The following is a 57671-nucleotide window of genomic DNA, read 5'->3' as shown; positions in this document are numbered from 1 at the left end:
TTGGAAAACCAGCTTTCGTTAAAATTTCATTCGATTTTGAAGTATTTTCCTGAGTCATGTCGCACAACGCCACAATTTCTACACCGGGAATATGTGTCATACGTTCAACCGCGCCCGGACCACGCATTCCCAGTCCGATAAAGGCAACACGAACCGTTGGAATTGGATCTGCAGCCATTCTTAATACGTCTTGCTGTCCTTTTGGGCGAGAAGGAGTTTTGGTCTTAATCATTTGTGCAGAAGCAATCGTCCATCCAAACAAAAGAAAAAGAACTATTGCCGATTTAAAAAATGTAGTTTTCATGTGTAAATTAATTTGTTTTTTGTTGATCAATACTTCGTCAATTATGGCAGAGTATTGAAATTTATTTCTGGTTTTTTATTGTTTAATGGTCTTGTAAATATTGTTTTTGGTGTTGTGAATGCGTCAAAGAAACCACCATCTTTTAAATAAAATGAATCATTTTCCAGTCCGCCCGCAAAGTCCATTCGATATCCTTTTGCTCCGGTATTGTCTGTTGTAAAACGAGCTGAATTAACTTCAGTCCAATTCCCCTTTTCATCGCAAACCCATTGATTGTTGAATAGAACTTTTCGTGATAAATTACCTTGTTCCGGAATGAAATTTTCTAAAAAGGAATGAAATCTTTTTAAATAAGTATGTGTTTGCGGACGATTAAAACTTGCAATCAACACCCATTTTTTTAATTCTGGCGCATAGAAATAAGCAGTATAAGTTGTTGAATTATTGTTTTCAGGAAACCCTCTTAATAAAAACTTATATGTTGTTCCGGCTTTCCAATTGTATTTTAAATAGCTCTGTCCGCCAGAACCTTCACTTCCAAATTCTCCGGCATGTACATCTTCTCCTTTTTTGAGCATTTTGATTTTTTGCGAATCAGGAATACTTTTTGGATCGTCTGTTTCAAAGGGACTCCAAACCGAAAACAAGATTCGTCTTTCAGTTGCCGAATTTACCTGAATTCCGAAATAGCCTTCGCCAAACCCGTTTGCCATAAAATAAGAACCTATTTTGTCTTCATTTTTAGGAACAGTAATTTCGTTGTAGTACCATTCTGCATTGACATTTTCAGGAACCTGGTAGTTTAAATGCACAGATGGTCCGCGACGTCCCCAATGATAAAAATTTCCTTCGTTATTTGGCACATAAGATATTCTTCCGTCAAAATCTTTGCTTGAAATTTCTAAACGATTTATAGAAGGAAAACGATCACCAGTTTTACTGATTCCTTTAATCTTTAAAGCAACATACCCTTCTTTTTTTATTGTCCAAGTTCCAATGGAAATAGCTTTTTTTGAAGAACTGAATGTTACTTTTTTAGATTCGCTATTTATAGAAAATTCAACTTCTGATTTTCCAAAAACTTCAACAGATTCTTCAACAGTAAATTGAAAAATCCCAGGTTTTGAAATCTTAAAATATAAAGTGAAAAACTCATTAGGGTTTGTCCAATTTTCAATGCCATTATCTGTAATTGTATTGCTTCCGTCAATATGTTCAGAACTAAAGGCATTTCCTGCAAGGGGCAGTGAAATTTTTGTTTTAGGCTCTTCTATTATGTTTCTTTTAACGAAAGAAGCATCTTTTATAGGAGAAAAGGAAATTAGTACCAAAGCAAGTAATAAGTATGTAATTTTTTTCATTTGATTGATGAATTCGTTTCTTTTTTTGAATTGCCTCTGTAACTAACCGAATTGAAGAGGTTTTAAAAATCAGGGACGTATGGTTTTAATTCTAAATATGTTTTTTAATACTTTTTTTTATTTTGAAAACTGTTAATTAGGTAGTTGCGTCATTTTGAGATAAGCAAATAAGACCATCCTTACTTTTAATTATTTAACGAAACTATTGAATATATTTTGATTAAACAAGAAAAAACAGAAATATGTGCTCGAACACACTAATTTTGTGCTCGAGCACATGAGATAAACGATTTTTTTCAACTGGTTATAGAGGATGTGAATTCTTTTTAAATTCGAAGTAGAATTTAATTTGGTTTTGCTATCTCAACACTTAATTCTGTATTCTTTAAGTTTAGTTCCGTTGATTGCATTCCTTTCAGAAGAATATTTTTTCCTAGTACATCTTTTTCAATTTTGTTTCCGCTAATTTCTACATTTTTGCAAGCCTCAATTCTAAAGTTGTATTTCTCTGGATACCAAGGAGTAAAAGCATAACTACGCTTGATCGAATTGTTTTTAAAACTTAATCCGTCTACAGAAACGGCGTAAAGAATAGGGTAGTCTGAAGGGTTAAAACTGTTATTTTCTATTTTTATATTTTTATGAAAGGGTTGCAAAGCATTTGGTGCTGGAATTTCAGGATAAATGCTGATAATTGCTTCGCAAAATTGATAATAAGAGGAATTGCAAGGAAATCTAAATTCATTGTTTTTGATGGTAATGTCTTTTACAGCACCGCTTTCGAACCAATAATTTGCATCTCCCGCTATAAGAATGGCCGAGCCACTGGTTTCGAAAATATTATTAGATATTACCACTTTTCCTGGAGTAGATATTAAATAACCACGTGCACGATTGCTGCCCACAAAGCAATTTGTAATTGTAGCATTTGGCGTCCAACTTAGATTTTCCAGAACAAAATTGGCATCTATATCGGTCTGAATTTTTTCTTTGAATCTGATAATAAAATGATCTACATCTAACGGTTCAAAACTTGAAACAATTCCGTAAGACATCGTGTTCATTTCTTTTTTCTGAATAAAGCCAACTTTATCTCCAGTCACAGCCCATAATAATCCGTGAGACATATTTTGTCCAAAGTTGCATTTTACAGAATAGTCGTCTATTTTTTGCATTACCGGCACATATGTTCCATGAATGTTAATTGGATCATCCATTAGGCCTTGCGCGTCGCAATTATCTATTATGATCTCGCCCTTGCATCCCATAAAATGCAAACCATCATCGTGTCCGCTGAGATATCGATTTTTTTTAGGATTTGGAATCATATTTACTTTTCTCATCTCAATATTTTCGCAATATTGAGATAGAATTCCTAATCCGGAAGTATGGTAAACATTAATATTCTCTAGTTTAGTGTTTTTGCTATGAAATAAAAACATTCCAGCGTGATCACGTTTTCCGTGTCTTAATATTATAAAGTTTCCAACGGCGGGAGTTTTGGTAAAATTTCCTTTCATTACTACCAATCCTGGTTTTACTTCGCTGTAAATTACATTCTTTAAATCTCCTTTTACACAACCATTATCACCGGTATTTGCAGGAATAATATGGTTTTTGTCAAATTCAATTAACCACGAACCTTCAGAGAGCGCCCAGTTTTCATTAGCATTTTCTCCTATAAAAGTCAAACCTTTTTCGTGGATTTTGTAGGGAGATTGTGCTATATCAATTTTCATTAGAATGTGATTTTCATCTGCTTCAATAATTTCGGCTTCAGATGTTAGAGGAACATCCCAATCGATGTTTACATTTTTGATTGTGATGTTTTCTGCATTATCTAATGTAAAAGGCTGAATGTGTTCATGGTACACAAAATCAGATTGCTGAGCATCAATCGTAATATTTTTTTTGTTTTTAATGAGAATGGCCAGTTTTCTAGTATCGGCATCATAAGTATTGCTCTCATAATAAGTTCTGTAATAATTGGCATCAGGATAGAAATCATAACGTCCTTTCGGAAAAATTATTTGTACAGATTCGCTTCCCAATCCTTCAATAAGCTGATTAATTTTTGCAGTTAAATTTTCTTTGGTATTAGCCATAATACCATAATCTTTTACGTTTATTTTTTTAACCTTATTTTGAGCAGTGCAAATGGTTAACAAAAAAAATAAGATGGATGTTAAAAAGAATTTTTGCATTTTTAGTTGAGATTTTTAGTTAAAAAACAACCTCTCTAATGAACCAAATTAGAGAGGTTTTCAAAAACAAAACAGATTCTAAGGATTCCTATAATTATTTTTGACTACTAAATCTTTTCATTAATGGCGTTACATGTTTTTGGGTATCGTCATCTAATGAAGCTAATGCTTTATCTGCTTCGGCTGGAGCATATTTTGTTAATCCTGATAATCCCGCTGCAATTACGTTGTATGATTGTTCTTTGATGCTTTCTTCCATTAAACTTTTATAAGAAGCATCGCCTGTAGAAGCTAATTTTACAATTGCATTTGCTCTGGCAATTGTCTTTTTATCTTTTTTAGCAATATCAAGAAGCGTTTTTAAAACCTGATCTTTGGTTTGTTTTTCATTTAAATCAATTGCTTTGATACTTAGTACTCTTAAATCTTCCTGTGGATCTTTTAAACCTTCTAGTAAAATAAGCTGTGACTCCTGGCTTCTGTCTTTTGAAGCAAATTTTATAGCTTCAATTCGGTTGTAATACGATGGCGCATTTTTATATTGAAAAAGATAATCAGCGGCCGTTTTTTTATCTACATTAACTTCTCCAACTATGATTTTATCTGGATCTAAATCTATAAATTCAGGTTTTGAAGGAAGATCAAAACTGAAGCTTTGCTGTCTTTTATTAATTAAAATATCCCTTCTGATTTTAGTTCCGTTTACGTAGAAATCAACTTTTAAAGGCAGTGTAAAGGTTTGCACCGAACTATCCTGAGATTGATTTATTGTAATGATAACTTTTCCATTGGCATATTTGTAAGTCACATCCAGAATTGGACTTCCAGCATTATAGTACCATTGTTCAAAATAAGGCAACCAGTCTTTTCCAGTCACTTCTTCCATTGATAAACGCAGCTGATGCGGCTCACCAGATTTATAAGCGTTTGTAGTCAAATAATGATTTAATCCTTTAAAAAAGGCTTCGTCACCCATTTGGTTTTTCATGGCATACAAAATAATCGAACCTTTAGAATAGCTGATATTATCAAACATATCGTCTGCGTTTCTGTAATGAAAACGTGCTAAAATAGGGCTGTCACCATTTTTTTGAGAGCGTAAATAATTCTGCAATTTTTCATAACGAGATCTATCTTCACCATCTTGTCCAGCATCGTGTCCGTGCCAAAGCACTTCTCCAAAAGTGGCAAACGATTCATTCATTGTTAAATTTGACCAAGATTCAGCCGTTACATAATCTCCAAACCATTGATGAAAAAGTTCATGAGCAATGGTACTTTCTTGATTATCATCTAATAATTCTCGTTCTGTTTTTTGTACATATTCACCATGAACGGTTGCTGATGTATTTTCCATTGCACCACCAAAATAATCTTTCACCACAATCTGCGCATATTTCGCCCAAGGATATTCTACGCCAAGCATTTTGCCGTAAAAATTCATCATATCTGGCGTTTTATAAAAAATCTGTTTGGCATAAGGCGCATATTTTGGCTCTAAATAATAGCTGACTTCTTTACCTTTATAAGAATCTTTATAGATTTTAAAATCACCAACGGCCATCATAAACAAATAAGGCGCATTTGGCTGTTCCATTTTCCAGATATCAGTTCTTGTTCCGTCTTTGTTTACTTTTTGTGACGTTAATTTACCGTTTGAAAGTGTGGTATATTTTGCCTCAACCGTCATCGCAATTTCAGAAGTTGTTTTCTGATTTGGTTTGTCAATTGTCGGGAACCAGCAAGAAGAAGCCTCCGTTTCGCCTTGTGTCCATATTTGTGTTGGTTTGTCACCTTTTCCGTCAGGATTAATAAAATATAATCCGTTTGAATTGGTAATCGATTCGCCGGCTTTACTTTTCAGTTCTGCTGGTTTTGCAGTGTAATTAATGAAAATCGTATACTTTTCTGTGCTTTTATATTTTCTGTTTAAAGCGATTGAGAGCTCTTCGTTGTCATATTTATATTGCAACGGAATACTTTTTTTACCGTCAATAATGGCAATTTCTTTAAAATCCATTCCTTTTGCATCCAGCTTAAGCGAATCGGTTTCGTAGAAATGCGGTTTCAAAGTAATCCATTCTTTTCCGTACAAATAACGTTTTCCGTAATCGAAAGAAACTTCCAATTTGGTATGAACTAAATCATGTGTTTTTAAAGGAGTAGTACGATAAATAGATAATTCATCTGCTTTTTCAGTCTTGTTTTGTGCTTCTATTTTTGGTGCCAACACAAGAGCAAGACCCAAAAATGTATATTTAAAAAAATGGTTTTTCATTTTTATTGTTTTTGAAAGTTCTTTACAATTTTTCGATAATTCTAACTTCACCGTCTTTTTCATCTTCACTCAAAATATTCGATTTTTTTTTGGTGTAAGACAATAAAGTCCACTGTACTATTTTATTTGTCGGATATAAATTGGCCTGAGTTTTAATCCATTTTTCAGCTTCCTGAGCAGAAGAAGTTTTCTCAATTGCCCAAGCCGAAACAAGGTTGTTTGCCGGAAGGAAGTTCATAACCGTATTATCTACCACAGGACGAAAAGCAACAATTTTATCTAAAGATTTAGAAGCCATTTCTTTATTTCCAAGACTGTTGTAACATTGATAATCCAGCCAGTTTTCTAGTCTTTCATCTATGTTTTCGTCATACGGTTTTCCAACACCTAAATTCTCTGGAAACAGTTTGGCATCAGCAATAAATTGAAGTGCTTTTTTGTACTGCTTGTTTTTGATTTCTGCTAAAGCCTGCATCAATTTAGCTTCGTGATACAATTGTCTTCCTGCTGTTGCGCCTTCAAACGGAAGAATTTGCAATTTGGTTAAGAACGAATCAGCTTCGCGGTATTTTTTATTTAGCAATAAAGTTTTAGCGTAAAGCATTCCAATCAAATAATTGTCTTGATGTTTTTTATAGAAAGACTCAGCCGTTGTAAGCGCCTTATCAAATTGTTTTTGAGCGATATAATGTTCTGCCAACATTTTATGATATCTCCATCCTTGCGGATCTAATTTTATTGCCTGCTGAAGACTTGCCAATACTATTGAAGCATCATTTTTGAATAAAGAAGCTTTAGCTCCATAAAACGCAGGATCATTTGGTTTTGAACCGCATTCTGAAAACAATTTTTTAGCTTCTGAAATGCTGTTACGATTCCATTCAATTAAACCTAAATGATATTTTAATTGGTATTGATCATTTGTTTTAATTAATGATTTCAAAATTTCAGCAGTTTCATTTCTAAAAGGGAAACTAGTTCCAGGTTTGATTTTGCTTACATCAACAGGTTTATTTTCTAAAAAGGCTTTCCAATAGATAATTTCAGCACTTGGTTCTGCAATAGAAAACACTTTTAAAGCTTCTTCTTTTCGGCTTAAATTATTATACCAGATTCCCAATTCAAGAAAAGTTTGTTCTGGCATTTCGTTTTGTATAGCAGCAACAAATGCATTTTTTGAATCGTTTGAATTGTTCCAAAGGTATTTTTCAAAATCAGCAAAATGATTCAGCGGATCCAATTTTGTAATTGTTTTTAAAACTGAATTTGCTTTTTCAGTATTATTTTGAAGGCGATATAAAACCGCTAAAACTTGTAAACCTTCTATATTGTATTGATTATATATTAAGCTTTTCTCGGCATATTCAACCGCTTTTGAAAGATCGTTTTCGGCCAAATAAATTTTGCTTAAAGCAGTATAAGCTGGACTGCGGAATTCAACACTTGCAGCCGCAATATCAAAACCATCTTTTGCATCGGTATTATTTCCTAAATGGAAATTAGCCAAAGCATAAAAATAATTTCCAGCAGGATCGTAGGTATCTATTGATAAAGCTTTGCTTGCCGAATTAACAGCTGCTTTGTAATCTAATTTTCTGATTTGCAAAGAAGCCAATGCGGAAAGAGCAGGAGCGTAGTTAGCATCTAATTTTAAACAGGCATTTAGTTTTTCTTCGGCAAGTACATAATCTTTAAAACTGATGTAATTTTTCCCCTGCTGATACAATCCGTAAATCGAATTATGATCAAAATCTTTAGGTATTTCTACAGGACGATTGATGTTTCCGTCTTCTGGTGCAGAATTCCAAACGAGTTTATTGCCACCCAAAACAAATTTCAATTTGTTAGAATCAACTTTTATCTGAATAGAATCTTTGAAAGTTTGCATGGTATTCAAAGCAATATCTTTAGAATACACTTTTTTATCGTTTTCAAAAACTTCAATTTTTTCATTTAATTTTTGAAGCGGAGAAAAATAGATTTTTAGCCAGCCATTTTCGTTTTTAATATTAACAGAACCATAATTATTCGCTTTTACAAAACCTTTCGTCTGCTTTACAGGAAACCAATATTCGGTCCAAGTATCGGTTTGATACGGTGCAAACGAACGTTGTTTGAAAGGTGTAAGATTACTTCCTTCGCTCGCCTGATTAAACAATCTGCCACTTTGTACTTCTACATATTGTCCGTCAGTATCCGTTAGTAGTTTTTCCCAAATCATTCCTTGCTGAGACAATCCCCAAATCCATATTTTTTTGCCCGGTTTATCATCGTGATTGCCGTATCTTCCCATTCCGAAATCTTCGTCATGGTAATATCCTCCAAAGAAATCATCATATTTCCCGAATACGTGATACGATTTGTAACCGCCAAAATTGTTGTTTTTGTAGAATGATAAATCTTTGCCATTTTCTTTGTCAATTGGCCACGAATTGTATTCTCCATTATGACCAATGTAAGTCTGTCCTGGGTAAATAAACTGCAGATTTTCGGCTGCTTTTATTCCCGTATTCATCCAAGTGTAATATGGCTGTTCGAATTCGGTTGTGTTAGACCAAAACGAATTTGTGGTAAAATACGCTTTGTCTTTTGGCAGATTGATGTCTAATTTCCAAGAAGTTCTTGTCAATAAATCCAAAACCCCTATAACACAGCTAATGCTTCCGTCTTCTCGGTTTATGATTTTATAATCGACGGGAGTGGCGCAGTTTGGCGTGTGGCCAATAATTCCGTAATTGCCTTCAACACCGCCGCTTGTCCATGGTCCGCGCATGGCAATGTCTCTAAATTTTACCACATGATTATTGTAAACTATGTCTTTTCCCGTAGATTTTTCTATAGCCGACCAAACTTTTCCACCAATTTCTGGCAAAATCATCAGTTTGATATAATCGTTTTCAATTTCTATTACTTTCCATTCTTTCTGAACAGGTTTATCAGTAAAACCATCAAAACGGAAATACGGATAAAACTTGGTATCTGGTTTCGGAATCGGATCAGGATCTGAGAATGGATATGTGGTAAATACTTTTTTGTATTCTTTTATAGTGGGTTTGTTTTGTGCTGAGACAAAAAGGCTTCCAAGGAGTAAAAAGGATAGTAATGGTCTAAATTTCATGATGGAGAGCTTGGTTTTTTTTAGTTATTTCATAGTAGTTATTGTCTGAAAGTCCCAGCGGGACGTAATATTTATAGAAATACAATTTTATGTCGATAGAAGCCCCAGCGGGGCGAAATATGTCGCTCCGCTGGAGCTTTATAAAATCGTAATGAATTATCTATAAATATTACGCTCCTCTGGAGCTTAGACTAATCTGGCCTATTAATTTACTTGACAATCAACAACCAGCCTTTTCCTTTAGGAACAGTTATTTCGTCTTTTGCAGTGAACGTTTTTGCAGGTTGGAAATTAGTAACTTCTGGAGCCGTAATAGTTGCTTTTGAAGGATTGATTCCTAGTTTTTTCCAGTCAATATTTAGTTTCACATTTGCATCAGCATCTGCCCAACTTGCGATTGAAATTAAAGCCGTTCCGTTCTTTTTATAAACGGTTGCTAGAACTTTGTCGTTGTTTGTTTTTACAGGACAGTTTTCGCTCCAATATCCAATCATTTCAGAACCTTTAATTCCGAAAGAATCCCAAACTTTCCAGATGTTTCTTGGGTCAGCACCGTCGCTCCAAGGCAATCTGTTTGTCATTCCATAAACCATTCCTCTCCATGGATTTCCACCATCTTGAAGCATTTCTCCCATTAATCCAAACGGAATTCCGCTTACTTCAGTCAAGAAAAAGTCAGGCTGATTTTTTTCGTAATCAAAGTATTCTCCAAACCATAATTTGTTGATGTACGGAAAGTGCTCCATGTATAAGTTGGCACTATTGTTAAATCCATCGCTTTTGTTGTATTGGTTCGCACTATGCAAATCAATAATTCCAGGATGTCCGTCTTTAGTCAAAACTCTTTTGATACGTTTCATTGTGATTCTGTCGAAAGCGACGTCGTCTAGATAAATTCCATCAATACCAACATTTTGAGTTAGCCAGTTCATACCTTCAACATAGTAATTGTGCCAACGATTCATACCGCTGTTTACAATTGCAGCATCTTTAATTTCAGGAACAAACCAAGCTGCGATATAATCGTCGCCAACATGTTCTTGCAACCAAGAGAATCCGCCGCCTTTTCCTGGAGAATAGATTTCGTGACCTAAACTTCTAAGAGCGAAAGTCTCATAAGCCTTGTTAGAAACCTCTCTAACCGTATTGTAGATTTTTACTTTTAATCCTTTTTCATGCGCTTCATCGATATACGTCTTCATCTTTTTAAATTCGATAAAAGGATAATTGATATACGGATTGATTGCATTTGCATGGTGAATATTAATTACCGTTGCGCCAGTTTTAGCAATAGAATCGATTGGGCTGTATCTGTGGTAAAACTTTGTATCCCATTGAAAATCTGTGTTAATTGTATGGAAAGGGGTAATTAACAAATTGAAATTATAGTATAACACTTCTCCTTTTTTCATTGTTCTAGCACCGCTGTAGGCGTTTACTAAAACCGACTTTTGGTTAGGTGTAATTGTAATTCCCCCTTTATTTTCGTTACCCCAAGAAGTTGGCAATAACAAAGGTTTTTGTAAATAGAAATTCGTGTTTAACGGACGGCTGTATTTTTCGTCTCTCAAAGAAAATTGCAATCCAGAGTTTACAGCACCAATCCAAGCGCCATCTTGGTTTTTATGCGCAACATCCCATTTCCAATCGAAAGTTGCAGGACGATCGCCACCTTTTTGACCTAATCCCATCATGTATTTTGCAGATGTTGGCTGCATTGGCATTTGGAAATTAATGTCATTAAAGGCAACATCTTCAAGAGCTGTAACTTTCACGATATAATGTACGAAACCATCAAATTCAACAGAAGCGTTAACATCCATCTGAACTGATTTTGAAGTAGAAGTATTTTCCCAAGAAACTGTTCCAGCTTCTTTTTTGGTGAATTTTACACCGCTGTTTTTCCATTGCACTTCTTTTCCTGATGCATCAACAAAATGAAAATCGATTGGTGAGCTTAAAACATCATTTGCTTTTGATGTTACAGAAGTCATTTCTGGAGTAAAGAAAGTCTGAATCTGAGCTGGGAATCCGTTTGGCGCTACAATCAGTTTTCTTCCTAATAAAGCAATTTCAGAATTGTTTACTGTTAATGGAGTATAAGGAGCAATAACTGTATTTTCCTGAGCTAACGTTGAGTTTAACCATTTTAGGCGAGTCATTTTTTCTGGACTGTCGATACCTCCGTTTTTCGTTACTTGGTTAGAAACCGTAATTTGTAGATTGATTTCTTTTGATTTTCCGTCAGCAATGACAGTTGCTTTTCCGTTGTAAGTTCCAGCAGCAGCAGTTTGCGGAACATCAATACCGCACCACATTGCCTGAATTTTTCCTTTTGAAACAGAAACAGTATTGGTGAAAGGAGTGCCATCATATCGAGTTCCGTCAGTATTGATGCAATTGATGTCTTTCGCTTCAATTGTTGCGCCAGTTGTGCTTACTAAATTGGTAAAAGTTACTTTTATGTTTTTTAAATCTTCAAGAGCATAAACTCCTAATTGAAAAGCTAAATATTCACCTTTCATTGCTGTATCAGAAAAACTGTTTTGAACACCTTTCTGAATCCATCTTTGTGGCAAATCTGATTTTAATTTGATTGAATGTTCTCTGTCTTCTGGGAAAACTAAAAATGAATTTCCGCTGTTTTTTGCCACAAGAGCTGAAGTTTCAGCAGTTGTTGCAATCACTTCCATCGGGTAAAAACTATTGAAAGCATTTACGCTCTGAATTTCTGTTACAGTAGCATTGTCTTTTAAGTTTGCTTTTACATTAGAAAGCCATTTTGCATCGGCTTTGTTTTCTGGCTTCTGATAAATTCCTTTTGGATAATTTGCCGTTCCTTCGTCTACATAAGGCATATAATACACGTAATATGTTCCTTTTCCCGAAATTGGTTCGAAGAAAATAGTACCGTTTTCTCTATTGATATTTTCGGTTTTTATGTTCTGAATTTCTTTTCCAGACGCATCTTGAACGATAATTTTTTTAAGTTCTGGATTCGTGTCTCTTCTTCGCCATTCGATTGTTGTTTTAGCAACATTTCCTGAACCAGAAAAAGCAACTACAGCACGGTGATTTCCTAATTGATTCGGATTCCAGCTGTCATTTCCGTCTGAATATTTTATTTGTGCAGTTAGCGGAATACTGATTGCGAAAAGACACATTATCATTATTCTGCTTAAAAGCGTTGTGTTGTTTAGGTTTAGTTTCATTGTATTGTATAATCAGGTTAAATAGTATATTTTGAGTTTAGTAAACGGCTTTCCATCCTTGTTTTTTCCAGTAAGCAATAATGGGTTTGTAAGGTCCATACTTATGCTGTTCTTCAGAGAAATTATCATTAAACGGACTGTGCGCATAATCGATAGGCTTGCCCATTTTATTTGGATAATCTAATGTTTTAGGATTTGGTCTTGTATGCTGTGAATCGTCATTTACATAAGCTGCGATATCAAGCGCTTGTTTGTCTGTAAGATACGGTTTTCCTAGTTGAACTTTATCATAAGGCATATTGCTTTTTAGCCATTGTGCCTGTTTAATTACACGATGCATGCTTGAACCTGGCTGATAACCGTATTGTCCCCAAAGTGGAGGATAAGTATAGCCTGATTTATCTGCATTATAAACTCCTTCGCCATTATTTCCGTGGCATCTTGCGCAGTTTTCAGCAAATAAAACTTTTCCTCTTTCTGGACTTGCTGCAACATCTGGAAATTCGATTTCTAAATTTTTGGCTCCTTTAAAATTACCATCTTTTGGAACAAATTTGCTGATCCATTTAAAGTACGATAAAAATGCCACCATTTCTTTGCTGTCCAACGGAAGCGGTTTTCCAGAATGCGGACGCATAATGCAGTTATTAACTCTTTCTGCTAAAGTAAGGACTTTGTTTTCGCGTCCGCGATATTGTGGATAATTGTCATGCGAAGACATTAAATTGAATGCATGAGGTTTTGTTCCCGCATCTTGGTGACAATTGGTGCAGTTCATTTTATTGCCTAAATATTGTCCGTTTTTTCCGTTTGGACCAATATAATAAGCCGTTTTCATCATTAATTCTCTACCATAGCGAACCGATTCTCCAAATTGATCATCTGGAATTTGAGAAGTATCAATTGTGATGTAACCTTCATCTTCTTCTCCTTCTTCGATTGCTTTTGAAGCTAAAGTTTGAGAATTGGTTTTAGTACAGGAATTGAAAACAGCTATTGAAAATGCTGAAAAAAGTCCGATAAGAATTGTTTTTTTCATGGGTACTATTTTTTTAATTTAGAAGAAAAGGTTTTAGTTTTTCTTCAGGAATAAAGATGGTTCTGTATGGCGGAATTTCAGATTCTAAAGCCCATAACAAAACACCTTTTTTATTGGTTAAAACGGTAATATGTCTTTTAGAGCAACAAACCAAAAAGAGTTCTTTATTGATCATATACGCACTTCCCATTCGGTCGTTGTAAATATCTTTTGGCAATTTTATATGAAAATCCAGATTTACTGAATTAGTTTTTTCATCTATTTTTAAGGCAAAAACAGAAGATTGTTTGATGTCGACTCCATTATCAAAAAACAATAGACTGCCTTCTTGATTGATATGTGCGGCATGCGCCTGAGAGAAATTGGTGTCCGGAGCCATTTTCATTATGCCACCTTTTCCTAATTTCCAGATTACTTTCCCTGTTTTAGAATTGATTTTCCAAATCTGACCATTGTTGTAGAAAGAAATTAAAAAGTTTCCATCTGTATCGTAGCTCAAGCTGTTGGCATGTGTCCAATCTTTTTTGGTTTTCAGCAAATCTTTATCTTTAAACGGATCTAAGTCATCAAAAACACTCCATTTCCAGAGTTGTTTTCCTTTTTTATTTAAGATTACAATTCCGTCTCCGTTGATCGTATCTTGTTTTTTTCCTCCAATAGAAGTTAAATTGATTATTTTTTGTTCAACCGTTAAAGCGACAATTTCATCAGCCGATTTTTTTATGATTTCGTGATGAAGAACCTGTTTCAAATCGCCTTGTCCTTTTTTTATGTGAGTTAAAGTATCGCCTTGAAGATTGATCTCAAGAATCTCGCTTCCGTAACTTGTTGGTTCGTCATTTGTTCCTAAAATAGAAAGAATCGTTTGGTCTTTTGTAAAATGAACGACTTTAAATCCAGTTCCTTCAAGCGTATGATACCATCTTAAATTTCCTTTGTAATCTACAATGTAAGCCGTTCCTGGAGTTTCTCTTTTGGCTAAAAGCAGAAAACCTTTCTTGAAATTTTCTGGCAGGAATTCTGGTTTCGGACAATTGGCTTTGAATTGTTTTTGAAGCCATTCTGGAAGTTTTCTTGATTTGAAAGTATAAACTTTACTGGTTTGTTTATTGCCGTCTTGAACTGTAACTACCTGAAAACTATAGTTGGTTTCTGGAGTGATGTTGCAAAGTACCAGCGAGTGTTTAAGACCAGATTTTGAAATAGGAGAGGTCATTTTATTTTGATTTCCTTCTTTGTCCGACCAATATTCTGCATATACCTGAGCTTGGTCATTCGTAGTAACATCGATCTGAATTTTCAATTCGTTGTTGCTATGAGTGCCAATATTGATATTGGAGATAATTTGGCCTTTAGAACAGCTAGCTAATGCCAGCAAGACTAAAATAAAACTTCCTTTTTCTATTATTTTTTTAATCATCTGAAAAGCTCCTTTTTGTGAAACAGAAAAATACTTTTATTGTTATTAAAAATCAAGAATAGACAGACATTAACTGTCTATTCTTGATTGAGTGTCCTTATTGTCTATCGGCGTTGCTTAAATTTGGATTAAGGTCAACCTGACTTTGTGGATAAGTATAATATTTGTTTTGTGGCATTTTGATTAAAGCTGCTTCTCCAACTCTAAGGTGATACGCATTTACCAAAACATCATATTTGTTCATTCTGATCAAATCTGCGCGGCGTTTTCCTTCATAGAAAAGTTCCCAGCCTCTTTCTTGTAAAATGGCATCTCTTAAACTAGTTTGCGTTTGACCAGATAAAGTCAAAAGCTTAGCATGCGATCTTCCTTTTACCTGATTGATAAGGTCAATAGCCTCTTGAGTTGGCCCACTGATTTCGTTTAAGGCTTCAGCTTTGCTTAATAAAACATCAGCATAACGAAGGATATTTACACTATGGCCATCATAATAAGTGGTTGTTTCATCATCAGCATATTTTCTAGTAGAAACATCTGGCATATAAAATTCTCCTTTTGGTGGTTGAGCACCCAATGATGGAGCTTGTTTGTGGAGTAACCCATCTGTTCCTTCAAATTCTGGGAAGAAACATTGTTTTCTTTCGTCTTCATCTCCAAAAGTGTTGTAGAAGTCCCAGTTTACAGTATAATATTGCCATCTGTTTTCTACCACAGGGTGGTCAATAGGGCCAAAGTGATTCAGCAACTCAGTTCCGTTTGTATTGGCATCACTAAGAGAAGAAAAAATGTTTTCGCTGCACCATTTGTTACTTTCTTTAAATAAGCCTAAATAAGAAGGAAAAAGGTGGTATTCGTTTAAATCAATTACCTGTTGAGTTAAAGTTACTACCTTTTGCCAGTTATGACTACGCAAATAAAGTTTTGCTAATAAAGTAAGTGCTGCACCTTTTGTTGCGCGACCTACATCATTAGTGCCATAAACATTATTTCCTCTATAATTTACTGGTAAAGTGGCAGCGGCCTCCGTAAGATCTTTTACAAGAAATGCATCGATCTCTTCAACAGATGTTGGAGGGGTTTGCTCTAAGTAATTTGGATTTGCGATGTTATCTTCGGTCATTAAAATAACAGGTCCCCAAGAGTCTGTTAAATCCATATAAGCAGAAGCTCTTAAAAATTTTGCTTCAGAAATGAACTGTGCTTTTTCAATAGCCGAAATAGAAGACATTTTTCCGATGTAATAAATTGCATTATTAGCATTAGAAATTAATTTATACATAGCATTCCAATCTTCCAAAAGCAAGCCGTTTGTAGAACTCCATGCCCCCAAAGACAATTGGCCAGGATCTCCTCCATATTGGCAATGCCCTAAATCTGTTGCAATATCAGTAAGAGCAAAGTGTCTTGTAGCCCAATAAGAAAAGTTATCGCCTACAGATGGCCCCTTTAATCTGCCGTAAATAGAGTTAACTGCGGCAATAGCATCTGATTTGGTTTGATATCCGTTTGTGGTCGTCAAACTGCTATATACTGTAGGATCAAGATCCTCATTGCAGGAATATTGCAGTCCTGCAGCAAGTAAAAGCAATAGAATTGTATATTTTTTCATTTTGATAAATTTAATGTTATTGAAAAAGCTATTAATGAATTGCTATTTTGATCCCTAATATAAACGTTCTAGAAGCTGGGAACGAGTTGAAATCAATTCCTCCACCAAGATTTTGCGCTCTAGCAGTATTGGTATGTCCATTTATTTCAGGATCGTTTCCAGAATACTTTGTAATGGTCAGTAAATTTTGCCCTATCGCATATAATCTTATGTTATCAATAAATTTGGTTGGTTTTAAAAGGCTTTCAGGTATAGAATATCCAATAGATAAATTTTTAAGACGTAAGTAAGAAGCATCTTCGACAAATCTTGAGTTTACATAACTACCGTAAGCGCTTTTGTAATATCCATCTCTTGGAATATCAGTGTTTTCATTTGTACCAGCAACCCATCTATTCAAAGCATCTGTACTTGTGCTTGATTCTCCAACCATTCTGGTCATATTATATACAGAGTAGTCAAGAGCACCTTGGAAAAACAGATTCACATCAAAATCTCCGAATCTAAAATCATTATTAAAACCAACAATATAATGAGGAGTAGAATTTCCTAAATACGTTCTGTCTTTAGCTGTAACCAATCCATCACCATCTAAATCTTCATATTTAGGGTCTCCCGGTTTAGATCCTGGCTGTGCTGCATAAGTTTCTCCTGTTTTTATTACTCCTGCGTATTTAAATCCGTACAATAATCCCATTTCTTTTCCAGGTTCAAGTCTTGTAAATTCACGTCCAGAAACTGTACCGCTTGGGTTAGAGGTGTTTACACTGATTATTTTAACATTATCAGCAAGTGAGATAACTTCTTGTTTGTTATATGCAAGATTTAAGGACGTTCTCCAGTAAAACTTATCATTTTTAAAGTTTTCACTGCTTATGCCAAGCTCAATTCCTTTATTGTCTACTGTACCTGAGTTAAGCGTTTGTGTTGAAAATCCCCACCATCCTCCAACAGGCACATCTAAAAGAGCATCTGTTGTTCTTTTTTTGTATACATCAATTGTAGCTGTAAGTCTATCATTGAAGAATCCCATATCCAGACCAATATTGGTTTGAGCTTGCTGCTCCCACTTCAAATCTGGATTTGATAAATTGTTAGGTTCTGTACCACCTACAAAAGAGCCGTCTGAAATGGTAACATTCCAAGGAGATAAGTTTGACATGTATTGATAGTCTAAAATTCCATCATTTCCTGTAATACCATAACTTACTCTTAGTTTTAACTCTGAAAGGGTCTCAAAATTTTGCATAAAAGCCTCTTTAGATATTCTCCATGCAACTGCTCCAGAAGGGAAAGTTCCATATTTGTTATTTGGACCAAAACGAGAAGAACCATCACGTCTAATCGTAAAAGAAGCTAAATATCTATCATCGAAAGCGTAACCTAGCCTTCCAAAATAAGAAGTCAATTTTGTTTCTTGTTTTTGAGTTTCAGGTCTCAAATAAACTGCAGCGCTTTCAAGCTTGTAATAAGTTAAGATATCATTTGAAAAACCAGAACCAGAAGCTTTCATTCTTTCATAAGTGTCTTTCTGGTTTGATGTTCCAATCATCGCTGTAAATGAATGCTGCTCTTTAATATTAAATTTATAGGTCAAATATTGTTCTGTACTCCATCTAAAATAGGTTTTGTTTTCTTCAGATCCAGTACCGTTTAGTGCGGCTCCTGCAACAAGTGTTCTTGGAGTATATTTTCCTTGAATATTTTCTTGCCATTCTGCACCAGCTCCAAAATGGTATGTTAAACCTTTTATGATTTCATAATCCATAAACATATTCCCATTCACCAATCTGTTGATTGTATGGTCAGTTGGTTCTAATAAAAGAGCCAAAGCGTTGTCTTTTCCTTGGAATTTGTAGTAGGAACCATCTGGGTTGTAAATAGGAATTGATGGCGGAGCTGTCTGAATAGAAAACATAGGAGATAAAATATTATCACCAAAATCACTATTATGTCCTTCACTTGCAGCGCCGTATACGTTTGCTCCAACAGTTACTTTTTCAGTAAATTTTTTCTCAGCTCCAATACGTACGCTATATCTCGTAAAATCAGTATTTTCTATTGCTCCGGTTTGTTTTAAATAATTTCCGGATAAGAAAAATTTAGAAGTTTTATCGCTTCCGCTAAAAGTAAGTGTTCTGTTTAGTACTTCTCCAGGGCGTGTTGCTGCTTTAAACCAGTTGGTATTTGCAATTGGAAAATCTGAAGAGAAAACCGGTGGCCTTCCATTTTCAAGTGCGATAGCGTTTTGAATAGAAGCATATTGTTGTCCGTTTATCAAAGAAGGTTCCTGAATTATATTTTGAAAACCATCAGAGATTTCACCTTCAATCTGCATTTTGCCAGATGCACCTTTTTTGGTTGTAATCATGATAACACCATTTCCTCCTCTCGAACCATAAATGGCAGTAGAAGCGGCATCTTTAAGAATCTGGATACTTTCGATGTCGTTTGGACTTATAGATGCACCAGTGCTTGTAATAAAACCATCAACTACATATAACGGAGCATTTGATGTTGTAATAGAGTTCCCACCTCTAACAACTATAGTAGGAGTTGTTCCAGGCGCATAACTGTTTTGTTGAACCTGAACTCCAGAAGCTCGCCCTTGCAGTGCTTGTCCAACATTTGATACAGTACCGCCTAAGTTTAAATTGTCTTTTCCAACAGAAGCTACAGAACCAGTAAGATCTTTTTTCTTCGCTTTTCCATATCCAATAACAATTTCCTCTAGTTTTTGTCCTGCTTCTTTCATAACAATTTTTAGAGGAGCGCTTCCAATGGTTACTTCCTGATCTTCCATGCCAATGTAAGTAATCACCAGTTTTGTAGCATTATCAGGAACTGTAATCGCAAAACTTCCGTCTACATCAGTCTGAACACCTTTGTTAGTGCCTTTAACCACAACATTGGCGCCCGGAAGAGGCATGCCATTCTGATCTGTTACCTTACCTTTTACAATCTTTTCAAAAAATAATGCGGTATTGTTTTTCTCCGAAATATTTATGGAAGAAGCTGCAGAAGCCTGAAATGTAAAAACTAATAACGAGAGAACTGTTATTCCGATTTCTTTGCGGGATAAATTGTTAAGCCGAAAATCTCTTGGCTTTTTTTGGGTTAATAATTTCATACTTTGAATTGGTTTTGGTTAATGTTTAATTGTTTTTTCTTTGTTTGTAGGTTTTAGATTTCTTTTTAGATCGTGGAACTCATTTTGATTTTTTAATCGTGTGTTGGCTAAGTTATTTTCTATACAATTCTGAAGCTTCTTTTTCCCCCTAAACACGGCCTGTTTAGTTCGGTTATCTTCTTTTTTAAAGCTTAAAAAGCATCTGGAATTTTGCATAATTAACTTAGTTTTAAGATTAATCTCTGACGAAACTAGAGATTATATTTTTATAAAACAAGAAAAAACATAAAAAATGTGCTCGAACACACAAAATTTATGTTCTCGAGCACATAAAATTGTATGAATCATTTTTTTTGACTTAAATTGCTGTGATATTTTTAAAATAATTTGGAAAAAGCAGTGTGTGAAATTGATGGTTTTTTGAATTATAAATAGGGATTTATTAAAAACTTATGAATTTCGCAATCACTAAACTAAAAACGTAGAAATTAAACAGTCTTTTCTTATATTGAAAAGAGGTAAAATTTTAGATTTAATTATGATTTTGATTTGTTTTTCAATTCAATTTTTGAACTATATTGGGCATGAAGAAAAAAGTCAAAATTTAGAAATGAATTAATGGTCATTTTGACCTTTTTTGAAAATAAAAAATTAACAGATTTTAAGAAGAGAAATTTTGAAAGAATACCACGTACAAATAATAGATAAAAATCAAAAGAACGAAACTCAGATTTTAGATTCTTTTTTTTGGGAAAAAGCAAATTGCTTAACTGATTTTGTTTCTCCGTGGGATAATGATCCCGTTTCGAGAATTGAATTTCGTGCACTTTGGGATCAAGCAAACTTATATTTCAATTTTAGAGTTTTTGATACTCAAGTGTATATAGATCGAAAAGATGATAGTGTAGATAGTATTTGTAATTCAGATCGCGTAGAGCTGTTTTTTAGAAGTAATGATAAGCTTAATCCGTATTACTGCCTTGAAATTGATCCTTCGACAAGATTGCTAGATTTTTATGCTCTCCCAAATAAAATTTTTGATTACGAATGGAAATGGCTTGAAAATCATATTAAATTGGAATCTTCTTCAGATGAAGTTTCTTTTACAGTTGCAGGAGTGATTAGTATTGAATCTTTAAAAAAATTAGATTTAATGCATGATAATGTTCTTGAAACAGGAGTTTACAGAGCGAAATTTTCGAAAGATGAAAATGGCAACTACGAGCCAACCTGGATTACATGGGTTGATCCAAATACTGCGGAGCCAAATTTCCATATCGCTTCTTCTTTTGGGAAGTTAGTTTTGAAAGAATAGTTTGCTACAAAGACGCGAAGACTCAAAGTTTTTTTAAGGAAAAAGAAATTTCAATTGCCTCCAGCTAAAGCTTGAGGCAGTTGAAATTGTAATTTGAAAGTGAAAAAACTTTGCGCCTCTGCGACTTTGCGAGATTCAAACAAAAAACCTTCGCATCTTAGTGCCTTAGTGGCAAAACCCCTTTAGCTAACATAAAAAGAAGCATTTTCGACATTTATAATATCAATAGGAAGCAAAATAGTTTCTGGAATATCTTTTCTAAATAAAAAGTGTTCTACTAAAGTACTGACACCTAGATAAGCTTGTCTCTTCTGATTTTGATGAATTAAAAAGTGAACCAATCCCTGGTTTAAAAAGCTAACGTTTTTATCAATCAAATCGTAGCCAATCAAGGCAATTTTTTTATCTGTTGCATTAGAAAGTGTAGAAGCAATTTGGTATGCCTTTGAGGTTGTGATAAAAATACCGCTTAAATCTGGGTTTTCAATTATAAAGGCAGGAAGTTTATTTTCGATATTGGTGTACTTTAGTTTTAATGTGGTTAATGAGAAGTCAGAAAGGTCTTTTTCTTCAAAATAGCTTCTAAAACCACGTTCTTTTTCCTGCATGTGAACCGCGTTTTTAAGACTTTCGTCAATATGGATAATGGCGATTTGACCTTTTGGTAGAATTAAATTCATTAAGCTTGCGGCAACACGGCCACTTTTGTATAAATCCTGACCGACAAAACTTTTTATAGACGAAGATTCAACCTGGTTGTTAAAAGTATTTACCATAATTCCCAGTTCTTCATATTGTTTTATGATTTCTATGGTTTCTTTATGGAAAAGTGGTGCTAATAAAACAGCATCTGGAGATTTGGCTACAATGGCTTCATGGGTTTTTAAAAAAGATTTGGTGCTTTCAGGGTTGAAATAATGTGTTTCAATAACCACATTATAGGCTTTGAATTCTGTTATAGCGTCTTGAATTCCGTTAACACACGGAAGCCAGTATGGGTCAAATACAGGATCAGGAAGCAAGACGCAAATGCGGTACACTTTGGTGCTTTTTAAATTTCGTGCAATTAAGTTGGGTTCGTAGTCAATAACATTCAAGACTTCATTGATTTTTTCCAACGCAGCAGGAGAGACTTTTCCTCTATTGTGCAACACCCGGTCTACAGTTCCTTTAGAAACTCCAGCCATTTGAGCTATATCCTTAATTGTGTACTTTTTATCCATATGAGCAAATATAAAAACTTTGAGTTAATAAATGTAAAATTTTTGTAAGAATTAAAAAATGTGCTCGAGAACATTAAAACGGTGTGTTCGAGCACATTTTTCTTTTTTTTCTTGTTTTATAAAAATATAATCTCTAGTTTCGTGAAATCAAAACCGAAAAATTAAAATAAAAATATAACCTAATCGTATTGTAATTTGCTTAATTACAGTATTTTAACACAGTGTGTTTACGTGAAAAAAATTACATCATTAGCTCCCGGCCGAACTTGTCTGTTTGGTGATCATCAGGATTATTTAGGGTTGCCTGTCATTGCCTGTGCGATAGATCGAAGCATTAAATTAATAGCAAAAGAAAATCAGACTGACACATTTGTTCTGAATATGATTGATATTAATGAAATTCGGATCATCGATATACATGAGACTTTCGAAAAATTAGAACCGAGAGATTATTTTGCATCCTCTTTGCGTGTTTTGCGCAGATATGGCTGTAAACCAACAACTGGTTATACAATTACAATTACTGGAGATATTCCGATTAATTCAGGCACATCGAGTTCGTCAGCTTTATTGATGGCTTGGATTCGTTTTCTGATAGAAGCTTTCGGAATCGATCATGAAGTTACTCCCGCATTTCTCTCAAAATTAGGCTACGAATCTGAAGTTTTAGAACACGGAGAGCCTGGCGGAATGATGGATCATTTTAGTATTGGTGTTGGTAATATTGTTTACATCAATACAAAAAAACCTTTTTCTTTTGATGTTATAGGAACAGAGCTGAAAGGATTAATTACTGGAGTTTCGGGTGTTCCAAAGGAGACTATCGGACTTCTTGGCGAATTAAAAGGAAATGCTTTAATGGCGATTGATTTGGTGAAGCGCAATTATCCGCAATTTGATTTGAATGCTTCGGAAATTGAAGATTTAGATAAATATAGAAATTGTCTTCCAGATCGTCTAATTCCGTTTTTTGAAGCGGCTGTAAAGAATTATTATTACACTAAAGAAGCGTTAAAGGAATTCGAAAAACCAGTTTTGGATCTTAAAAAAATTGGTGCGTTAATGAATGGTCATCATGAAGTTTTGCGCGATTTGCTGAAAATTACGGTTCCTAGAATTGATGCAATGGTCAATGCTGCATTGAAAGCAGGAGCATACGGAGCAAAAATCGTGGGCTCTGGCGGTGGCGGAAGTATCGTGGTAATTGCCGATCCTAGGAATGAAGATGTGGTTATTAAGGCAATTTTAGATGCAGGAGCGCAAGAAGCGTATGCGGTAAATGTTGATCCAGGAGTACGAATTATTGATAATATTGAAAATTAAAATAAAATGCACGACAGTTTAGTGATTTTAGCCGGCGGAGCTTCTTCTCGTATGAAAAAAGAAGCGGTTACAAATAATTTATCTCCAGAAGAAATTGCACAAGCCAACGAAAGAAGTAAAGGTTTAATTGGTGTTGGTGCAAGCGGAAGACCTCTTTTGGATTACCTATTATGGAATGCTAAAAAAGCAGGCTATAAAAACATCTATATTATAATAGGTGAACAAGGAGAATTATTTAAAGAGTTTTACGGCAGTAAAACGAAGGATAATGATTTTCATGGACTCAATATTTCATTTGCTGTTCAATATATTCCTGAAGGAAGAGTAAAGCCTTTTGGGACTGCAGATGCTTTGTTTCAAGCTGTAGAGCAGTATCCAGAATTGAATTCGCAGTTTTATTCGGTTTGCAACAGCGATAATTTATATTCGGCTGAAGTATTGCGTGCCTTGAGAGAAACCGAAAGTCCAAATGCTTTTATAAGTTATGATCGCGATGCAATGGATTTTCCGTTAGAGCGTATTTCGCGTTTTGCCATTGCAAAATTAGACCAGAATAATCAGCTGTTGGATATTTTGGAAAAACCTACAGAAGAAGATTTGAAACAATATAAAGATGCAGAAGGAAAGATTCGTGTCAGTATGAATGCATTTAAATTTAATGGCAAGACTTTGTATATGCATCTTAAAAACTGTCCTGTTCATCCAGAGCGTGATGAAAAGGAACTTCCAACAGTACTTTTAAACTCTGTTAAAGAAAATCCGAATACAACGATCGGAATTCCGTTTTCTGAGCACGTTCCAGACCTAACCGCCAAAGAAGATATTGCCGAAGTAAAAACATATTTGGCAAAATATTACCCTGATTTAAATTGGAATAATAAAAATTAACAAAACTTTCATATCTAAATTAGAGAATAAGGAAATTTAATGTAGTACTTTTGTTTTGCAAAAAAAATGCAGATATTTGCATAAATTACGCAATCAATAATGTGAGAGTTGATTCTAATTTAGATTTTGAATTAAATAAATCTATAACTAAATCAACCAAAAATTATGACAAACATTCAAAGTACATTACAAGTAGAGAAAAAAAGTACCATTGTTCCGATGGTAATTTTAACCTTATTGTTTTTTATTCTAGGGTTCGTAACCTGGCTTAACGGACCATTAATTCCGTTTTTTGAACTAGCTTGCGAATTAACTTCTTCGCAAGCCTATTTTGTGACTTTCGCATTTTATATTGCCTATTTTGTTATGGCAGTTCCTTCTTCTTATATCATTGAAAAAGTGGGTTATAAAAACGGAATTTCTTTAGGATTATTGATTATCGCTGCGGGAGCTTTCATGTTTTATCCGGCAGCTTCAAGCCGCACCTTTCTGCTGTTTTTATTAGCCTTATTTGTAATGGGAACCGGTTTGGCGGTTTTGCAGACGGCATCTAATCCGTACGTTGTAGTGATTGGACCAAGAGAAAGTGCCGCTGCAAGAATCAGTGTTTTAGGAATTGCAAATAAACTAGCTGGATTTGTTGCGCCAATTGTGCTTACAGTTTTGGTTTTGTCTAATATGCAAGATTTTACCGCAGACAAAATTGCCTTGATGAATGAAGCTGCAAAAACTAGCGCATTAAATTCTCTTGCATTACAATTACAAACACCGTATCTTTATATGGGGTTGATTATTACTGTTTTAGCTCTTATGGTGAAATTTTCTCCTCTACCAGAAATTGATTTGGATGAAGATGGGAATGTATCTGAATTAAGTATTTTTAAACAGATTAAAAATGCTTTCAAACATCCACAACTGGTTTTAGGAGTAATAACTTTAATGCTGTATTTATCAGCCGAAGTTTTAGCGGGAGATTCTATTGGAGCTTTCGGGAAACAGCTTGGAGTTTATGGTGAAGAAGGGAATTTCTATTTAAAACTAACATCATTTACGATGTCAGCAATGGTGATTGGTTACGTTCTTGGAATAGTTTTAATTCCTAAATATGTCTCGCAAGTCACTGCATTAAAGGTATCTGGAATGCTTGGTTTAGTACTGGTTTTGGCAATTGTTTTGATTTCTCCAAAAATTATGATTGCATTTCCTGGAACTCCAAATATACCTTTAGTAATACTTTTAGTAGCACTTTTAGGACTGGCAAATGCATTGTGCTGGCCGGCGATCTGGCCAATGGCATTAGAAGATTTAGGAGGTTATACAAAAATAGGAAGTGCCATTTTGATTATGGGAATTATCGGTGGAGCAGTTTTTCCACTTTTTTACGGAATGATCACTGAAAGCATCAATTCTGCAAATCTTGCAAAAAATATGCAAGGTGTTTCAAAAAGCGGAAATCAATTGGCTTACCTAATGTTACTGCCTTCTTATGCAATGATTTTGTTTTATGCTGTAAAAGGGCATAAATACAGAAAATGGTAGCTGAAGAATACATTGGAGGATTAAAAAAAAAAGTAAATTTTAACACATAGAAACATAGATCTTTATCTTTAAAAAGAAGAGAGTAAAAGAAACTAGTTTCCACACATAGATAAGCTATGTGCATTTAAATTAGTGATACGCCTTTTTTAATTAAGAAAAAAAACTATGCTTCTATGTGTTAAAAATATTCACCGATGGGTTTGTTCAGAAAGAAAAAAAATAAAAATTAATATATCATGTTAAAAAGTAAAATCGACAAAGCAACAGGTTTCGAAAAACGATTCGAAAACATTAACACAGTTGTTTTTGAAAACTCAACAGATGCTTCAAAAGAGGTAGCACAAGAAATTGCGGCTTTAATCAAAGAAAAACAAAAAGAAGGAAAACCATGTATTTTAGGTTTGGCAACTGGTTCTTCTCCAAAAGGTTTGTATGCTGAATTAGTGCGCCTTCATAAAGAAGAAGGTTTGAGTTTCAAAAACGTAATCAGTTTTAACTTGGATGAATATTATCCAATGGAACCAAATTCAATCAACAGTTATGTTCGTTTCATGAAAGAACTTTTGTTTGATCATGTCGATATTTTACCTGAAAATGCTCACGTTCCAGACGGACTTTTAACAAAAGAACAAATTGCAGATTATTGCCACGAATATGAAGCTAAAATTGAAGCTTTAGGCGGAATCGATCTTCAGATTCTTGGAATTGGAGGAAACGGACACATCGGTTTTAATGAATCTGGTTCGCTTCAAAACTCTAAAACTCGTTTAGTGGCTTTAGATCATATTACAAGAGTTGCGGCAAGTAAAGATTTCTTTGGTTTGAATAATACGCCAAGAACAGCAATTACGCTTGGAGTTAAAAAAATCATGGAAGCAAAAAGAGTAATCTTATTAGCTTGGGGAGAAGGAAAAGCAAATATTGTAAAAAAATCTGTTGAAGATGAAGTTACAAACCGAGTTCCAGCTTCGTTCCTACAAGAGCATAACAATGCAATTTTTATTTTAGATAAAGAAGCTTCTTCAAAACTAACGAGAATCAATAAACCATGGTTGGTTGAGAAAATTGTTTGGACAGATAAATTAACTCGTAAAGCAGTTTTAGGATTGGCATTAGATCTTAAAAAACCAATTTTAATGCTTACTGATGCAGATTATATCGAAAACGGTATGAGTGATTTATTGGCAGATTCAGGTCCAGCTTACGATATTAACATCAAGATATTTAATAAATTACAAAACACAATCACAGGTTGGCCAGGTGGAAAACCGAATTCAGATGATACGAATCGTCCAGAAAGAGCAGAGCCTGCTAAAAAACGTGTATTGATTTTCAGCCCGCACCCAGATGATGATATTATCAGTATGGGGGGAACTTTCATGCGTCTGCAAGAGCAAGGGCATGAAGTGCACGTAGCATACCAAACATCTGGGAATATTGCAGTTGCTGATGATGAAGCTTTGCGTTTTGCAAGATTCGTAATTGATTACAACGAGAAATTCGGAATCAAAAGCGAAGAAGCGGATAATATCTACAAAAAGGCAGAAGCATTTTTACAGAACAAAAAGAACAGTGAAATTGATATTCCAGAAGTTCGATACATCAAAGGTTTAATCAGAAAAGGAGAGGCGAGAGCTACAAGTTATTTTGTTGGCCTTCCAGATTCTCAAATTCACTTTATGGAATTGCCTTTCTACGAAACAGGAACAATCGAGAAAAAACCAATTGGTCCAGAGGATATTCAGTTGACAGTTGATTTAATTGAGAAAATTAAACCACACCAAATTTACGCTGCTGGAGATTTAGCAGATCCACACGGAACGCACAAAGTTTGTCTGGATGCAATTTTTGAAGCGGTTAAAGTTTTAAAGCCAAAAGAATTCATGAACGACTGCTGGTTATGGTTATACCGAGGAGCTTGGCAAGAGTGGGGAATTGACGAAGTTGAAATGGCGGTTCCAATGAGCCCTGATCAAGTTCTGGCAAAACGTCACGGAATCTTCAAACACCAATCTCAAAAAGATGGAGTTGTTTTCCAAGGAACAGACGCAAGAGAGTTCTGGCAGAGAGCAGAAGATAGAAACCGCGAAACAGCAGAATTGTATCACCAATTAGGTTTGGCAACTTATGCTGCGATGGAGGCTTTCGTGAGATGGCACTACTAAGTTGCTAAGGTTCTGAGGCGCTAAGATTCTAAGTTTTCTTGGTCTTTAGAAATTGGTGATAAATAATATTTTTGAAGCAGGAAGAGAGGACGATAATTGGTTCTTTTTTCTTGCTTCTTTTTTTTAAAGCTTCTGAGATGCTAAGGTTCTAAGCTTCTAAGTTTTTTATCATGGATTAAAAATATTTACAAGGATTATAAAAAAAAATCTTTTTAATCCTTTTAATCTGTGGCAGGAAAAAGAAAAATAATAATAGCTTTGCATATAATTGAAGCAAGAAGAAAGTATAAGTCTTTCCTCTTGCTTCTTTCTTCTTAAAAACCATGGATCAAGACAAAAAACAGCTCATAAAATTAGCCCATACCAAAATGCCTTTCGGGAAATATGAAGGGAAATATTTAATTGATTTGCCTGAATATTATGTGGTGTGGTATCACAATAAAGGATTTCCAAAAGGAGAGCTGGGGCAGCAATTGCAATTGATTTATGAATTGAAATTAAACGGATTAGAAGAATTGATTCGAAATATTAAAAAACAATATCCGAAACCGATTTAAATAGTAAGAAAAATCTTTGGTAGTTTGATTTTTTTTATATAAGTTTGAAATATAGAATATTATAATTTTCAAAAACAAAATGATACCACAGAATTCCAGTCTGAATTCATAAATGTGTACAAGTCAGTGTTTTTTAAATTATAATATTTTTTTTATGCCTAAACTTTCCTCTATATCTCTTTTACGAATTGTAAATAGTAGTGTTTTTAATGATTCTTTATAATCTGTTTTTTGTTTAGATTATGAGGTTTAAATTAAAAATTTTGTTCCTATGTTTTGCTCAAATATGTGCCTCACAAACGGTTAATATAAATCAATTATTTATTGATGGAGAAAAAGCTTATTTAGAAAGCGATTTTTCGTTGGCAAAAGAAATATACACTAAGATTACGCTCGACAAACCATCAAATAAAGATGGATGGTTTAATCTCGGTGCTTCAAAATTGAAGTTAGGTGAGAATGAAAATGCTTGTGAGGATTTCTATCAAGCCTATTTGCTTCAAGATAGAGAAGCGCAAAAAATGATCCAAGAAAACTGTCCTAATTTTAGAAATGGCTTAATAATGTCTTTAAATGACGTTGAAGAAAAGCCTAAGTTTTTATACGGTAAAAAGGAATATCTATTAGTGGTAGGCAACGGTTTAAATCCTAAATATATTAGTCTTTTAAATACAAGATTTAAGTGGTCTGGAATTATGTCGAAATATAAGGGTAGTATTTCTATTCTATTTCAGATTAATAAATTGAATAAACTAGATGTAAAAATATTTAGAATTAGTGGAAATCAGAAAGAAGCTGAAATTATAAAAAAAGAAATTTTATCAATTTTAGATGATTTGGTTGTGTATGTTTCGGCTAAAAGTGGAGGAATAAACGTTGATTTGTGGGATAAATGGTTCTTGACATTTAATTTCTTAATGGTTCCTTCTAGATAAAATTTGTTATATAGCAATCCGCAATTAATCTTACTGTATTGGGTAATAAGAGGTGCTTAGCCAATAATCTTAACTGGCATATAAAAAAGAAAGCCTTGAATGGATTTTTAATTTGCTAAGGTTCTGTATAATTAGTTGCGAATTTTTAGTCAAAATCCTAAAAAGTTTTCATTTTGTAAAGCCAGAGCTTTAAACCATTATCTAATTCGAAAGAACTCTAAAATTTTAAAAATTATCTCATTCTGGAATTGATAAATTGTCTAATTAAATTTGTACTTTTGCCAAGTTTTTTACACAACTACTTACAAACAAACAACAGAATGAATCAAACAAAATATATTTTTGTTACAGGAGGTGTGACCTCTTCATTAGGAAAAGGAATTATCGCGGCATCTTTGGCAAAATTGTTACAAGGAAGAGGATACCGTACAACTATTCAGAAATTTGATCCATACATTAACGTTGATCCGGGGACACTAAACCCATATGAGCACGGAGAATGTTATGTGACAGATGATGGAGCTGAAACTGACTTAGACTTAGGACACTACGAGCGTTTCTTAAACGTTCCTACTTCTCAGGCTAATAACGTTACTACAGGAAGAGTTTATCTTTCGGTTATTGAAAAAGAAAGAAGAGGAGAATTTTTAGGAAAAACAGTTCAAGTTGTTCCTCATATCACAAACGAAATCAAAGACAGAATGCAATTGCTAGGTAAATCTGGCGATTATGATATTGTAATTACTGAAATTGGTGGTACTGTTGGTGATATTGAATCTCTACCTTATATAGAATCTGTTCGTCAATTGGTTTGGGAGTTAGGTGAAAATAACGGAATCGTGATTCACTTAACATTAGTTCCTTATTTGGCAGCAGCAGGAGAGTTGAAAACAAAACCAACTCAGCACTCTGTTAAAACTTTAATGGAGAGCGGAATTAAAGCAGATATTTTGGTTTGTAGAACAGAGCACGAATTGTCTCAGGAATTACGTCAAAAATTAGCTTTATTCTGTAATGTGAAGAAAGAAGCTGTTATTCAGTCAATTGATGCTTCTACTATATATGAAGTTCCAAATTTAATGCTTGAAGAAGGATTAGACGTTGTAGCTTTAAAGAAATTAGATTTACCTAAAAAAGCATCTCCAGATCTTAAAAATTGGAATACTTTCTTAAAAAGATTAAAAAGTCCAAAACAAACGGTAAATATTGGTTTGGTTGGTAAATATGTAGAAATGCAGGATTGTTACAAATCTATTTTAGAGGCGTTCATTCATGCAGGAGCTGCAAACGAAACAAAAGTAAACGTAATTTCTATTCACTCAGAGCATATTAATGCTGAAAACGTGGAAGAAAAATTAGGAACTCTTGATGGAGTTTTAGTTGCTCCAGGTTTTGGTGAAAGAGGTATTGAAGGAAAAATCGAAGCAGTTCGTTTTGTGCGTGAGAACAACATTCCTTTCTTCGGAATTTGTTTAGGAATGCAGATGTCTGTTATCGAATATTCTAGAAATATTTTAGGTTACGCTGAAGCGAATTCTACTGAGATGAACGATAAAACGCCTCATCCAGTTGTAAGTTTAATGGAAGAGCAGAAAAACGTAACAGACAAAGGAGGAACAATGCGTTTAGGTGCTTGGAAATGTGATATTAAACCAGATACTTTAGCATACAGAATTTACGGAGAAAAAATTATTTCGGAGCGTCACCGTCACCGTTATGAGTATAACAATAAATATGCTGATGAATTGCAAAAAGCGGGTTTAAAAGCTTCTGGAGTTAATCCTGATACAGGATTAGTAGAAATCGTGGAGCTTGAAAATCACCCATTCTTCATTGGTGTACAATACCACCCAGAATACAAGAGTACCGTTGCAAATCCGCATCCTATTTTTGTGAACTTTGTGGCAGCTGCTGTAAATGCACATAAAAAATAATAATTATATTCTGTGAAGATGTAACATTTGAGTTAAACTCATTACTAATAAGCTTCAACGAATAACTTTTTTAAATTAATAATGGAAGAAAAAAAATTAGACCTCAATTCAATCATTGGTTTTGTATTGATCTTTGGAATTTTGATTTGGATTATGTATCAAAATCAGCCTTCTGAAAAAGAAATTGCTGCTGAAAAAGCCAAGAAAGAATTAGTCGCTAAACAAGAAGCACAAGCAAAAGCAGATAAAGCTAAAACTGCATCATTACCAGCTGCAGCTGTAACTCCTGGAGATACAGTTCAATTGGCTCAATTGCAAAAAACTTTAGGAGGATTTGCTTATTCTGCAACACTTCCTTCTGCAAAAGAAGCTTTTACTACAATCGAAAACGAAAAATTAAGATTAAAGATTGCTAATAAAGGCGGATATATTGTTGAAGCTACTTTAAAAGAATTCGAAAGATTAAAAAAAGGTTCTGGACAATTAGTTGAGTTAATTAAAAACAACAACTCAAATTTAAATTTACAGCTTCTTACTACAGACAATAGAACATTAAATTCTAAAGATTTATATTTTGAACCAACATTAGAAAAAATTGGTGCAGACCAGGTTCTTTCTATGCGTTTGAAAGCTGGAGCAAATGAATTTTTAGAATATAAATACATTCTTAAACCTAACGATTACTTAGTTGGTTTTGATATTCGTTCTCAAGGATTAAACAGAGTTTTAAATTCTGCTAAACCAGTTGATTTGCAATGGGATTTAAAAACATACAGAAACGAAAAAAGCGTTGCGTATGAAAATCGTTATGCACAAGTTGATTTCAAATACGAAGAATCAAAATATAATAACGTAAGTTCACACGGACAAGGAAAAGAAGAAACTCCTACTAAAGTTAGTTATGTTGCATTCAAACAGCATTTCTTTACTACAATTTTATCTACAGAAAAACCTTTTGAAACTTCAAAATTACAATCTGATGATTTAGTTAAAGACGAAAAGATTGATACTGTTTTTACTAAACAGTTTAGAGCTAATTTACCTTTAGCGTTTTCAAATGGAGAGATCGATTACAAAATGAGTTTGTATATGGGTCCTGCAGATTATAAAACATTAAAAGCATACGATAAAAACTTCGAAAAGATTATTCCGCTTGGATGGGGAATTTTCGGATGGATCAACAAATGGATTTTCATTCCATTATTCGGATTCTTAAGTTCAACAATCGGATTGTCATTAGGTATCGCGATTATTATTTTTACAATTATCATCAAATTGGCAATGTCGCCAATTACATATAAATCATTCTTGTCTCAGGCTAAAATGAAAGTTTTAAGACCTGATATCGCTGAGTTGGGAGAGAAATTCAAAAAAGACCCAATGAAGAAACAACAGGAAACAATGAAACTGTACAACAAAGCAGGTGTAAACCCAATGGCAGGATGTATCCCGGCATTGATTCAGTTGCCATTTATGTATGCATCGTTCCAGTTTTTCCCTGCGGCGTTTGAATTAAGACAAAAAAGTTTCCTTTGGGCAGACGATTTATCTTCTTTTGACTCGGTTGTAAAATTACCATTCACTATTCCAATGTATGGAGATCATATTAGTTTGTTCCCAATTTTGGCTGCAATTGCAATTTTCTTCTACATGAAAATGACTTCGGGAGATCAGCAAATGGCTGCTCCTCAGCAAGAAGGTATGCCAGATATGGCAAAAATGATGAAAATCATGATTTATGTTTCGCCATTAATGATGTTAATTTTCTTCAACAACTACGGTTCAGGATTATCTTTATACAACTTCATTTCGAACTTAATTACAATCGGAATTATGTTTGTTATCAAGAATTATATTGTGGATAGTGATAAGATTCACGCTCAGATTCAGGAAAACAAACAAAGAGAGCCTAAGAAACCAAGTAAGTTCCAGCAACGTCTTCAAGAAGTAATGGAACAGCAAGAAGCAGCAAAAGCTCAGAATAAAAAGAAATAATTCTCAATAAAAAAATCTCGATTTATCGGGATTTTTTTATACCATTATACTTTATAATTAAGATTTTCGTTTAGCTTAAAAATAGAATTTACCATGATCTCAAAAAAAATCATATTTGGATTAGTATTCCTAACCACATTAGTTTCGAATGCGCAAACTGATATTAATAAAGTCGACGCAGCAGGAAAAAAAGACGGACTTTGGAAAGGCACTTATGCTGAATCTAAACGCCGTCGCTACGAAGGAACTTTTGATCACGGAAAAGAAACTGGTGTTTTTAAATTTTTTGATGATACTAAAAAAGGAGACGTTGTGGCTACAAGAGATTTTAGCGCAAATGATGGAAGTTCGTACACTATTTTTTATGATCAGAACAAAAACAAAGTTAGCGAAGGTAAGGAGATAGGAAAAGCTCGTGAAGGGGAATGGAAATATTATCATAAAGCTTCTAAAGTTTTGATGACGGTTGAGAATTATAAAAATGGAAAGCTAGAAGGTTTGAAATCTATTTATTATCCAAATGCTCAATTAGCAGAGGAGATGACATATAAAAATGGTTTAAAAGAAGGACCGTATAAAAAAATAGGACAAGACGGAACACTTTTAGAAGAATCTTATTTCATGAATAATGAATACAACGGACAGACTGTTTTCTATGACTCAGACAAATCGGTTGCTTCTAAAGGTAAATTTGTAAATGGTAAAAAGGCGGGAATCTGGCAGTTTTATCAAAAAGGGAAATTGGTAAAAGAAGTAAATATGAGTGATCCTAAAAACACGAATAAAGCTTCAGAAAAAGGTACGGCACCGAAAAAGTAGTAGTCTAAAAAGTTTAGAATTCATTCATTAAAAAATAAAATAGGTAAAGAATAAATTGATTACATTTGAGTAACCAATTATTCTAACCAATGGATTTAAATGAACTTTTAGGACGATTTTCACTGTTGTTTTGCTCAATTTTAGTTCTGTATTTTTTTTCCAACAGAAAAGATAATGCAACCATAAATCCGTTGATGGTTATTGTTGGGCTTTGTACTTTTTCGCTTTGTTATCTTTTTACTAAAATAGAAATTGGAGTAGGAATAGGGTTTGGATTATTTGCGATTTTTTCAATACTTCGTTTTAGAACACAATCCTTTACCGTAAACGCAATCATCTTTCTATTTGCAACAATCACGTTGTCTATTTTAGACATTATGTATCCGTTTGAAAAGATTGAATTACTGCTGTTCTTTCAAATAATTATTATCGGATTTTATATTGTCGCTTCAATTATTGTCAATAAAAAAGCTTCGAAATATCTGAATTCTGTAGATCTGAAAATTCCGCTTGACGATAGTTTTTCTTTAAATTCAGAAGTAATTAGAAAATCAATTCAAGATAAAATTAAGATTGATGATTTTGATTTTAGAATTGTCTTAATCAATACAGCAACCAACGAAATAGATTTATTAGTATTCTATTAATCGTTGAAAGGACGAACTTGTTTGATGTATAGATCTCTTTTTTCGCCGACAATTTTAAACTCAATATCTACAGGATGAAATTGGTTTTTGCGCCAATAGCGATACATTTTGGTTTCAATTTTTTTACTGACATCATACAGATTGCTCATTTCTTTTCTGGTTAATAAAGGCTCGTTATTATTCAGATTTGAATTTGAAGTATAATCGATATCAAAATCGGTTTCGTCTTTTCCGTCATTAAAATGATAGGCAACAAATTGCTCACAGATTTCTCCTTTTTCGGGTTTTACAACCGAGTTTTCTCCTTTTTGAACATTAACTGTAATTCCTGGAAAGTTCTCTCTAAATATATTTTTAGTGATAATAACGCCATTTGCCAATTCGTCAGGAAATGAACGATGTACTAAAACCCCCATGGCAATATTCTGCTGATCAATTCCAAAAAGTTCTCTTTCGTTATAAGAAGCCTCATTCCAAACACTTGCCCAGACCTGTTTGATGGCTTTTTCGAAAGTTTTGATAGAATCGCCTATAATTCCTGTTTTCGAATCATATAATCCTGCACCATTAAAGTCATCCAAATCTTCTGCATTGGTAGATGAACGAAATCTGAAATTTTTGAATTTTGCATCTTTAAAAGCAATGTTCAATTTCGAAATTAATTCTGGATCAATATGTTCTTTTTTGATGGCATCTCTAATCTTCTTAAGCTGTTTATTAATCCAAACTGCCGAATCTTTTTGAGGAAAAGCCAAAAGTTCTGCAATTAGCGGAGAAATAGATGCTTTCTGAATGTGTTTTGTGTAAAAATAAAACGGAATAGCATGTGCATTTTCTGGAACTTTAAACGGAATTTCTTTCGAAATAGCAATTAAGTACGCCATGTTTTGTGCCTTCGAACCAATATAATTAACTCCCTTTTTTGGAATTTCAGATAAGTTGACTAATTCGGTAACGCTATTATCAATAATTAGGTTTTTCTTTTTTCCAGCAGATTTTACTGGAATCTTTTTGGTTGTTTCTTTAATAAAAAAAGTATCGACTTCGATTTTTAGTTCTACTTTTTTAGACAACAATTTTTTGATGTTATTATCCTTTTCAATATCAGTGTAAGCCATTATTGGAATCTTTCTGTTTTTTCCTAAAAGAACTAAATGGCTTAACGGAGTTTGAAGTTCATTTACAATAATTCCTCGAACGTTTGGAAGTATATCCGGAGTTCCATCCAAAATAATGATTTCATCAGAATTAGGTTTTACAGTCTCTAATTCTTTGATTTTGTATTTTTTTAGAATTCCAATATTACTGCCGCGAACGACTTCCTGATATTTAATTTCCCCAAAAATATAATCTGATTTTACACACGGAATTTTGAATTTCTGCTGTTGAAGCCATTCCATCATTTCTGGATTATTCAGATAAAATTTTAGTTTTTCGCCTATAAATGTGGAATTTTTAACCATACCAAAAAAACGTTCAATCAATGGTAAAGGCATATGATCTGAAGCTGCGAGTTCAAAAATCCATTTATCGGTTCCTTTTATGTGGTTTAAATTTCCGAGAAGAAAATCTCTATTTTTTTCTGTATCGCTATAATTTTCATTATTGAAAACTTCGAGATCTTGGCTGTAGCCTAAATAATTAACTACAAAATCGTAATGAAGCGGAATAACGCTGCTGTTGAAATAATACATTTTCTGTTTTCGAAGGTCATAAATCACTTTTACAGATTCGATATTCGAAAATTTATCAGACAAAGGTTTTCCTCTAAACGCCTTATACGCTTCATAATTTGGCAGAGACGCGCTAAATCGCTGTGCGCTTAAAGAAGTTAAGGCAAGAAAGAAAAACAGGCTGTAAATGTATTTTTTCATGTTTTAAAAATGTATGATTAAATGTACTTAAAAAAGTAATAAGTTTTATCTACTGCGGGATTGCTTAAACTAATGAAAACCATGCTGAAATTTTCTATTATTTGGCGTATCTTTGCAACCTTAAAAAATTAAACATTTTAAAATGAAACGAGTAGTTGTTGGACTTTCAGGTGGAGTAGATTCTAGTGTTGCAGCCTATTTATTGCAGCAGCAGGGATACGAAGTTATTGGCCTTTTCATGAAGAACTGGCACGATGATTCGGTTACTATTTCGAACGAATGTCCTTGGCTTGAGGATAGCAACGATGCTTTGCTTGTTGCTGAAAAACTAGAAATCCCGTTTCAGACTGTTGATTTGAGCGAAGAATACAAAGAAAAAATTGTTGACTACATGTTTAACGAATACGAAAAAGGGAGAACTCCAAATCCTGACGTGCTTTGTAACCGCGAAATCAAATTTGATGTGTTTATGAAAATCGCTCTAAGTCTTGGTGCAGATTACGTAGCAACAGGGCATTACTGCCAAAAAAGCGAAATCGAAGTGGATGGAAAAACGGTGTATCAATTGATTGCCGGAAATGATGTGAACAAAGACCAATCTTATTTCTTATGCCAGTTGTCTCAAGAGCAATTGTCAAAAGCTTTGTTTCCTATTGGAGCTTTAACCAAACCAGAAGTACGCGAAATTGCTGCTGAAATGGAATTGGTTACAGCAGAAAAGAAAGATTCTCAAGGTTTATGTTTTATTGGAAAAGTTCGTCTTCCAGAATTTTTACAGCAAAAACTACAGCCAAAAGAAGGTAAAATTGTTCAAGTAGATAAAAATGATCCTATCTATACTATTGAGAAATCGGCTGAACTTTCTTTGGAAGAAAGATTAAAGTTAGAATCTCAAAAACTAGACTATATTCCAACAATGGGAAAAGTGGTTGGAAAACACCAAGGCGCTCATTATTTTACAGTTGGACAAAGAAAAGGTCTGAATGTGGGAGGGACAACAGATCCTTTGTTTGTAATTGCCACAGATGTTGAAACCAATACTATTTATACAGGTATGTCGAGCCTGCATCCAGGTTTGTTTAAAAAAGCACTTTTTGTTGGAAAATCTGAAGTACACTGGATTAGAGAAGACATGACGCTAAAAGCAGGAGAAAAAATGGAGGTAATGGCAAGAATACGTTACCGTCAGCCATTGCAAAAAGCGGTTTTGTATCAGTTTGAAGACGGAATGTATGTGGAGTTTGAAGAACCGCAGTCTGCCATTACAGAAGGACAATTTGTTGCTTGGTATTTAGAAAATGAATTAGTTGGTTCGGGAGTAATTTCTTAGCTTTATACTTTATTTGGGAGTGAATCCCTTAATGGTATAAATTGATGAGATATAACTTTACTTTTCTTTTATTACTTCTTTCGTTTACGGTATTTTCACAGGAAGATGCGTGGGTTTATTTTAATGGTAAGCCTAATGCACAAGCTTTTTATGACAATCCGTTAAGCGAACTTTCACAAAGAGCTTTGGATCGAAGAACGAACCAGAATATTGCTTTAGATATTACTGATGCTCCTTTGGAAACTTCGTATGTAAATCAAATTACATCAAGTGCAGGAATTACGGTAAAAGCGCAGTCTAAATGGCTCAATGCGCTTCATATTCAGGGGACTCAATCGAACATTAATGCCTTAAAGACACTGTCTTTTGTTTCTAGAGTAGAATTTGCCGATAGAACTTTAAATACTACAGGGAAAAGAGTTTCTGAAGCTTCGGTAAACCAAGTTCACAAACAGTTAAAAACTGCAATTGATTATTCTTACGGAAATTCGGCAAATCAAATTCAGATGTTGAATGGACAAGTTTTACATCAGCAGAATTATACTGGCGAGGGGAAAATCATAGCTGTTATGGATGCTGGTTTTCCAGGTGTGAATACAGCTCAACCTTTTGAAAATCTTAGAAATAATAATAAAATTCTAGGCGGTTACGATTATACTACTAGAAACAGCAATTTTTACACAGGTGGCTCTCATGGAACTTCGGTACTTTCAACTATGGGAGGGTATACAGTAAATTCTTTGGTGGGAACAGCTCCAAATGCATCATATTACCTTTTTATCACAGAAATTGATGCACAGGAGATTCCGTTAGAAGAATCGCTTTGGGTTGAAGCGGCAGAAAAAGCAGATGCTTTAGGTGTTGATATCATTACTACTTCATTGGGATATTTTTTGGATAGAGATGAAATTAGATATAATCATACTTATAGCGAGATGAACGGAATTACAACTTTTATTTCTCGCGGTGCAGAGATAGCTTTTGACAAGGGAATTTTGGTTTTGGCTTCTGCTGGAAATGAAGGAAATCAGCCAGAAAACCATATTGGTTCGCCTGCAGATGCGGTTTCAGTATTAGCAATCGGTTCTGTTAATGCATCAAAAGTAAGAGCTAGTTCAAGTTCAATCGGACCAAGTTACGACAACAGAATAAAACCAGATGTTATGGCGCAAGGAGTATCAGCTACAGTTTCTGATGCAAATGGGAATATTGGCACAGCAAGCGGAACGTCATTTTCATGTCCGATAATGGCAGGAATGGCCGCTTCTTTATGGCAGGCGTTTCCATCAAAAACAAATAAAGAAATAAGACAGATGATTTTGCAATCTGCTGATAGATATGCCAACCCTGATAACAATTACGGATACGGAATTCCAAATTTTGGTGCAGCATTAAGCGTTGACAGTTTTATTGCGGAGGCTTCGTTTGCAGTTTATCCGAATCCAACCAAAAATGAAGTTTCGTTTTCTTTTTTGAATGAAAATAATACAGCATCGATAACCATTTATTCTATCTTAGGACAAAAATTGATAGAAGAAAAAGTTAATAGTTCAAATCCAGTTCTTTCCTTACAATCACTTCAAAGCGGGTTGTATTTGTATAGTTTTGATGCCGATAATCTGCATAAAACAGGAAAGATAATCAAGCAATAATTTTAATGAATAAAATCACCCAACTTTTCAATATAAAATATCCAATCATTCAAGGCGGAATGATCTGGAACAGCGGTTACAAATTGGCTTCGGCAGTCAGTAATGCGGGAGGTTTAGGGCTTATTGGTGCAGGTTCGATGTATCCAGAAGTTTTAAGAGAACACATTCAGAAATGTAAAAAAGCAACCGACAAGCCTTTTGGAGTTAACATTCCGATGTTATATCCAAATATTGAAGAAATTATGAATATTGTAGTCGAAGAAGGCGTAAAAATTGTCTTTACTTCCGCTGGAAATCCAAAAACTTGGACTTCTTTTTTGAAAGAAAGAGGAATTACAGTGGTTCATGTGGTTAGCAGCAGTGCTTTTGCTTTGAAAGCGCAAGATGCTGGAGTACATGCAGTTGTAGCCGAAGGTTTTGAAGCTGGAGGTCATAACGGTCGTGAAGAAACTACAACACTGACTTTGATTCCGATGGTTAAAGAAAAAATCAAGATTCCGTTGATTGCTGCAGGAGGAATTGCTACAGGAAGAGGAATGCTGGCTGCAATGATTTTGGGAGCAGACGGTGTTCAGGTTGGAAGCCGTTTCGCTGCTTCTATAGAATCTTCATCACACAATAATTTTAAAGAAACGATAGTTAATACTTTAGAAGGAGGTACGCAATTGACTTTGAAAGAATTAGCGCCGGTTCGATTGATAAAGAACAAGTTCTATCAGGATGTTCAGGACCTATATCAAAAATGCCCTTCTAAAGAAGATTTGGTTCAGCTTTTAGGAAGAGCAAGAGCTAAAAGAGGAATGTTTGAAGGAGATTTGGAAGAGGGAGAATTAGAAATTGGACAAGTAGCAGGTCTGATTCATAAAATTTTGCCAGTTGAAGAAATTGTTCAACAAATGATAGCCGAATTTGAAACCGCATCCAAAGAAAAGATTACATTTGAGTTTTAATTACCTGCAAGAAATATTTTATGAATTCCCTACGCCCCTACATATTGTTATTGTTTTTAGTTTTTGGATTGCAACAAGTTCAGAGTCAGTCTTATCATTTTAAAACTTCGGGATTTAGCGTTCTAGAAAAAAATGAAAGAGGCAAATGGGGAGAATGGTCTAATCTGGATTTGGTAAATCTTTCGGTGGTTTTAGATACCAATAAACATAGAATTGTTGTGTATTCTCAAGAAATTCAACTATACAATATTTTAGATTATATAGAACGAGAAGAAAATGATACTGATATTACCTATTCTTTCATTTGCAAAGATAATGACGGACGAGAATGTAAATTATCTATCATAACTCGAAAAAAGCAGGACTATCGAAAACAGCTTTATATCAATTACGATGATCATATAATTGTGTATAATATTATTACTGTGTAGTTAAGGTTCTAAGATGCTAAGTTTTTTTAGGATTTAGATAAAATAATAAACCCGACAGGTTTTTAAAACCTGTCGGGTTTGTTATATAAATTTAAAGCTTAGTAAATCAGTACCTTAGCATCTTAGAATCTCAATTTTCCACATCTTTAATGAACTCATCATATTCTAAATAGAACATTTCTAGAGCATGCATATTTTCGTTGAAGAAATCGAAAATAGTATCCCAAGTGTTTTTATTGCTGAAGCCAACACCAAGTTTTTCAACCCATATTCGGCTAATGGTTTTGCCGCTTTCAAGAGTATAATTTTTCTCAAAAACTAGATCTTTAATAAATTCTTCTTCGAGAATGTTTTTTAAAGCCTCGAGTTTTTCAAAATAAGCAATGCGTTTTTCATCGCTTCGCTGTTCAATGTCAATTAAAACCTGAGCTTTTTTGTTGTCAACATAAAACTTAAAAGAAAAGTCTTTAATCTTTGTATCATAAAGTACCCATTTACGAGGATATTTTTCGGCAAAAGCTACCCAAAATTCTCTTTTTATTCTTTGTGATTCTTCTTTGCTGTACATTTTTTTAGGCTTTAATAGTAGAAAACTTGTAGCACTGCGTTTTCTGGAGTATATTTATGTTTTATTTGAAAGTACAAAAATAAGCTTTGATTATGAATTTTCAAGACTTTTTGAAATATGTTCCCAATATAATTCCAGTAGAGCTGCCAGCTGTAACATCGCACTTAAAAATGGCTCCAAAAGAGCGTATAGAGGGATTAAAAAATCTTGATATTAATACGTTAAACGCCAGAATGGCGGGAGTAATGATGTTGTTTTATCCCAAACAGGAAAAAACACATCTGGTTTTGATTGTTAGAAATGCTTATGAAGGTGTTCATTCGGCACAGATTGCATTTCCTGGCGGGAAGTATGAAAAAGAAGATTTAAATTTTGAGACCACAGCACTTAGAGAAACCCATGAAGAGGTCGGAGTTACAAGTGATAAAATAGATATTATTAAACGTTTCTCGCCGATGTATATTCCACCAAGCAATTTTTTGGTGCATCCGTTTTTAGGAATTGCCAAAGAAGAACTTTCTTTTTATCCCGATATAAGAGAAGTTGCCGGAATTATCGAACTGCCCTTGTCTGTTTTTTTAAATGACGATATTATTATCGAAGCCAGATTATCAACTTCTTATGGAGCAAATATTTTAGTTCCTGCTTTTAATATTCAAAATCATATTGTTTGGGGAGCCACGGCAATGATTTTGAGCGAACTGCGAGATGTCTTAAAAGAAGCGATGGTGAAATAAGTTCGATAAAGTTTATTTAATAATTTGATATTCATTTGAATAACTCTTAATTGCAGAAATTGTTTTATAGTGTTGCTAAAAGAATAATTTTTGTATGTTTGCGACCTAACAAAAAAATAAGACAAATTAGTTATGGGATTGTTTAAACGAAATCCTTTTGGGCATATATTATTCATCAAGAAATGGTTAATCCGAGTTCTAGGTGCCATGACTCATAAGAGATATAGAGGTTTTAACGAATTGCAGATTGAAGGATCTGAAATTATTAAGACACTTCCAGATACTAATGTTTTATTTATTTCCAATCACCAGACCTATTTTGCAGACGTTGTAGCGATGTTTCATGTTTTTAACGCCAGTTTATCAGGACGTCAAGACACGATTAAAAATATCGGTTATTTATGGCAACCTAAAATGAATATTTATTACGTTGCAGCAAAAGAAACCATGCAAGCAGGATTGTTGCCAAGAATTTTAGCTTATGTTGGAGCAATTACAGTCGAGAGAACTTGGCGTGCAAAAGGTGTTGATGTTACCGAAAAACGAGAAGTAAACCCGAACGATACAGAAAATATCAGGATTGCACTTGAAGACGGCTGGGTTATTACTTTTCCTCAAGGAACTACAAAATCATTCAAACCCGTTCGTAAAGGGACTGCACATATCATCAAACAACACAAACCGCTTGTTATTCCAATTGTAATTGATGGTTTCCGCAGATCATTCGACAAAAAAGGACTTCGAATGAAGAAAAAAGGAATCCTGCAATCTTTCATCATCAAAGAACCTCTTGATATTGATTATGAAAATGATACGATCGAACAAATCGTTGAAAAAGTAGAATACGCAATCGAACAGCATCCATCATTTTTAAAAGTCATTCCTGCTGAAGAAATCAAAGCACAAGAAGAACTTAATGAAATGAGAAGATGGAGTTACAAGGATTCTGAAAATGAATATTAGATTTAAAAATCAATTTTTTTCAATTCTTTATAATTAGTATATAATCTGCGTAAAAGTGTTCCGTAAATCACTCTATAGAAACACCAGAACAATCCAAAAAAGCCTAAAATTACAAGGAATAATATACCAATTGTAACAAACATAGCTTTACCGTTCATGGCTAACTTTTCTCTAAGAAACTCCATGTCTGGATTGTATACAAAAGCAATAAAGAAGCTTAAAATGGCTGTAATTACAATCATTCCTAAATTGTACCAAACATAATATTGAACCGTTTTACGGGTTTTTAAAATAGCGCTCATTAAAGATTTTGTGGCTATTGTGGTCGAAATTGTTTTGTAGTTTTTATAGAAAATGTAAACAAAAATTAAAACTACAACATAATTGAAATAGGTAAGGAACTCTAAGGCGGTTACAATTTCAGGGTGATTCATTTTGTGCAAGACATCATCTGTATTGATGAAAATGTTTGAAAATGTCCAAAACGAAATTTCCAAAATACTGATAATCAAAATCCACTTTACAATGGAAGATGACTTTCTGTGAATCATCTTATAGATTTCGTTTTCAGAAATTTGTTGAAAAGAATCAGAGTTCTTTTGCCAGTCTTTTTTTAATAAATCCAGTTCTTTCATAATAATTTTTAAGGATTTAGTATTTTTTTAAGTTTCCCCTTAATTCTGTTCATTTTCACGCGCGCATTCACTTCGCTGATTCCTAGGGTTTCAGCTATTTCTTGATAATCTTTGTCTTCTAAATACATAAAAACTAATGCCTTTTCGATGTCATTTAATTGATAAACTGCTTTGTACATCAGTTTAATCTGTTCTTCTTCTTCATAATTGTAGTCAACATCTTTTACAAAATGCTGATGGTTTTCATAATCTACGGTCGATATAGTTCTTTTGGTTTTGCGGTATAAGGTAATCGCTGTGTTTAAGGCAACACGATATGTCCAAGTCGAAAATTTACTGTCGCCTCTAAATTTTGGATAAGCTTTCCAAAGCTGAATGGTAATCTCTTGAAACAGGTCTTTATGAGCATCTTCGCCAGCAGTATATAATCTACAAATCTTGTGGATTATATTCTGATTTGCCTGCAGCTGCGCAACAAATGACTGTTCTAGATTTTCGCTCATATTTATATTAGTAGTTGTGAAATCATTTTTGTTACAGTTGATGTTTTATTTTTTGCCACGAATTACTCAAATTTCTCGAATTACTTCTCAAACAGAATAGATTAAAGTTGAGTTTTCTAAAATTTGTGCTAATTTGTGTAATTCGTGGCAAACTTTATAGTTCTCTTGTTTTATAGTAATTAATCGTCAAATCGATGAACTTACTATAGCTTTCCATTCCATCTTTCTGGTTATTCGTTTTTAAAAAATTATCCCATAAAAAATGAAAGCCTTTGTCTATAAAGGTGTCGTATTTTTTCCAGAAATCATGGCTTTCTTGAAAGTTTTTTAAAATTCCAACGTGAACGGTTTTCTTTAATTGGTTAAATATCTTTTCATTTTTATATTTCCAAATTCCTAAACAATAGCTTAAAGTAAAACTATATCCTGAATATTGATAGTATAAATTGTCATTTTTGACAGAAGCCAAAAGGCCAATAAAATTGCATTCACTTTCACTAGCAAAACCAATCTGATGTGCCATTTCGTGAGATGTGGTGAGAGGGAAGTTATGCATTGGCAATAAATAATTAATCTGAGCTTCGTTTGTAAAAGGATTTAAGTAACCTCCAAAGCCCATGTAAGTCAATGGAACGCTGAATAATGAGTTTTTTACGCTTAATGTTTCGTATTTAAAATAAGGGTGTTCTTTTGCTAAATTATCATAACCGTTTAAAATCAACTGAAATGATTCTTTTTGAGAGTATGGAAAAACAACTTTAGCACTGTCATTTTTTGTTATTTGAAGCTGAACTTCATTTGTCTTAGCAATTAATCTTTTAGTGAAATTTAAAAGATCAGCATCAGTATATTCTCTCTTGATTTCCATTTTTTCAAAAAGAGGTTTGCGATAATAATTGAAAGCCCAAAGCAGATGGAAGAAAAAGTAAAAAACAGAAATCTTACCCAACATTGTTAGAAGGTGATCTTTCCAATCTGTTCTCCAAGTTTTTCTGATTTTCCAAAACCAGCTAATTATAGAAATTAGTAAAAGAGCATAAATGATGTCACCAACAGAAAATGGGACTTTGCCTAAAAGCGTTCTTGAAAAATGGGAAATTCTAACAAATAAGTTTTTGCTATAAAAACCCTCCACAAAATCTGGAAAGTACGGAAGGATTTTATAAAAAATAATCTGAACTATTAGAAATAAGGGTAAAACGTATTTTGATTTCACAAGGTAAATTTTAGATACGTAAATATAAATACAATATCGAATGATCGAAAAAAGTTTGTCACGAATTCTACGAATTTTCGGTAATTATTGATTTATTCAGTTTTAGAGCCGTTTTAATTTGTGCTAATTCGTACAATTCGTGGCAAAAAAGCAATTAAACTTTGTAACTTTGAAGCTGTTAATTGTTAAACATCAAACAAAATATAATGAGTCAAGAAATAAGAAATCTGGAGCCAAAAGCACTTTGGAACAAATTTGCAGATTTAAATGCTGTTCCGCGTCCATCGAAGAAAGAAGAGCGTGTAATTGAGTTTATGAAGAACTTTGGAAACAGCTTAGGTCTAGAAACTTTCGAAGATGAAATCAGAAACGTAATCATTAGAAAACCGGCAACTCCAGGAATGGAAAACCGTAAACCAATCGTTATGCAAGGGCATTTAGATATGGTGCACCAAAAAAATGCAGATACAGTTTTTGATTTTGATACTCAAGGAATCGATATGTATGTTGATGGTGACTGGGTTCGCGCGCGTGGCACAACACTTGGAGCAGACAATGGGCTAGGAGTGGCAACTATTATGGCTATTCTAGAAAGCAAAGATATTCCGCATCCTGCAATTGAAGCTTTGTTTACCATTGATGAAGAAACTGGAATGACAGGAGCTTTAAACTTAAAAGGAGGAATTCTTCAAGGTCAGATTTTATTGAATTTGGATACTGAAGAAGATGATGAAATTGATATCGGTTGCGCTGGTGGAATTGATGTAACAGCAACAAGAACGTATCATGAAGAAGAAGTTCCAGAAGGTTCTGTTGGTTATACCATTACAGTAAAAGGACTAAATGGAGGGCATTCAGGAATGGATATTAATAAAGGTCTAGGAAATGCCAACAAAATCATGAACCGTTTGTTATTTGATGCATTTGAAAACTTCGGTTTGCAGATTGTTGAAATTAACGGAGGAAGTCTTAGAAATGCAATTCCGAGAGAAAGTGTTGCCAAAGTAATTATTTCTCAGATGTTTGATGAGGCTTATGTTTATGATATGCAGGAAATCATTTCTGATATTAAAGCAGAATATAAAACAACTGAACCAAACTTATCTATTGAAATCGTAAAAGGCGATTTGCCTGAGAAAGTAATGGAGCTTGGTGTTCAAGAAGGAATTATCAGAGCGATTTATGCAGCTCAGAATGGGGTTTATAAAATGAGTGCTGATATGGTAGACCTGGTTGAAACTTCAAACAATATTGCTCGTGTTGTTATCAAAGACGGAGAGATTTTGGTTGGGTGTTTAACACGTTCTTCTGTTGAATCTTCAAAATTTGATTTGGCTAATTCGTTACGTTCTGCTTTTGAATTGGTTGGATGCGAAGTAGAACTTTCTGGTTCTTATCCAGGATGGACGCCAAATGTAAATTCTGAAATCTTAGAAGTTTTAAAAGAGATATACGAAAAACAAAATGGCGAACAGCCAAAAGTTGTGGCTTGTCATGCTGGTTTAGAGTGCGGAATTTTAGGAACAAATTATCCAGATATGGACATGATTTCTTTCGGTCCAACTATTCACGGAGCACATTCTCCAGATGAAAGAGCAAGTATTTCTTCTGCTCAAAAATATTGGAGATTTGTATTAGAAATTCTTTCTAATATACCAGTTAAATAAATAGTTTTCAGTCACAGTCTCAGTACTCGGTTTTATAAAACTGCACACTGAGACTGTAAACTAAACTGAGACTAAACTAAAAAGTCCCCGTCTATTATTAGCAATTCGACACCTTTAGTTGTAATAGAGCGATGAGAACTCATATCGTCAGAAACAATATAAGTCATTCCTTTTGTTAATGTCATTTTTTCACCGTTATCTAATTCGCTGATGAAATCCCCTTTCAAACAATGTACAATGTGTCCTTTTTGGCACCAGTGATCAGCAAGATAATTTTTACTGTAAACAACTTTTCGAACACGTAGACCTCCTAATTGTATGGTCTGCCAATAAGCTGTTCCGGTTTCTCCTATGTGTTCTGTTTTTTCAATTTGACTCCAATCGATCGTCTGAAAAGGTATTGTAGACATTTTTTTTGTGGTTTAGGTTGTTAGTAGTTATATTTAAAACAAAAAAAAATCCTCAGTTTTAAAAATGAGGATTGATTTTTTATGTTGTGAGTTTAATTTCGTTTCAAAACTTTATACTGTTCGTAACAAGCACTGATTGCATCCATAATCTGGAGGTCATTTGCTGTCTGAATGAATGAATCAGAATAATTGCAACGATGCATAATTTCAGGAATTTCGTCTTTGCTAATGCCTAATAATACTGCAACCGTTTCGCGATCGTATTTAGATTCTAAAAGTGTTCGTACAGTGTCATCCTTTTTCATTTCCTTTAGCTTCTTGAGTTCTTTTCCATTCTTTCCAAAGAAATTATAGAGCATATCGGCAGGATTGAAAATGGAACCGAGGACTTTTCCAAAGGCATTTGGTGCATATTCTCCAGCTTCATAACCTTGTGTAAGACCAGAAATACTGTAACGATAGTTTTCTTTTGTTGGAATTAATTTTGAGTCAATTTCAAGATATCCTGTTAGAGAGAACGGAGCAATAACAACCTCTTCCAAAGCAATTGCTTTTTCGGTAAGCTGAATTCTAGTTACTTTATTTTTAATCCAGTCATTTGTAACTCTGATTCTTAGCGATTGAAATCCTAGGATAGAAAAATGTAGCGTATCGTTGACTTGTACATCAATTTCAAAATATCCTTTTTCGTCAGATTTTGCACCACGCACTTTGTTGGTGTTAATGATGTTTACTCCAGCAAGTGGTTGTTTGCTGTCGTCATTGATAACGTAACCTGAAACTCTTTGTGGAACTGTTGGCTGTGCATCTTGCGTATCTTGCGCAAAACCAATGTTAGCGAGAAGTGTAAAAAAGAAAATTGCGAAATATTTCATATCCTGATTTAAAGCTCTAAAAGTAGTAAATAGGGATTAAATATCTCGCAGTCTTGGAATTTAATTATAAGAAAATTAACAAAGACATTGATAAGATTATTGGATATAAGAAAAAATCCCAAATTCCGTATAAAATTGGAATTTGGGATTTTGTATTTTAAGAAATTGAAGTATTAATCTCTTCTTGATCTTCTTGGTCTTGAACTATCTCCGAAGTTTTCTGAACGTCTTGGAGCTCTATCTGAACCACCTTCGTTTCTTGGAGCAGAGCTTCTAAAACCGCCTTCTCTTCTTGAAGATGAGTTTCTGTCGCTTCTAAAACCTCCATCACGAGATCCGCCTTCGCGTGAACCTCCGTCTCTTGAAGAACCTCTATCGCTTCTGAATCCGCCTTCACGTCTTGGAGCGAAGTTTCCTTCTCTTCTTCCAGAATCACGTCTTCCGCCACCACGGTTGTTGTGGTCACGTCTTCCGCCACCGTCATTTTTAGAAATCTCAACATTAATACGACGACCTTCTAATTGTACGTTGTTTAAAACGTCCATTACTTTGTCTGTATGCTGTGGATCTGTGTTAAAGAAAGAGAAACCTTCTTTTACATCTACTTTAAAGATATCATCACGACCTAAATCTAATGTTTCTTTCAAGTAATCTTTTAATGACATCCAGTCGAAGTTGTCTCTAGAACCGATGTTCACAAAATAACGAACTGCTCCATTATTGCTGAATTCTCTTGGTTCAGAATCGCCTCTTTCACGTCTTTCGCCACCACCTACAGAGATATCTCTGTTTTTCTTGTAATAAGTGATGAAACGGTTAAATTCTACTGAAACCATTTTCTTAATCAATTCTTCTTTAGATAAATCTTCAAGAACATTATTGATTGCTGGTAAGTAGTTGTCAATTTCGTGATCAACCTCAGTATCTTTAATTTTGTTTGCTAAGTGTAATAGCTGAATTTCGCAGATTTCGATTCCAGAAGGAATAGTTTTTTCTTCGAATTTTTGTTTGATGATTCTCTCGATAGAAGAAATTTTACGTAACTCGCTTTTTGTAACAATTACAATAGAAGTTCCTAATTTTCCAGCTCTACCAGTACGACCGGAACGGTGGTTGTAAGTTTCGATTTCGTCAGGTAATTGGTAGTTTACAACGTGTGTTACGTTATCAACGTCAATACCACGTGCAGCAACGTCAGTAGCAACAAGCATCTGAATTTGTCTTCCACGGAACGATTTCATTACACCATCACGTTGTGCTTGAGATAAATCTCCGTGTAACGCAGCGGCGCTATATCCATCTTCAATTAACTTCTCAGCAATAGCTTGTGTGTCTCTTTTTGTACGACAGAAAACTACAGAGAAAATGTCTGGATTAGCATCAGCTAAACGTTTTAAAGCTTCGTAACGATCACGAGCATTTACTAAATAAAATTCGTGAGAAACCGTAGATGAACCTGAGTTTTTAGCACCAACAGTAATCTCAACTGGTTCGCTCATAAATTGTTTTGCAATTCTAGCAACCTCTTGCGGCATAGTTGCAGAGAACAACCATGTGCTTTTTTCGTCTGGAGTATCTGATAAAATAGATACGATATCATCATAGAATCCCATGTTTAACATTTCGTCAGCCTCATCAAGAACACAGTAATCTATGTTTTTAATGTTTACTAAACCTCTGTTAATCATGTCTTGCATTCTTCCTGGAGTTGCCACAATAATTTGTGCACCTCTCTTTATTTCTCTTGCTTGCTCTGTTATACTAGCTCCTCCGTAAACTGCTACCACATTAATACCTTTTTCGTATTTAGAGTAGTTTTTAAGTTCGTTAGTAATCTGTAAACATAACTCGCGTGTTGGCGATAAAACTAATGCTTGTGTATTTCTGTTGTCGGCATCAATTTTTTGAATTAGCGGAAAACCGAAAGCTGCCGTTTTCCCTGTCCCTGTTTGAGCCAACGCAACCATATCCGTGTCTTTTTCCAATAATAGGGGAATCGCCTTTTCCTGTACCTCTGACGGATTTTCAAATCCTAGATCTAAAATCGCCTTCAGTAACGATTCATTCAATCCTAATTGTTCAAATTTATTCATATGTGTTTTAAAATAGGGTGCAAAATTACTGTTAATTATTCAGATAAACTAATGCAATTTTAAGAATTATGTATTTGTTAGGAATTGATTATCAAAAAGTTACAGTTTTATTAAAATAAATTTTTCCAACAAATGAGGAAACACGCCAAAAATTACGTCGTAAAATGTAAAATTTAGCTTCTAAAATGTTGTATTTTAAACAATTATTTTGTGGTGCTCAGGAAATCAATGAGTTGCTTAACCGCTTTTCCGCGATGGCCTATTTCATTTTTTGTTTCCAAAGGCAGTTCTGCAAAGGTTTCAGTAAAATTTTCGGGTTTAAAAATAGGATCATAACCAAAACCATTTGTGCCTGTTTTGGTTAAAGTAATTTCTCCTTTTGCAATTCCGGTAAACAAATATTGTTTTCCATTAAGGTTTAAAGTTATAACGGTCTTGAACTGCGCACTGCGGTTTTCTTCATTTTTTAAAGCTTCTAAAAGCTTATCCATGTTATCATCGGCATTTTTTTGCTCGCCTGCATATCTCGCAGAATAAACTCCAGGTTCTCCATTTAAAGCATTTACTTCCAGACCTGTATCATCAGCAAAACAATCATAACCATATTTTTCGGTTACATAATCAGCTTTTAAAATAGCATTACCTTCTATTGTATCTGCTGTTTCTGGAATGTCTTCTAGACAATTAATATCTTCTAAGCTTAAAATTTTAATGCTTTCTGGAAGCATGCTTTGAATTTCTGCAATTTTATTTTTGTTATTTGATGCGAAAACTAGATTCATGATTGTAGTGTTTTAAAAATGATTTTTCAGTAATAAAGGCAATTGCAATTCCAAACGTATAAGCAAGAATATCAGACCATAAAAATCCTTGACCTAATACATATTTGCCCAAAAGTGTTTTCCTAAGATCAACAATCCATTCGCTTTGATAAAGCTGTAAAAACTCAATGCAATAACAAATAAAAAGAGAAAGTAGTATAATAAAGAAGAACTTTTTTGATGGAAAAAACACTCGAACTAAAAAGTAAATCATCGCGGCATATAGAAAATCGCCGATCCATAAAGGAATAAAAGAGATTTTTCTTGAAAGTATTCCACCGAAAATAATGCAAAGAAAAACTAAGAAATAATAGATTCTTGATTTGTTCAAAATAGGTTTTTGCTGTAACAATTGTACATATTTAGTTAGACAAAAATACAAAATCCAAATTGATTTACTTTATTTCATACATTTATGGGTTTAATTAATTATCTATCAAAATAACCACATGAAGGCAAAATTTTTTACCCTGATTGCAGCTTTGTTCCTTTTAGGAAATCAAGGCTATTCTCAAAAAAATAATTCGTTTAATATTAAAAAACAATTGGATTATTGCGCAGAACAAGCTTCAAAAACTTTAAAAGTAATTCCAAATGATGGGACTTCTCCGAGAACAGTTCCAAACGGAAGCAATGAATGGAAATTTGTTGGGTACAAAGATTGGACTAGCGGATTCTGGCCTGGAGAATTGTGGTTTTTGTATGAAGCAACCAAAGATAAAAAATGGGAAAAAGAAGCTGATAAATTTAGTCGTTTTTTAACGCCATTATCTACAAGTAAAGCAGGAGATCACGATTTAGGTTTTCAGGTTTTTAATAGTTTCGGGAATGGATACAGATTGACTAAAAACCCGGAATACAAACAGATTATTTTAAGAACTGCAGATACATTGGCAACACTTTTTAATCCGAAAGTGGGAACAATTCAATCTTGGCCTCACAATAAAATGGGAGGACACAATACCATTATTGATAATATGATGAATTTGGAGCTTTTATTTTGGGCTTCAAAAAATGGCGGAAGTAAAAAATTATACGACATAGCTGTAAAACATGCTGAAACTACAATGGCAAATCATTTTAGACCAGATAACACTTCTTATCATGTCATAATTTACGATTACGAAACTGGGAAAAAGATAAAAGGAAGAACTGCGCAAGGATATAGTGATGACAGTATGTGGGCGCGTGGTCAGGCGTGGGCGATTTACGGTTTTACAATGACTTATAGAGAAACAAAAGATGCTAAGTTTTTAGATTTTGCTCATAAAGTAGCAAGAGTTTATTTAGATAAATTAACAACTGAAGATTTAATTCCGTATTGGGATTTTAATGCGCCAAATATTCCTAATGAACCTCGAGATGCTTCGGCCGCAGCCATTGTTTCGTCTGCACTTTTAGAATTAAGTTCATATACAAAAGACAAGAATTTAAAAGCAGAATATTTAACGAAAGCTAAAAAGATGATTGTTTCGCTTTCAGATAATTATCAAAGTCATGATGTAAATTCGGCATTTTTACTGCATTCAACAGGACATAAACCAGCAAACAGTGAGGTAGATTGTTCTATAAATTACGCAGATTATTACTATCTTGAAGCACTTTTAAGACTTCAAAAACTAAAATAGAAAAATTATGCTAAAGAGAATAAGCCAGATTGCTTTTGCAATAATTGTGGTATTGACAGTTGTAAGCTGTAAAAATACCAAACAAAAGCTTCAAGAGTATGTTGTTACATACAACAAAAATATTGCTCCAAGTTTTAGAGCCGAAAATGTAAAGCTTACTACGGCAAGAGGTTATATTAACGATGATAAAATTGAATTACGTTTTGAAACTGATTTAGAACAAAATGAAGTGAATAAATCGGCATCTGTAATTTCTTTTCCAAAATTGATAAAACTGATGATCGATAAGGACGAGATTCCAAGGCAATTGATTGAAGAAGGAGTTCAATTTGATGTTTATTTTCTTGCAGATGATAATACCGTTTTAGACAAAGAAACCTTAACGGGAGAATCGCTTAAAGATTTTTTGAAATAAAAGATTGAGCTTTGTAGAAAAACAAATCGTTTTAATTCTTACATATTAAAAGTCTCTTTAAAATTTATTTAAAGAGACTTTTTTATGTTTGCGATTAAAATTAAGTGTAAATGAGACGTTTTTATTCTTACAAATTTTGCTTTTTTAAGTAGATAATTGGTTTGTATTCAAAGAATTATCTGTATGCTTTTTGTAATTGAATGTTGTTTTTATGTTATGAATTAATTATGTTTGAGTTAAAAAAATAACTATTAAACCAAAAAATTATGAAAAAAATTACCCAAATCGCATTCGTGCTTGCTTTTGCATTATTTTTAATTAGCTGTAAAAATACCAAACAGAAAATACAGGAACATGTAAGTAATTACAATAATTCAGTTTCTATAAAAGGAAGTGGTATTACCAGTACTGCAGCAAAAGCTTTTCTGAATGATAATAAAATCGAAATTAGAATCGAAACCAATTTAGAAGAAAACGATGCAAATAAATTAGCCTACAAAGAATCTTTTCCAGACTTATTAAAAGAGATGATCAAGAACGACCAGATTTCTTCTTCTCTTATTGCTGAAGGAGTAAAGTTTGATGTGTATTTCTTAGCTTATAATAATGCTATTTTGGCGCAGGAATTAGTTGATCAAGAAGAATTAGCAGTTTTAGAAGGAACTGCAAAAGAAGGTAAAGAAACGGCAAAATTATAAACATAAACATTTTTAATATTCCGTTAGGAATATTTCATTGGTAGAAGTAAAGAAACGGCAAAATTATAGGCATAAACAATTTTTAATATTCCGATAGGAATATCTCATCGGTAGAAAAAAAATGGTTTTGTTTTGCATTGTGTCCTATAGGGACACCTGTTTTTTATGTTGAATATATGTATTGTTAATCAAACGTTCCTACGGAACTTACGCGTAACAACAATTCAAATTTAATTCTACCAATGAGACATTCCTACGGAATGAATTTCAGTTGTTTGATTGCCTTATTTCTCATAAACAAAAAGCCTCTTCAGTTTTGAAGAGGCTTTTTGTTTATGAGAATTGAGTAACGTTTTTAAGATTATCTGGGAAATAGAGTTCTGATAAGTTAGTAAACTCATCTCCGCGCATAAAAATATTAATATCAACATCTGCAAATGATGTTTTTCCAGCTGCAGCCAAAAGTTCATTAGCGGCATGTAGCGTATTTTTATGAAAATGGTAAACTCTTTCAGACTTATCTGTAACCACCAAACCTTTCATCAGCATTTTGTTTTGTGTGGCAACTCCAGTCGGGCATTCGTTATTATGACAGCGCAATGCTTGAATGCAGCCTAAAGAAAACATAAATCCTCTTGCGCTGTTACACATATCTGCGCCCAACGCAATCGCATGTAGAATAGAATAACCAGAAATAATTTTGCCGCTTCCAATAATGCGCATTTTATCGCGAATTCCTAAACGCACCAAAGTTTTATTCACAAAAATTAAAGCAGGTTCAAAAGGCATTCCTACACCATCTGCAAATTCAAGCGGAGCTGCTCCTGTTCCTCCTTCAGCGCCGTCAACTGTAATGAAATCTGGATAAGTATCTTCATTGATCATTTCTTGACAGATAGCTTCAAACTCAGCTGTATTTCCAATACATAATTTAAATCCGATTGGTTTCCCATTAGATAAATCACGTAATTGTTTGATAAACTGAATTAATCCATTAGGATCAGAAAAAGCATGATGGCCTGGAGGAGAAAGAATCATCGTATGTGGCACAACGCCTCTAATTTTAGCAATCTGCTCTGTATTTTTTCTTGCAGGAAGAACACCCCCGTGACCTGGTTTTGCACCTTGCGAAATTTTGATTTCGATCATCTTTACATTGGGAAGATTCGCTTTTTCAGAGAAATTTTCAGGACTGAAATTTCCTTCTGCATCACGGCAACCAAAGTATCCTGTTCCAATCTGCCAAGTAATGTCTCCGCCTCCAGCAAGGTGAAATTCTGTTAATCCGCCTTCTCCAGTATTTTGATAGAAATTTCCTTTTTGTGCTCCAATATTGATGGCGCGAACTGCATGTTCGCTCAACGAACCAAAACTCATTGCCGAAACATTAAATAAAGAAGCAGAGTAAGGCTGTTTGCAATCTTTTCCGCCAACTAAAACTCGAGGTAATTCTTCGTTTACTTTTGCTGGAAAAATAGAATGTTTTATTCCTTCGTAATTTTCTGTGTTTAAGTTTAATTGCGTTCCGAAAGGCGTACTCGAATCAATATTTTTGGCTCTTTGGTAAACTAACGAACGTTGGTTTCTTGAAAAAGGTTTTCCGTCTGTAGATCTTTCGATAAAATATTGCTGAATCTCAGGCGCAATCATTTCAAATAAATATCTGAAATATCCCAGAACTGGAAAGTTCCTTAAAATAGCATGTTTTTCCTGAGATGCGTTGTAGGCTCCCACAATTAGCAAAAGCGGAATAATAAATACGAGTAAATAGCCTCGTCCAGTATAATAATAAATTGCAGCAACAATTATAAACAATAAGAATCCGTAAATGAAGAATTTTTTTCTCATGTTTTTAAAAAATTAAATAGTAATAAATGCGATAATTAGTTGAATCTTAAACGTACATAAACGTGTTTGATTCCTTTTTTGTCTGATTCTCTTTCGTCGATTTCCAAAATATCGGTAAGCGATTTAAGCATTGGAGTCAGTTTAGAATAACCATAATTTCGAGGATCAAATTCAGGTTTTTTCTTTACGATTAGATTTCCGACATCCCCAAGAAACGCCCAGCCATCATCATCTTCAATGTCTTCTATAGTAGCTTCAATTAGTTCTATAGTCTGTTTGTCAATTTTGTGAAGCGCTTTTTCTGCTGGTTTTTCAACTGTTTTTTTGGTATCAGCAGCAACTGCTTTTGGTTTTTTCTTTTGAGTTGCGCCATCCAAAACTTCAATATAAATAAATCGATCGCAGGCAACAATAAACGAGTTTGGCGTTTTCTTTTCTCCAATTCCGATCACTTTCATGCCCGATTCGCGAAGTCTCACAGCAAGTCTTGTAAAATCACTGTCGCTGGAAACAATGCAGAAACCATCTAGTTTTCCAGAATAAAGTAAATCCATTGCATCGATAATAAGAGCAGAATCTGATGAGTTTTTTCCAACCGTGTAACTATATTGTTGAATAGGAGTAATAGCATGTTCTAATAAAACACCTTTCCAGCCATTTGCGTTTGGTTTTGTCCAATCGGCATAAATCCTTTTCGTAGTTGGTGTTCCTAGTTTTGCAATTTCTTCCATCATACCTTTTACATTGCTGTAGGGCACATTGTCTGCATCAATAAGGACTGCCAGTTTTAAATCTTTTGAATTGCTTAAAGGCATTTGTTAAATATTTAAAATTTAATACTCTCAAAGTTAAAATTAAAATTGGTTTTTATCAGAATTGAATGATGAATATATGTTTTTATGACTATTAATTAGTTTCATTATAAATAATGTTTGATCTTTATAAAAATAATTAAAGATAAATTTGTCTTTTATTTAAAACCTCTCTATCTTTGTCTAGAATTAATTAAGGATGTATGTTTTCAAAAGCGTGTGAGTACGGAATAAGAGCTTCAATATTTATTGCGACTAAATCTTCTAAAGGAATTAGGGTTGGAATAAAAGACGTGGCAAAAGAAATTGATTCGCCAGAACCATTTACAGCCAAGATTATGCAGATTTTGACAAAAAGTGGCATAATTCATTCGACAAAAGGTGTAGGGGGCGGATTTGAAGTTTCGCCAGAAGCATCAAAGTCTATCAAATTAATTCAGATTGTGGATGCCATTGACGGAAATAAAATATACAGCGGCTGCGGAATCGGATTAAAAGAATGCTCAGAAGAACACCCTTGTCCAGTTCAT

Annotated in this window: 45 protein-coding genes (2 of these 45 running past the window's edge); 22 read left to right on the top strand and 23 right to left on the bottom strand. The window is 34.0% G+C overall.

Annotated elements, in window-relative coordinates; genetic code table 11:
* The 10 genes from DM397_RS17015 to DM397_RS16970 all read right to left on the bottom strand — a co-directional run.
* Positions 1-304: the start of a Gfo/Idh/MocA family protein gene (locus DM397_RS17015; RefSeq protein WP_111378678.1), read on the bottom strand. 1076 nt of this gene lie to the left of the window's left edge; only the first 304 of its 1380 coding nucleotides appear in the window; the start codon lies at positions 302-304; the stop codon falls past the left edge of the window.
* Between the two features lie 41 nt (positions 305-345).
* On the bottom strand, positions 346-1665 hold the full coding sequence (locus DM397_RS17010; protein WP_111378677.1) for a DUF3472 domain-containing protein: 1320 nt from the start codon (positions 1663-1665) through the stop codon (positions 346-348).
* A 344-nt stretch (positions 1666-2009) separates the two neighbouring features.
* Positions 2010-3770, bottom strand: a complete 1761-nt coding sequence (locus DM397_RS17005) for an alpha-1,3-galactosidase B (RefSeq protein WP_142479052.1) — start codon at positions 3768-3770, stop codon at positions 2010-2012.
* Positions 3771-3963: 193 nt separating this feature from the next.
* Positions 3964-6147, bottom strand: a complete 2184-nt coding sequence (locus DM397_RS17000; RefSeq protein WP_111378716.1) for a M1 family metallopeptidase — start codon at positions 6145-6147, stop codon at positions 3964-3966.
* Positions 6148-6169: 22 nt separating this feature from the next.
* Positions 6170-9265 carry a DUF5107 domain-containing protein gene (locus DM397_RS16995; protein ID WP_111378675.1) on the bottom strand — a complete coding sequence of 1032 codons (3096 nt, stop codon included), beginning with the start codon at positions 9263-9265 and terminating at the stop codon, positions 6170-6172.
* A 209-nt stretch (positions 9266-9474) separates the two neighbouring features.
* Positions 9475-12477, bottom strand: a complete 3003-nt coding sequence (locus tag DM397_RS16990; protein WP_239457872.1) for a glycoside hydrolase domain-containing protein — start codon at positions 12475-12477, stop codon at positions 9475-9477.
* 37 nt (positions 12478-12514) lie between these two features.
* Positions 12515-13516 carry a c-type cytochrome gene (locus DM397_RS16985; RefSeq protein WP_111378673.1) on the bottom strand — a complete coding sequence of 334 codons (1002 nt, stop codon included), beginning with the start codon at positions 13514-13516 and terminating at the stop codon, positions 12515-12517.
* A gap of 13 nt (positions 13517-13529) precedes the next feature.
* Entirely contained in the window at positions 13530-14936 is a 1407-nt protein-coding gene (locus DM397_RS16980) for an aryl-sulfate sulfotransferase (protein ID WP_111378672.1), read from the bottom strand.
* Between the two features lie 97 nt (positions 14937-15033).
* Entirely contained in the window at positions 15034-16545 is a 1512-nt protein-coding gene (locus DM397_RS16975) for a RagB/SusD family nutrient uptake outer membrane protein (RefSeq protein ID WP_111378671.1), read from the bottom strand.
* A gap of 31 nt (positions 16546-16576) precedes the next feature.
* Entirely contained in the window at positions 16577-19675 is a 3099-nt protein-coding gene (locus tag DM397_RS16970; protein ID WP_111378670.1) for a SusC/RagA family TonB-linked outer membrane protein, read from the bottom strand.
* 676 nt (positions 19676-20351) lie between these two features.
* Here DM397_RS16970 and DM397_RS16960 point away from each other — a divergent pair.
* Positions 20352-20990 (top strand): carbohydrate-binding family 9-like protein, encoded by a 639-nt coding sequence (locus DM397_RS16960; RefSeq protein WP_111378668.1) that lies wholly within the window; start codon positions 20352-20354, stop codon positions 20988-20990.
* A gap of 182 nt (positions 20991-21172) precedes the next feature.
* Here DM397_RS16960 and DM397_RS16955 read toward each other — a convergent pair whose 3' ends face one another.
* Positions 21173-22213 carry a LacI family DNA-binding transcriptional regulator gene (locus DM397_RS16955; protein ID WP_111378667.1) on the bottom strand — a complete coding sequence of 347 codons (1041 nt, stop codon included), beginning with the start codon at positions 22211-22213 and terminating at the stop codon, positions 21173-21175.
* Positions 22214-22444: 231 nt separating this feature from the next.
* On the opposite strand from DM397_RS16955, the gene DM397_RS16950 reads away from it, so the two are divergent.
* The 10 genes from DM397_RS16950 (at position 22445) to DM397_RS16905 (ending at position 35015) form a co-directional block, all read left to right on the top strand.
* Positions 22445-23536, top strand: a complete 1092-nt coding sequence (locus tag DM397_RS16950; protein ID WP_111378666.1) for a GHMP family kinase ATP-binding protein — start codon at positions 22445-22447, stop codon at positions 23534-23536.
* A gap of 6 nt (positions 23537-23542) precedes the next feature.
* On the top strand, positions 23543-24424 hold the full coding sequence (locus DM397_RS16945) for a sugar phosphate nucleotidyltransferase (protein WP_111378665.1): 882 nt from the start codon (positions 23543-23545) through the stop codon (positions 24422-24424).
* 165 nt (positions 24425-24589) lie between these two features.
* A complete protein-coding gene (locus tag DM397_RS16940) occupies positions 24590-25963 on the top strand; it encodes a sugar MFS transporter (protein ID WP_111378664.1) in 1374 nt (457 codons plus the stop codon).
* Between the two features lie 236 nt (positions 25964-26199).
* A complete protein-coding gene (gene nagB / locus DM397_RS16935) occupies positions 26200-28128 on the top strand; it encodes a glucosamine-6-phosphate deaminase (protein WP_111378663.1) in 1929 nt (642 codons plus the stop codon).
* Positions 28129-28451: 323 nt separating this feature from the next.
* On the top strand, positions 28452-28685 hold the full coding sequence (locus tag DM397_RS16930) for a DUF3820 family protein (protein ID WP_095929992.1): 234 nt from the start codon (positions 28452-28454) through the stop codon (positions 28683-28685).
* A 242-nt stretch (positions 28686-28927) separates the two neighbouring features.
* Entirely contained in the window at positions 28928-29620 is a 693-nt protein-coding gene (locus tag DM397_RS16925) for a tetratricopeptide repeat protein (protein ID WP_111378662.1), read from the top strand.
* A 320-nt stretch (positions 29621-29940) separates the two neighbouring features.
* A complete protein-coding gene (locus tag DM397_RS16920) occupies positions 29941-31554 on the top strand; it encodes a CTP synthase (protein WP_111378661.1) in 1614 nt (537 codons plus the stop codon).
* Between the two features lie 81 nt (positions 31555-31635).
* Positions 31636-33549 carry a membrane protein insertase YidC gene (yidC, locus tag DM397_RS16915; protein WP_111378660.1) on the top strand — a complete coding sequence of 638 codons (1914 nt, stop codon included), beginning with the start codon at positions 31636-31638 and terminating at the stop codon, positions 33547-33549.
* Positions 33550-33642: 93 nt separating this feature from the next.
* Positions 33643-34368, top strand: a complete 726-nt coding sequence (locus DM397_RS16910) for a toxin-antitoxin system YwqK family antitoxin (protein ID WP_111378659.1) — start codon at positions 33643-33645, stop codon at positions 34366-34368.
* An 89-nt stretch (positions 34369-34457) separates the two neighbouring features.
* Complete coding sequence (locus DM397_RS16905) at positions 34458-35015, top strand: DUF4956 domain-containing protein (RefSeq protein ID WP_111378658.1); 558 nt, start codon at positions 34458-34460, stop codon at positions 35013-35015.
* Here DM397_RS16905 and DM397_RS16900 read toward each other — a convergent pair.
* The gene (locus tag DM397_RS16900) at positions 35012-36889 is read right to left on the bottom strand and encodes a PEP/pyruvate-binding domain-containing protein (RefSeq protein ID WP_111378657.1); all 1878 of its coding nucleotides are present in this window, start codon (positions 36887-36889) and stop codon (positions 35012-35014) included. The genes DM397_RS16905 and DM397_RS16900 overlap by 4 nt on opposite strands.
* A gap of 142 nt (positions 36890-37031) precedes the next feature.
* Between DM397_RS16900 and mnmA the strand changes: the two genes are divergently transcribed.
* Genes mnmA through DM397_RS16880 form a run of 4 tightly spaced genes read left to right on the top strand, consistent with a single transcriptional unit; the run spans position 37032 to position 41252 of the window.
* Positions 37032-38219 (top strand): tRNA 2-thiouridine(34) synthase MnmA, encoded by a 1188-nt coding sequence (gene mnmA, locus DM397_RS16895; RefSeq protein WP_111378656.1) that lies wholly within the window; start codon positions 37032-37034, stop codon positions 38217-38219.
* Positions 38220-38263: 44 nt separating this feature from the next.
* Positions 38264-39871: a S8 family serine peptidase gene (locus DM397_RS16890; RefSeq protein ID WP_111378655.1), complete on the top strand. Its 1608-nt coding sequence runs from the start codon at positions 38264-38266 to the stop codon at positions 39869-39871.
* A gap of 5 nt (positions 39872-39876) precedes the next feature.
* On the top strand, positions 39877-40821 hold the full coding sequence (locus tag DM397_RS16885) for an NAD(P)H-dependent flavin oxidoreductase (RefSeq protein WP_111378654.1): 945 nt from the start codon (positions 39877-39879) through the stop codon (positions 40819-40821).
* A gap of 20 nt (positions 40822-40841) precedes the next feature.
* Positions 40842-41252, top strand: coding sequence for a hypothetical protein (locus DM397_RS16880; RefSeq protein WP_111378653.1), 411 nt, complete (start codon positions 40842-40844; stop codon positions 41250-41252).
* A 130-nt stretch (positions 41253-41382) separates the two neighbouring features.
* Here DM397_RS16880 and DM397_RS16875 read toward each other — a convergent pair whose 3' ends face one another.
* Complete coding sequence (locus DM397_RS16875; protein WP_111378652.1) at positions 41383-41820, bottom strand: DUF4268 domain-containing protein; 438 nt, start codon at positions 41818-41820, stop codon at positions 41383-41385.
* Between the two features lie 92 nt (positions 41821-41912).
* Here DM397_RS16875 and DM397_RS16870 point away from each other — a divergent pair, with 92 nt between their 5' ends.
* Together DM397_RS16870 and DM397_RS16865 are read left to right on the top strand one after the other, a co-directional pair.
* Positions 41913-42557, top strand: a complete 645-nt coding sequence (locus DM397_RS16870) for an NUDIX hydrolase (RefSeq protein ID WP_111378651.1) — start codon at positions 41913-41915, stop codon at positions 42555-42557.
* Positions 42558-42689: 132 nt separating this feature from the next.
* On the top strand, positions 42690-43520 hold the full coding sequence (locus tag DM397_RS16865; RefSeq protein ID WP_111378650.1) for a lysophospholipid acyltransferase family protein: 831 nt from the start codon (positions 42690-42692) through the stop codon (positions 43518-43520).
* 2 nt (positions 43521-43522) lie between these two features.
* Here the strand turns inward: DM397_RS16865 and DM397_RS16860 are convergent, their stop codons facing one another.
* The 3 genes from DM397_RS16860 to DM397_RS16850 all read right to left on the bottom strand — a co-directional run bounded on the left by DM397_RS16860 (position 43523) and on the right by DM397_RS16850 (position 45874).
* Complete coding sequence (locus DM397_RS16860) at positions 43523-44155, bottom strand: hypothetical protein (protein WP_111378649.1); 633 nt, start codon at positions 44153-44155, stop codon at positions 43523-43525.
* Positions 44156-44163: 8 nt separating this feature from the next.
* Entirely contained in the window at positions 44164-44658 is a 495-nt protein-coding gene (locus tag DM397_RS16855) for an RNA polymerase sigma factor (RefSeq protein ID WP_008462500.1), read from the bottom strand.
* 154 nt (positions 44659-44812) lie between these two features.
* The gene (locus DM397_RS16850; RefSeq protein WP_111378648.1) at positions 44813-45874 is read right to left on the bottom strand and encodes a DUF3810 domain-containing protein; all 1062 of its coding nucleotides are present in this window, start codon (positions 45872-45874) and stop codon (positions 44813-44815) included.
* 206 nt (positions 45875-46080) lie between these two features.
* Here DM397_RS16850 and DM397_RS16845 point away from each other — a divergent pair, with 206 nt between their 5' ends.
* On the top strand, positions 46081-47541 hold the full coding sequence (locus tag DM397_RS16845; protein ID WP_111378647.1) for an aminoacyl-histidine dipeptidase: 1461 nt from the start codon (positions 46081-46083) through the stop codon (positions 47539-47541).
* A gap of 71 nt (positions 47542-47612) precedes the next feature.
* Here DM397_RS16845 and DM397_RS16840 read toward each other — a convergent pair whose 3' ends face one another.
* From DM397_RS16840 to DM397_RS16820, 5 genes are all read right to left on the bottom strand, one after another.
* Complete coding sequence (locus tag DM397_RS16840; protein WP_111378646.1) at positions 47613-47951, bottom strand: DHCW motif cupin fold protein; 339 nt, start codon at positions 47949-47951, stop codon at positions 47613-47615.
* Between the two features lie 92 nt (positions 47952-48043).
* Positions 48044-48826, bottom strand: coding sequence for a carboxypeptidase-like regulatory domain-containing protein (locus DM397_RS16835; protein ID WP_111378645.1), 783 nt, complete (start codon positions 48824-48826; stop codon positions 48044-48046).
* Between the two features lie 173 nt (positions 48827-48999).
* Positions 49000-50919: a DEAD/DEAH box helicase gene (locus tag DM397_RS16830; protein WP_111378644.1), complete on the bottom strand. Its 1920-nt coding sequence runs from the start codon at positions 50917-50919 to the stop codon at positions 49000-49002.
* 203 nt (positions 50920-51122) lie between these two features.
* Positions 51123-51701 (bottom strand): non-canonical purine NTP diphosphatase, encoded by a 579-nt coding sequence (locus DM397_RS16825; protein WP_111378643.1) that lies wholly within the window; start codon positions 51699-51701, stop codon positions 51123-51125.
* Complete coding sequence (locus DM397_RS16820; RefSeq protein ID WP_111378715.1) at positions 51676-52071, bottom strand: ribosomal maturation YjgA family protein; 396 nt, start codon at positions 52069-52071, stop codon at positions 51676-51678. Before DM397_RS16820 ends, DM397_RS16825 begins: the two co-directional genes overlap by 26 nt.
* A 118-nt stretch (positions 52072-52189) precedes the next feature.
* On the opposite strand from DM397_RS16820, the gene DM397_RS16815 reads away from it, so the two are divergent.
* The 3 genes from DM397_RS16815 to DM397_RS16805 all read left to right on the top strand — a co-directional run bounded on the left by DM397_RS16815 (position 52190) and on the right by DM397_RS16805 (position 54481).
* Positions 52190-53368 carry a glycoside hydrolase family 88 protein gene (locus DM397_RS16815; RefSeq protein ID WP_111378642.1) on the top strand — a complete coding sequence of 393 codons (1179 nt, stop codon included), beginning with the start codon at positions 52190-52192 and terminating at the stop codon, positions 53366-53368.
* A gap of 7 nt (positions 53369-53375) precedes the next feature.
* The gene (locus DM397_RS16810; protein WP_111378641.1) at positions 53376-53783 is read left to right on the top strand and encodes a hypothetical protein; all 408 of its coding nucleotides are present in this window, start codon (positions 53376-53378) and stop codon (positions 53781-53783) included.
* A 266-nt stretch (positions 53784-54049) separates the two neighbouring features.
* Positions 54050-54481 (top strand): hypothetical protein, encoded by a 432-nt coding sequence (locus DM397_RS16805; protein WP_111378640.1) that lies wholly within the window; start codon positions 54050-54052, stop codon positions 54479-54481.
* A gap of 333 nt (positions 54482-54814) precedes the next feature.
* On the opposite strand, the gene DM397_RS16800 is transcribed toward DM397_RS16805, so the two are convergent.
* Positions 54815-56329: an FMN-binding glutamate synthase family protein gene (locus DM397_RS16800; RefSeq protein ID WP_111378639.1), complete on the bottom strand. Its 1515-nt coding sequence runs from the start codon at positions 56327-56329 to the stop codon at positions 54815-54817.
* A gap of 35 nt (positions 56330-56364) precedes the next feature.
* Positions 56365-57144: an NYN domain-containing protein gene (locus DM397_RS16795; RefSeq protein ID WP_111378638.1), complete on the bottom strand. Its 780-nt coding sequence runs from the start codon at positions 57142-57144 to the stop codon at positions 56365-56367.
* Between the two features lie 200 nt (positions 57145-57344).
* On the opposite strand from DM397_RS16795, the gene DM397_RS16790 reads away from it, so the two are divergent.
* Positions 57345-57671, top strand: partial view of an RrF2 family transcriptional regulator gene (locus DM397_RS16790; protein WP_111378637.1) — the 5' portion only. 120 nt of this gene lie beyond the right edge of the window; 327 of the gene's 447 nt are visible here — the first part of the coding sequence; the start codon lies at positions 57345-57347; its stop codon lies off the right edge, out of view.

It is taken from the genome of Flavobacterium nitrogenifigens (genome assembly GCF_003254565.1).
Classification (GTDB): Bacteria; Bacteroidota; Bacteroidia; order Flavobacteriales; family Flavobacteriaceae; genus Flavobacterium; species Flavobacterium nitrogenifigens.
Note: the sequence above shows the minus strand (reverse complement) of the source record. Positions and strands in the feature narration are given on the sequence as shown.

Excerpts from the sequence above, each read along its gene's own strand:
- DM397_RS16800 (WP_111378639.1), bottom strand. The coding sequence starts at position 56,329 with ATGAGAAAAAAATTCTTCATTTACGGATTCTTATTGTTTATAATTGTT.
- DM397_RS17010 (WP_111378677.1), bottom strand. The coding sequence starts at position 1,665 with ATGAAAAAAATTACATACTTATTACTTGCTTTGGTACTAATTTCCTTT.
- DM397_RS16805 (WP_111378640.1), top strand. The coding sequence starts at position 54,050 with ATGAAAAAAATTACCCAAATCGCATTCGTGCTTGCTTTTGCATTATTT.
- DM397_RS16975 (WP_111378671.1), bottom strand. The coding sequence starts at position 16,545 with ATGAAAAAATATACAATTCTATTGCTTTTACTTGCTGCAGGACTGCAA.
- DM397_RS16825 (WP_111378643.1), bottom strand. The coding sequence starts at position 51,701 with ATGAATCTAGTTTTCGCATCAAATAACAAAAATAAAATTGCAGAAATT.
- DM397_RS16970 (WP_111378670.1), bottom strand. The coding sequence starts at position 19,675 with ATGAAATTATTAACCCAAAAAAAGCCAAGAGATTTTCGGCTTAACAAT.
- DM397_RS16995 (WP_111378675.1), bottom strand. The coding sequence starts at position 9,265 with ATGAAATTTAGACCATTACTATCCTTTTTACTCCTTGGAAGCCTTTTT.
- DM397_RS16840 (WP_111378646.1), bottom strand. The coding sequence starts at position 47,951 with ATGTCTACAATACCTTTTCAGACGATCGATTGGAGTCAAATTGAAAAA.
- DM397_RS16855 (WP_008462500.1), bottom strand. The coding sequence starts at position 44,658 with ATGAGCGAAAATCTAGAACAGTCATTTGTTGCGCAGCTGCAGGCAAAT.
- DM397_RS16925 (WP_111378662.1), top strand. The coding sequence starts at position 28,928 with ATGAGGTTTAAATTAAAAATTTTGTTCCTATGTTTTGCTCAAATATGT.
- DM397_RS16905 (WP_111378658.1), top strand. The coding sequence starts at position 34,458 with ATGGATTTAAATGAACTTTTAGGACGATTTTCACTGTTGTTTTGCTCA.
- DM397_RS16835 (WP_111378645.1), bottom strand. The coding sequence starts at position 48,826 with ATGAAATATTTCGCAATTTTCTTTTTTACACTTCTCGCTAACATTGGT.
- DM397_RS16900 (WP_111378657.1), bottom strand. The coding sequence starts at position 36,889 with ATGAAAAAATACATTTACAGCCTGTTTTTCTTTCTTGCCTTAACTTCT.
- DM397_RS16890 (WP_111378655.1), top strand. The coding sequence starts at position 38,264 with ATGAGATATAACTTTACTTTTCTTTTATTACTTCTTTCGTTTACGGTA.
- DM397_RS16980 (WP_111378672.1), bottom strand. The coding sequence starts at position 14,936 with ATGATTAAAAAAATAATAGAAAAAGGAAGTTTTATTTTAGTCTTGCTG.
- DM397_RS16920 (WP_111378661.1), top strand. The coding sequence starts at position 29,941 with ATGAATCAAACAAAATATATTTTTGTTACAGGAGGTGTGACCTCTTCA.
- DM397_RS16940 (WP_111378664.1), top strand. The coding sequence starts at position 24,590 with ATGACAAACATTCAAAGTACATTACAAGTAGAGAAAAAAAGTACCATT.
- DM397_RS16815 (WP_111378642.1), top strand. The coding sequence starts at position 52,190 with ATGAAGGCAAAATTTTTTACCCTGATTGCAGCTTTGTTCCTTTTAGGA.
- DM397_RS16810 (WP_111378641.1), top strand. The coding sequence starts at position 53,376 with ATGCTAAAGAGAATAAGCCAGATTGCTTTTGCAATAATTGTGGTATTG.
- mnmA (WP_111378656.1), top strand. The coding sequence starts at position 37,032 with ATGAAACGAGTAGTTGTTGGACTTTCAGGTGGAGTAGATTCTAGTGTT.
- DM397_RS16930 (WP_095929992.1), top strand. The coding sequence starts at position 28,452 with ATGGATCAAGACAAAAAACAGCTCATAAAATTAGCCCATACCAAAATG.
- DM397_RS16985 (WP_111378673.1), bottom strand. The coding sequence starts at position 13,516 with ATGAAAAAAACAATTCTTATCGGACTTTTTTCAGCATTTTCAATAGCT.
- DM397_RS16885 (WP_111378654.1), top strand. The coding sequence starts at position 39,877 with ATGAATAAAATCACCCAACTTTTCAATATAAAATATCCAATCATTCAA.
- DM397_RS16865 (WP_111378650.1), top strand. The coding sequence starts at position 42,690 with ATGGGATTGTTTAAACGAAATCCTTTTGGGCATATATTATTCATCAAG.
- DM397_RS17005 (WP_142479052.1), bottom strand. The coding sequence starts at position 3,770 with ATGGCTAATACCAAAGAAAATTTAACTGCAAAAATTAATCAGCTTATT.
- DM397_RS16875 (WP_111378652.1), bottom strand. The coding sequence starts at position 41,820 with ATGTACAGCAAAGAAGAATCACAAAGAATAAAAAGAGAATTTTGGGTA.
- DM397_RS16990 (WP_239457872.1), bottom strand. The coding sequence starts at position 12,477 with ATGAAACTAAACCTAAACAACACAACGCTTTTAAGCAGAATAATGATA.
- DM397_RS16830 (WP_111378644.1), bottom strand. The coding sequence starts at position 50,919 with ATGAATAAATTTGAACAATTAGGATTGAATGAATCGTTACTGAAGGCG.
- DM397_RS16860 (WP_111378649.1), bottom strand. The coding sequence starts at position 44,155 with ATGAAAGAACTGGATTTATTAAAAAAAGACTGGCAAAAGAACTCTGAT.
- DM397_RS16845 (WP_111378647.1), top strand. The coding sequence starts at position 46,081 with ATGAGTCAAGAAATAAGAAATCTGGAGCCAAAAGCACTTTGGAACAAA.
- nagB (WP_111378663.1), top strand. The coding sequence starts at position 26,200 with ATGTTAAAAAGTAAAATCGACAAAGCAACAGGTTTCGAAAAACGATTC.
- DM397_RS17000 (WP_111378716.1), bottom strand. The coding sequence starts at position 6,147 with ATGAAAAACCATTTTTTTAAATATACATTTTTGGGTCTTGCTCTTGTG.
- DM397_RS16795 (WP_111378638.1), bottom strand. The coding sequence starts at position 57,144 with ATGCCTTTAAGCAATTCAAAAGATTTAAAACTGGCAGTCCTTATTGAT.
- DM397_RS16910 (WP_111378659.1), top strand. The coding sequence starts at position 33,643 with ATGATCTCAAAAAAAATCATATTTGGATTAGTATTCCTAACCACATTA.
- DM397_RS16870 (WP_111378651.1), top strand. The coding sequence starts at position 41,913 with ATGAATTTTCAAGACTTTTTGAAATATGTTCCCAATATAATTCCAGTA.
- DM397_RS16880 (WP_111378653.1), top strand. The coding sequence starts at position 40,842 with ATGAATTCCCTACGCCCCTACATATTGTTATTGTTTTTAGTTTTTGGA.
- DM397_RS16945 (WP_111378665.1), top strand. The coding sequence starts at position 23,543 with ATGCACGACAGTTTAGTGATTTTAGCCGGCGGAGCTTCTTCTCGTATG.
- yidC (WP_111378660.1), top strand. The coding sequence starts at position 31,636 with ATGGAAGAAAAAAAATTAGACCTCAATTCAATCATTGGTTTTGTATTG.
- DM397_RS16955 (WP_111378667.1), bottom strand. The coding sequence starts at position 22,213 with ATGGATAAAAAGTACACAATTAAGGATATAGCTCAAATGGCTGGAGTT.